The sequence below is a fragment of the Methylobacter sp. genome (genome assembly GCF_030680395.1).
Classification (GTDB): domain Bacteria; phylum Pseudomonadota; class Gammaproteobacteria; order Methylococcales; family Methylomonadaceae; genus Methylobacter_A.
Genome location: NZ_JAUXVR010000025.1, coordinates 1 through 57671, shown reverse-complemented (window position 1 = coordinate 57671; position 57671 = coordinate 1). Strand labels below are relative to the sequence as shown.

Annotated in this window: 54 protein-coding genes and 4 tRNA genes (1 of these 58 running past the window's edge); 16 read left to right on the top strand and 42 right to left on the bottom strand. The window is 47.0% G+C overall.

Annotated features, from left to right (window positions below; genetic code table 11):
- The 4 genes from Q8L79_RS09855 to Q8L79_RS09840 all read right to left on the bottom strand — a co-directional run.
- Positions 1 to 69, bottom strand: partial view of a hypothetical protein gene (locus Q8L79_RS09855; protein ID WP_305270527.1) — the start only. Its footprint begins 195 nt before the window's first position; 69 of the gene's 264 nt are visible here — the first part of the coding sequence; its start codon is at positions 67 to 69; its stop codon lies beyond the left edge, outside the window.
- A gap of 425 nt (positions 70 to 494) precedes the next feature.
- Positions 495 to 1343 (bottom strand): 16S rRNA (adenine(1518)-N(6)/adenine(1519)-N(6))-dimethyltransferase RsmA, encoded by an 849-nt coding sequence (rsmA, locus tag Q8L79_RS09850; protein ID WP_305270525.1) that lies wholly within the window; start codon positions 1341 to 1343, stop codon positions 495 to 497.
- Position 1344: 1 nt separating this feature from the next.
- On the bottom strand, positions 1345 to 2334 hold the full coding sequence (gene pdxA, locus Q8L79_RS09845) for a 4-hydroxythreonine-4-phosphate dehydrogenase PdxA (RefSeq protein WP_305270522.1): 990 nt from the start codon (positions 2332 to 2334) through the stop codon (positions 1345 to 1347).
- A gap of 415 nt (positions 2335 to 2749) precedes the next feature.
- Positions 2750 to 2826 (bottom strand) — tRNA-Asp (locus Q8L79_RS09840).
- Between the two features lie 239 nt (positions 2827 to 3065).
- Between Q8L79_RS09840 and Q8L79_RS09835 the strand changes: the two genes are divergently transcribed.
- Positions 3066 to 4994, top strand: a complete 1929-nt coding sequence (locus Q8L79_RS09835; RefSeq protein WP_305270519.1) for a diguanylate cyclase domain-containing protein — start codon at positions 3066 to 3068, stop codon at positions 4992 to 4994.
- A 272-nt stretch (positions 4995 to 5266) separates the two neighbouring features.
- On the opposite strand, the gene Q8L79_RS09830 is transcribed toward Q8L79_RS09835, so the two are convergent.
- From Q8L79_RS09830 to Q8L79_RS09810, 6 genes are all read right to left on the bottom strand, one after another.
- Positions 5267 to 6244, bottom strand: coding sequence for a GTP-binding protein (locus tag Q8L79_RS09830; protein ID WP_305270517.1), 978 nt, complete (start codon positions 6242 to 6244; stop codon positions 5267 to 5269).
- Between the two features lie 403 nt (positions 6245 to 6647).
- Entirely contained in the window at positions 6648 to 6839 is a 192-nt protein-coding gene (locus Q8L79_RS20130; protein ID WP_370869922.1) for a hypothetical protein, read from the bottom strand.
- Positions 6840 to 6949: 110 nt separating this feature from the next.
- Positions 6950 to 7072, bottom strand: a complete 123-nt coding sequence (locus tag Q8L79_RS20125) for a hypothetical protein (RefSeq protein WP_370869921.1) — start codon at positions 7070 to 7072, stop codon at positions 6950 to 6952.
- 236 nt (positions 7073 to 7308) lie between these two features.
- Positions 7309 to 8619 carry a 30S ribosomal protein S12 methylthiotransferase RimO gene (gene rimO / locus Q8L79_RS09820; protein WP_305270515.1) on the bottom strand — a complete coding sequence of 437 codons (1311 nt, stop codon included), beginning with the start codon at positions 8617 to 8619 and terminating at the stop codon, positions 7309 to 7311.
- Between the two features lie 184 nt (positions 8620 to 8803).
- Positions 8804 to 9652: a thermonuclease family protein gene (locus tag Q8L79_RS09815; RefSeq protein WP_305270513.1), complete on the bottom strand. Its 849-nt coding sequence runs from the start codon at positions 9650 to 9652 to the stop codon at positions 8804 to 8806.
- 278 nt (positions 9653 to 9930) lie between these two features.
- A complete protein-coding gene (locus Q8L79_RS09810) occupies positions 9931 to 10347 on the bottom strand; it encodes a cation:dicarboxylate symporter family transporter (RefSeq protein WP_305270511.1) in 417 nt (138 codons plus the stop codon).
- Positions 10348 to 10629: 282 nt separating this feature from the next.
- Here Q8L79_RS09810 and Q8L79_RS09805 point away from each other — a divergent pair, with 282 nt between their 5' ends.
- On the top strand, positions 10630 to 11565 hold the full coding sequence (locus tag Q8L79_RS09805; RefSeq protein WP_305270509.1) for a methyltransferase domain-containing protein: 936 nt from the start codon (positions 10630 to 10632) through the stop codon (positions 11563 to 11565).
- A 334-nt stretch (positions 11566 to 11899) separates the two neighbouring features.
- Here Q8L79_RS09805 and Q8L79_RS09800 read toward each other — a convergent pair.
- The 4 genes from Q8L79_RS09800 to fchA all read right to left on the bottom strand — a co-directional run bounded on the left by Q8L79_RS09800 (position 11900) and on the right by fchA (position 13035).
- Positions 11900 to 11975: transfer RNA gene (locus Q8L79_RS09800), tRNA-His, on the bottom strand.
- 23 nt (positions 11976 to 11998) lie between these two features.
- Positions 11999 to 12075, bottom strand: a tRNA-Arg gene (locus Q8L79_RS09795).
- A 5-nt stretch (positions 12076 to 12080) separates the two neighbouring features.
- Positions 12081 to 12157, bottom strand: a tRNA-Pro gene (locus Q8L79_RS09790).
- Positions 12158 to 12405: 248 nt separating this feature from the next.
- Positions 12406 to 13035: a methenyltetrahydrofolate cyclohydrolase gene (gene fchA, locus Q8L79_RS09785; protein ID WP_305270507.1), complete on the bottom strand. Its 630-nt coding sequence runs from the start codon at positions 13033 to 13035 to the stop codon at positions 12406 to 12408.
- Positions 13036 to 13987: 952 nt separating this feature from the next.
- Between fchA and Q8L79_RS09780 the strand changes: the two genes are divergently transcribed.
- Complete coding sequence (locus Q8L79_RS09780; RefSeq protein WP_305270505.1) at positions 13988 to 14752, top strand: flagellar brake protein; 765 nt, start codon at positions 13988 to 13990, stop codon at positions 14750 to 14752.
- A gap of 94 nt (positions 14753 to 14846) precedes the next feature.
- On the opposite strand, the gene waaA is transcribed toward Q8L79_RS09780, so the two are convergent.
- The 15 genes from waaA to Q8L79_RS09705 all read right to left on the bottom strand — a co-directional run bounded on the left by waaA (position 14847) and on the right by Q8L79_RS09705 (position 30130).
- The gene (waaA, locus tag Q8L79_RS09775; protein WP_305270504.1) at positions 14847 to 16106 is read right to left on the bottom strand and encodes a lipid IV(A) 3-deoxy-D-manno-octulosonic acid transferase; all 1260 of its coding nucleotides are present in this window, start codon (positions 16104 to 16106) and stop codon (positions 14847 to 14849) included.
- A gap of 78 nt (positions 16107 to 16184) precedes the next feature.
- A complete protein-coding gene (gene rplI / locus Q8L79_RS09770; protein ID WP_031437986.1) occupies positions 16185 to 16634 on the bottom strand; it encodes a 50S ribosomal protein L9 in 450 nt (149 codons plus the stop codon).
- 49 nt (positions 16635 to 16683) lie between these two features.
- Positions 16684 to 17532 carry a hypothetical protein gene (locus Q8L79_RS09765; protein ID WP_305270500.1) on the bottom strand — a complete coding sequence of 283 codons (849 nt, stop codon included), beginning with the start codon at positions 17530 to 17532 and terminating at the stop codon, positions 16684 to 16686.
- 58 nt (positions 17533 to 17590) lie between these two features.
- Complete coding sequence (gene rpsR, locus Q8L79_RS09760) at positions 17591 to 17818, bottom strand: 30S ribosomal protein S18 (protein WP_104424167.1); 228 nt, start codon at positions 17816 to 17818, stop codon at positions 17591 to 17593.
- Positions 17819 to 17850: 32 nt separating this feature from the next.
- Positions 17851 to 18309 carry a 30S ribosomal protein S6 gene (rpsF, locus tag Q8L79_RS09755; protein ID WP_305270491.1) on the bottom strand — a complete coding sequence of 153 codons (459 nt, stop codon included), beginning with the start codon at positions 18307 to 18309 and terminating at the stop codon, positions 17851 to 17853.
- A gap of 219 nt (positions 18310 to 18528) precedes the next feature.
- Complete coding sequence (locus tag Q8L79_RS09750; protein WP_305270490.1) at positions 18529 to 20031, bottom strand: flagellar hook-length control protein FliK; 1503 nt, start codon at positions 20029 to 20031, stop codon at positions 18529 to 18531.
- A 29-nt stretch (positions 20032 to 20060) separates the two neighbouring features.
- Positions 20061 to 20519: a flagellar export protein FliJ gene (fliJ, locus tag Q8L79_RS09745; protein WP_305270488.1), complete on the bottom strand. Its 459-nt coding sequence runs from the start codon at positions 20517 to 20519 to the stop codon at positions 20061 to 20063.
- Between the two features lie 35 nt (positions 20520 to 20554).
- The gene (gene fliI / locus Q8L79_RS09740) at positions 20555 to 21919 is read right to left on the bottom strand and encodes a flagellar protein export ATPase FliI (RefSeq protein WP_305270486.1); all 1365 of its coding nucleotides are present in this window, start codon (positions 21917 to 21919) and stop codon (positions 20555 to 20557) included.
- Positions 21916 to 22665 (bottom strand): flagellar assembly protein FliH, encoded by a 750-nt coding sequence (locus Q8L79_RS09735; protein WP_305270484.1) that lies wholly within the window; start codon positions 22663 to 22665, stop codon positions 21916 to 21918. Before Q8L79_RS09735 ends, fliI begins: the two co-directional genes overlap by 4 nt.
- Positions 22652 to 23659, bottom strand: coding sequence for a flagellar motor switch protein FliG (gene fliG / locus Q8L79_RS09730; protein ID WP_305270482.1), 1008 nt, complete (start codon positions 23657 to 23659; stop codon positions 22652 to 22654). The genes Q8L79_RS09735 and fliG overlap by 14 nt, the downstream gene beginning before the upstream one ends.
- On the bottom strand, positions 23652 to 25508 hold the full coding sequence (gene fliF / locus Q8L79_RS09725; protein ID WP_370869919.1) for a flagellar basal-body MS-ring/collar protein FliF: 1857 nt from the start codon (positions 25506 to 25508) through the stop codon (positions 23652 to 23654). The genes fliG and fliF overlap by 8 nt, the downstream gene beginning before the upstream one ends.
- 22 nt (positions 25509 to 25530) lie before the next feature.
- Positions 25531 to 25845, bottom strand: a complete 315-nt coding sequence (fliE, locus tag Q8L79_RS09720; protein WP_305270478.1) for a flagellar hook-basal body complex protein FliE — start codon at positions 25843 to 25845, stop codon at positions 25531 to 25533.
- A gap of 59 nt (positions 25846 to 25904) precedes the next feature.
- Entirely contained in the window at positions 25905 to 27311 is a 1407-nt protein-coding gene (locus tag Q8L79_RS09715; RefSeq protein ID WP_305270476.1) for a sigma-54 dependent transcriptional regulator, read from the bottom strand.
- Complete coding sequence (locus Q8L79_RS09710) at positions 27298 to 28551, bottom strand: PAS domain-containing sensor histidine kinase (protein ID WP_305270474.1); 1254 nt, start codon at positions 28549 to 28551, stop codon at positions 27298 to 27300. Before Q8L79_RS09710 ends, Q8L79_RS09715 begins: the two co-directional genes overlap by 14 nt.
- A 127-nt stretch (positions 28552 to 28678) precedes the next feature.
- The gene (locus Q8L79_RS09705; RefSeq protein WP_305270472.1) at positions 28679 to 30130 is read right to left on the bottom strand and encodes a sigma-54 dependent transcriptional regulator; all 1452 of its coding nucleotides are present in this window, start codon (positions 30128 to 30130) and stop codon (positions 28679 to 28681) included.
- A gap of 302 nt (positions 30131 to 30432) precedes the next feature.
- Between Q8L79_RS09705 and Q8L79_RS09700 the strand changes: the two genes are divergently transcribed.
- The 4 genes from Q8L79_RS09700 to Q8L79_RS09685 all read left to right on the top strand — a co-directional run bounded on the left by Q8L79_RS09700 (position 30433) and on the right by Q8L79_RS09685 (position 33550).
- The gene (locus tag Q8L79_RS09700; protein ID WP_305270471.1) at positions 30433 to 31683 is read left to right on the top strand and encodes an HlyC/CorC family transporter; all 1251 of its coding nucleotides are present in this window, start codon (positions 30433 to 30435) and stop codon (positions 31681 to 31683) included.
- 109 nt (positions 31684 to 31792) lie between these two features.
- Positions 31793 to 32425, top strand: a complete 633-nt coding sequence (locus Q8L79_RS09695; protein ID WP_305270469.1) for an FHA domain-containing protein — start codon at positions 31793 to 31795, stop codon at positions 32423 to 32425.
- A gap of 4 nt (positions 32426 to 32429) precedes the next feature.
- Positions 32430 to 32798, top strand: a complete 369-nt coding sequence (locus Q8L79_RS09690; protein ID WP_305270468.1) for a PilZ domain-containing protein — start codon at positions 32430 to 32432, stop codon at positions 32796 to 32798.
- A 599-nt stretch (positions 32799 to 33397) separates the two neighbouring features.
- On the top strand, positions 33398 to 33550 hold the full coding sequence (locus Q8L79_RS09685; protein ID WP_305270467.1) for a hypothetical protein: 153 nt from the start codon (positions 33398 to 33400) through the stop codon (positions 33548 to 33550).
- A 117-nt stretch (positions 33551 to 33667) separates the two neighbouring features.
- Here the strand turns inward: Q8L79_RS09685 and Q8L79_RS09680 are convergent, their stop codons facing one another.
- Positions 33668 to 34807, bottom strand: coding sequence for a methyltransferase (locus Q8L79_RS09680; protein WP_305270465.1), 1140 nt, complete (start codon positions 34805 to 34807; stop codon positions 33668 to 33670).
- A gap of 3 nt (positions 34808 to 34810) precedes the next feature.
- Positions 34811 to 35377 carry an elongation factor P-like protein YeiP gene (gene yeiP / locus Q8L79_RS09675; RefSeq protein WP_006892858.1) on the bottom strand — a complete coding sequence of 189 codons (567 nt, stop codon included), beginning with the start codon at positions 35375 to 35377 and terminating at the stop codon, positions 34811 to 34813.
- A 178-nt stretch (positions 35378 to 35555) separates the two neighbouring features.
- On the opposite strand from yeiP, the gene Q8L79_RS09670 reads away from it, so the two are divergent.
- The gene (locus Q8L79_RS09670) at positions 35556 to 36440 is read left to right on the top strand and encodes an NAD(P)-dependent oxidoreductase (protein ID WP_305270456.1); all 885 of its coding nucleotides are present in this window, start codon (positions 35556 to 35558) and stop codon (positions 36438 to 36440) included.
- On the top strand, positions 36433 to 37233 hold the full coding sequence (locus Q8L79_RS09665) for a hydroxypyruvate isomerase family protein (RefSeq protein ID WP_305270455.1): 801 nt from the start codon (positions 36433 to 36435) through the stop codon (positions 37231 to 37233). Before Q8L79_RS09670 ends, Q8L79_RS09665 begins: the two co-directional genes overlap by 8 nt.
- A 134-nt stretch (positions 37234 to 37367) precedes the next feature.
- On the opposite strand, the gene Q8L79_RS09660 is transcribed toward Q8L79_RS09665, so the two are convergent.
- From Q8L79_RS09660 to Q8L79_RS09625, 8 genes are all read right to left on the bottom strand, one after another.
- Entirely contained in the window at positions 37368 to 37613 is a 246-nt protein-coding gene (locus tag Q8L79_RS09660) for a YfhL family 4Fe-4S dicluster ferredoxin (RefSeq protein WP_305270453.1), read from the bottom strand.
- Positions 37614 to 37657: 44 nt separating this feature from the next.
- Positions 37658 to 37888: a 4Fe-4S binding protein gene (locus Q8L79_RS09655; protein WP_305270452.1), complete on the bottom strand. Its 231-nt coding sequence runs from the start codon at positions 37886 to 37888 to the stop codon at positions 37658 to 37660.
- 3 nt (positions 37889 to 37891) lie between these two features.
- Positions 37892 to 38377 (bottom strand): pantetheine-phosphate adenylyltransferase, encoded by a 486-nt coding sequence (gene coaD, locus Q8L79_RS09650; RefSeq protein ID WP_305270450.1) that lies wholly within the window; start codon positions 38375 to 38377, stop codon positions 37892 to 37894.
- Positions 38378 to 38505: 128 nt separating this feature from the next.
- Entirely contained in the window at positions 38506 to 39189 is a 684-nt protein-coding gene (rsmD, locus tag Q8L79_RS09645; protein ID WP_305270448.1) for a 16S rRNA (guanine(966)-N(2))-methyltransferase RsmD, read from the bottom strand.
- Entirely contained in the window at positions 39179 to 40504 is a 1326-nt protein-coding gene (locus Q8L79_RS09640; RefSeq protein WP_305270446.1) for a pitrilysin family protein, read from the bottom strand. The genes rsmD and Q8L79_RS09640 overlap by 11 nt, the downstream gene beginning before the upstream one ends.
- A complete protein-coding gene (locus Q8L79_RS09635; protein WP_305270444.1) occupies positions 40504 to 41868 on the bottom strand; it encodes a pitrilysin family protein in 1365 nt (454 codons plus the stop codon). Before Q8L79_RS09635 ends, Q8L79_RS09640 begins: the two co-directional genes overlap by 1 nt.
- 42 nt (positions 41869 to 41910) lie before the next feature.
- Positions 41911 to 42273 (bottom strand): hypothetical protein, encoded by a 363-nt coding sequence (locus Q8L79_RS09630; RefSeq protein WP_305270442.1) that lies wholly within the window; start codon positions 42271 to 42273, stop codon positions 41911 to 41913.
- Positions 42274 to 42275: 2 nt separating this feature from the next.
- Entirely contained in the window at positions 42276 to 42554 is a 279-nt protein-coding gene (locus tag Q8L79_RS09625; RefSeq protein WP_305270440.1) for a type II toxin-antitoxin system Phd/YefM family antitoxin, read from the bottom strand.
- Positions 42555 to 42726: 172 nt separating this feature from the next.
- Between Q8L79_RS09625 and acs the strand changes: the two genes are divergently transcribed.
- The 7 genes from acs to Q8L79_RS09590 all read left to right on the top strand — a co-directional run bounded on the left by acs (position 42727) and on the right by Q8L79_RS09590 (position 53875).
- The gene (gene acs / locus Q8L79_RS09620) at positions 42727 to 44667 is read left to right on the top strand and encodes an acetate--CoA ligase (RefSeq protein ID WP_305270438.1); all 1941 of its coding nucleotides are present in this window, start codon (positions 42727 to 42729) and stop codon (positions 44665 to 44667) included.
- A 135-nt stretch (positions 44668 to 44802) separates the two neighbouring features.
- Positions 44803 to 46557: an ABC transporter ATP-binding protein gene (locus Q8L79_RS09615; RefSeq protein ID WP_305270437.1), complete on the top strand. Its 1755-nt coding sequence runs from the start codon at positions 44803 to 44805 to the stop codon at positions 46555 to 46557.
- Positions 46558 to 46724: 167 nt separating this feature from the next.
- On the top strand, positions 46725 to 50006 hold the full coding sequence (locus Q8L79_RS09610; RefSeq protein ID WP_305270435.1) for an LAGLIDADG family homing endonuclease: 3282 nt from the start codon (positions 46725 to 46727) through the stop codon (positions 50004 to 50006).
- Positions 50007 to 50100: 94 nt separating this feature from the next.
- Positions 50101 to 51216 (top strand): fatty acid desaturase, encoded by a 1116-nt coding sequence (locus tag Q8L79_RS09605; RefSeq protein ID WP_305270433.1) that lies wholly within the window; start codon positions 50101 to 50103, stop codon positions 51214 to 51216.
- A gap of 113 nt (positions 51217 to 51329) precedes the next feature.
- Entirely contained in the window at positions 51330 to 52007 is a 678-nt protein-coding gene (locus Q8L79_RS09600; protein ID WP_305270431.1) for an NrdJb, read from the top strand.
- A gap of 22 nt (positions 52008 to 52029) precedes the next feature.
- On the top strand, positions 52030 to 52509 hold the full coding sequence (locus Q8L79_RS09595) for a hypothetical protein (protein ID WP_305270429.1): 480 nt from the start codon (positions 52030 to 52032) through the stop codon (positions 52507 to 52509).
- 832 nt (positions 52510 to 53341) lie between these two features.
- Positions 53342 to 53875 (top strand): SRPBCC family protein, encoded by a 534-nt coding sequence (locus tag Q8L79_RS09590; RefSeq protein ID WP_305270427.1) that lies wholly within the window; start codon positions 53342 to 53344, stop codon positions 53873 to 53875.
- Positions 53876 to 54329: 454 nt separating this feature from the next.
- Here the strand turns inward: Q8L79_RS09590 and Q8L79_RS09585 are convergent, their stop codons facing one another.
- Genes Q8L79_RS09585 through Q8L79_RS09575 form a run of 3 tightly spaced genes read right to left on the bottom strand, consistent with a single transcriptional unit; the run spans position 54330 to position 57184 of the window.
- Positions 54330 to 55889: a cytochrome B6 gene (locus Q8L79_RS09585; protein ID WP_305270425.1), complete on the bottom strand. Its 1560-nt coding sequence runs from the start codon at positions 55887 to 55889 to the stop codon at positions 54330 to 54332.
- Between the two features lie 19 nt (positions 55890 to 55908).
- Positions 55909 to 56325 carry a DUF2892 domain-containing protein gene (locus Q8L79_RS09580; protein WP_305270423.1) on the bottom strand — a complete coding sequence of 139 codons (417 nt, stop codon included), beginning with the start codon at positions 56323 to 56325 and terminating at the stop codon, positions 55909 to 55911.
- A gap of 49 nt (positions 56326 to 56374) precedes the next feature.
- Positions 56375 to 57184, bottom strand: coding sequence for an OBAP family protein (locus Q8L79_RS09575; RefSeq protein ID WP_305270421.1), 810 nt, complete (start codon positions 57182 to 57184; stop codon positions 56375 to 56377).
- Positions 57185 to 57671 lie beyond the last annotated feature (487 nt).

Below are 57671 nucleotides of genomic sequence, written 5' to 3'. Positions count from 1 at the left end.
ATTAGCCAGTACTTGACTGCTTGCAAAAACCAGCAGAGCGAAAGAAAGTGAGCTTATTATTTTTTTCATGACATATCCTTTAGTGTTTTTTATATTTATTTGCAAAGAATAATGGGGACGTAGAATTAATACCCAAGACAAGACGCCGTATCGGACTTCAATTCAATTATTACGAGGTGATTTTACTTTGGTATCCGCACCCGCAGCAGAAAGTACCTCGTTATTTAAATCGCTGCAATAATATTTGCCCAAGTGAATCCTCTTCGACAGAAAACTACCGATTGAATTTCAAGCTTTACAGTGATTGCCAATCTGGAGCTCGACGTTATACAAGCGCGCATGAGTTCGTCATACCTGCCGGGAAGCAAATATTCAGCGCCATAGTGGTAAGTTTAAATACGCCCAAGCACCTGGATTCGCTACGCCATAGACTTACATTGCGACTTGGGTCATGATCATCTGCGTTCCATTGTCCCAATCACAGGACAACTACACTATTCCTGCAACAGATTGCTTAACCGTGCAAACTCGGCCAGCGATATGCTTTCAGCCCTGAGCGTCGGATCAATGTTCAAGGCGACAATTTCTTCCTCGGTGATCAGTTTTTTCAGTGAATTACGCAACGTTTTGCGCCGCTGCGAAAATGCCTGAGTGACAACCCGATTAAGCTTGGTCATATCATTAACCGCAACGGGCGGCTGATGATGCGGCACCAGCCTGACGATAGCCGACATAACCTGGGGAGCAGGATCAAAGCTTTCCGGCGGCACGTCGAATAGCAACTCGGTTTCACAAAAATATTGCATCATGACGCTAAGCCTGCCGTATTTTTTGCTGCCCGGAACCGCGCAAATCCGGTCGACCACCTCCTTTTGCAGCATGAAATGCATGTCTTCAATGCAATAAGCATTATCCAACAGATGGAACATCAACGGCGTTGAAATGTTATAGGGAAGATTGCCGATGATGCGCAGTTTTTCATCGCTGGCTATCCCTGCCCGCGCCCCTTCTAGCGCTTCGCGTGCCAACCCGTTCCCGGCGGGTTGGTGATCCCCATCCACCAGCGACGAAAAATCAAACCTTAACGCATCGGCGCTGTGAATTTGCAGATTAGGATATTGCTTGAATTTTTCCCTGAGTAAAACTACCAGATCCCGGTCAAGTTCAACCACGTCCAGACGCACTTTTTCGTTTAACAAGGGCTCAGTCAATGCGCCCTGCCCCGGCCCGATCTCAACCCAGTGTTGACCGGGCTTGGCCTGAATACTGGAGATAATGTTGTAAATAATATTGTGGTCATGAAGAAAATTCTGACCGAAGCGTTTGCGCGGAGTATGTGCCATTTTATTGTGTAGCCATTGTTAATGCGGTTTGCAGTGCGAACTGTAGACTACCTAAATCGGCCTTGCCGCTACCGGCAAGATCCAAAGCCGTACCGTGGTCAACCGAAGTGCGAATAACCGGCAGCCCCAGCGTGATATTGACGGCCCTCCCAAAGCCCATATGCTTAAGCACCGGTAAGCCTTGGTCGTGATACATCGCCAATACCGCATCCGCAGTAACCAGGTATTTGTCGGTAAACAGCGTATCAGCCGCTAACGGCCCGTGCAGATTCAAGCCCTGCTTGCGAAAAGTATCGAGTACCGGCTCAATAATATCGATTTCTTCCCTGCCCAGATGGCCATTTTCTCCGGCATGAGGATTAAGCCCGCACACCAGTATTTTCGGATGAGCTATGCCAAAGCGCGAACGCAGCTCTTGATTCAGTATCCTGATCACCGTACGCAACCGGGTATGGGTAATGGCCTGACTGACTTCCGACAGCGGCAGATGCGTAGTCGCCAACGCCACCCGCAAGCCTGGCGTTGCCAGCATCATCACCGGGTATCCGCCGGTAATGCCTGCAATAAATTCGGTATGACCGCTAAAAGGCAAGCCTGCATCGTTGATAACGCCTTTATGGACAGGTCCGGTGACCATCGCATCAAAAACCGCGTCCATACAGCCTTTGGTCGCTTTAGTGATGGTTCTTAACACGTAGCGGCTATTGGCCGGATTCAATTGCCCGCACTGAACCGCTTCTGCCAGTTCCACCGGCAATACCGTCAAGCACCCGGCAGTGTGAGCGATAGCAGGCATAGCGCTGTCAAACTCTTTTATCTGGAGCGGTAGACCTAATTGCTTGGCCCGTTCTTCCAGTAATTGCGGACTGGCTATAGCGATGATTTCGCAGGGCAAATCCTGCTGGGCAAGCTGAAGGCACAGATCGGGACCTATGCCTGCGGGCTCTCCGGGTGTTAACGCAATACGTGGTACGGCTGGCCTGATGGTCATCTGGGAACTAACTGGGATAAAAAGAACTAATTTTACAGTATAATTACCGGCATTATTTTAAAAAATGCTGATGTAAAAGATAAGGGATATAGATAGACTGATCAAAGAAACCATCTATGAACCCAACCTGCCCTATAAACATCAAAGCCTATGCTATAAAAAATACGGACTTATCGGTTTGCAGAGAGCATCGACGCTTGGCTGACTTACAGGCATTGCAGCAAGCGCAGGCAAAAAAGTACTTAGGCGAAACCTAAACCCTGCCGGCTACGTAGATCAAAAATGAGAAAGAACCCAGCTTGGAAATAATGTAACCGCCACAAAGCAGCTCGGCAGTAAAGCTTTGATGGAAAAAGCTCAGCAGCATTTTTCGGTGGATTGTTTTATATCGGCAGTACAAGTCCTGCCGGAGAGATGGCGGAGCGGACGGGGCTCGAACCCGCGACCACCGGCGTGACAGGCCGGTATTCTAACCAACTGAACTACCGCTCCGCAGTTCGAGCCGCGTATTCTAAAGCATCACATCGCTCTGTCAAGAATAAAGACCCGATACACTGGCATTGCGACTTTCTTTTATGTCGGAACACAGGCAGAGTAAAAATAGACTACGCTTATATTAGCGGTGCATGTATAACAGAGCATTCAATGCGCATATTAAATCGAGACAAAAAACTATAAAAGGCGCGATTTCCATCTTATTTCCCATTTTGAAAACTAATCCAGCTCAAGCAATGCATTATTTAATTTCCTTGTTTTTTTTCATTTATTTAAATGTTGCTGCAGCAGATGGCTTTGGTGACATCGTTTCGACCGGAAACAAACCTGTTCCCGTAGTGCAACTGACATCTAAAGAACGAGCATGGTTAGAAAATCATAAGAAGATCCGAATTGCTTTTGACGATTCATTGCCACCTTATAGCTTCATCAATGATGCCGGGCAGCTTGAAGGTATTGCTATCGAAGTCATGAACACCCTGAGCAAACGGTTAGGCATTACATTTGAAACTTATCCCCATACCAGCTGGAACAAATTATATGAAGCGGCGGCTGCGCGTAAAGTTGATGTAGTCGCTACAATGGTCAATCGACCGGATCGCAGACAGTGGTTTATTTTCACACAACCCTATCTGATAAAGTCCTTGGTTATCATGACCAAAAGAGATAACACCACCATTAAAAATCAAACCGATCTTGCAGGAAAAAGGGTCACGATGGTTAAGGGTTACCAATTTGTTGATCGGGTCATTAAAGAATTGCCTTCAGTCACCCCCTATTTTGTGAATTCTATGCTGGACGGGCTAAAGACAGTTAGTACGGAAAAGGCCGAAGCAGCCATTACTTTTATGGCCACAGCCAGTTACCTGCAAACAAAATATCTTCTGACTGATCTAAAAATAGCAGCCTTCTATGATCTCAATAGCGCCAATAAGAGTATTAATGAAAGCATCGCTGTACGTAAGGACTGGCCGATTCTGGCAGATATTTTACAAAAAGCGCTGGTTACCATCAGTGAAGAAGAAATGCAGAATATCCACGCTAAATGGGTTCCCAGCATTAAACCTTCAATTGACTACGAACTAATTCAAAAAATTGTAGCTGTTTTTATAAGTGTATTGGTCTTGTTATTACTATGGATTGCCCGGGTTCGTAGACAAAACAAAAAAATCAAGCTGTCAAAAACCAAAGTCCAGACCACCAATAAAATCCTGCAAGGATTGAAAAGCGACCTTGAGCACCTAGTCTTAAAGCGCACCGCCGAGCTGAATTCCAGCGAACATAAATTCCGTAGTCTGGTTGAAAATCTGCGTAACGAATACTTTTTTTATCAGCGCGATTGCGAAGGTACGTTCACTTACATTAGCCCTTCAATAATCAACATACTTGGCTACACTGTGGATGAATTTATGACTCATTACCATGAGTATCTGACCGACAATCCGATAAACCTTAAAATTGATGAGTATAGTCAGAGCATACACAATTCGCCTTACCAATTAGAAATATACAATGCACAAAAAAATATCCATTGGCTTGAAGTGACAGACACCCCTGTTTATGATGAATATAACAAATATATAGGCGTTGATGGCATTGTGCATGACATCACCTTACGCAAACAGGCTGATGATCGCTTAATCTGGCTATCTTATTACGACGAGTTAACCGGTTTGGCTAATCGCAGGTTATTTGCCGATCAGCTTCAACAAGTCATTAGTATGGCGCATCGCACCAACGAGTCGGTTTCACTTTTTTACCTGGATCTGGACCGCTTCAAGTTTGTCAACGACACTATGGGGCATGCTGTTGGTGACGAGGTACTAAAAGAAACAGCCCTAAGAATTTCCTCCACTTTGCGCGATTCCGATATAGCCGCGCGCCTTGGCGGCGATGAATTTGCTATATTATTACCGGAAACCGATGCTAATGGAGCGTCGCCGGTTGCCGAAAAAATCCTGAAAAAATTACGGGAACCTTATATTTTTGATGAGCTGGAATTTACTCTGGGCGGCAGCATCGGCATTGCAGTTTACCCTCAAGATACCAGTAATAGCGAAGCCCTGGTTCATTTTGCCGATACGGCAATGTATCACGCAAAGCAGGGAAAGCTGGGGGTTTCCTTTTATTCCGAAAGCATGCAGCAAAAAAACACAATAGACTAATAAGCAGACAACGAGGTCAGATTTGTGATTGATCGGCTTCATGCCATCACAGCCAATAAATTAAGAGTCATTGGCGGATAATTTTAGACGGCAAACCTGGTCAGGCTCAATAACCCACGCCCTGCTTTTCATGTCGATGCTCACTTTGCCCGGTTATTGCCAAAATTTAATAACCATCCCGAACGCCTAACTCAGCACTGCGCGATTGTAACCGGTATAGCCTAATTTCATGCGCAATTTTCTGCCTGAGATCCAGAGGCTTCTACTAACGATTAACTACGTAATTGCATCATCATATCCTCCGCTAAGTCTTTTACTTCACCCCGGGTAATAATGACCAGTCGCCCAATGCCATCATCAGAACTCCTTACCGGCAGCCGCGTTGTAGGATAAAGCCTTCCGGCTGTCCCTTGCACCAGTAAGGGTTGGCTTTGCTCAGGCGTGTAAACCATACCTTTTAAACGGACCAGTTGTTTAGGATACCGAGCGAGCAGGTATTCCAAAGCTTTTTGTAGTCGCTCCCACGGCAACGACTGCTCAAGTTGCAAGGTGATACTACTAAAGCCGTGATCGGGTAAATCGGGCCGTTCAGTATCGCGCAGACGCCGGAGTTTCTGAGGATAATTGAGCAGCACATCGGGATCAAGCATACCTTGCACAGCGGTCAGCCGGGTTGCCGCGGGGGCCAATTGATCCAGCCGCGCACTAATGCGTTTAATTTGTTGAGTTGTTGCCAAATCGGTTTGCGTCATTACCACCGTGTCTGCCCAGGCACAAGCGGCTTGCGCTTCAGGAAAACAGTCAAAATGATCCTCATCCATAACGGCTGAAACGGTAGTAATAACACCTTGTAGGCTATAACGCTTGGCTATCCAACGCTCCCTTAACAAAATATCCAGCACCGGTTCAGGATTGGCAACGCCGCTGGTTTCAATGATCACCCGCTCGAACGATTTATCTCCAGACTCCCAAGCCATACGCAGATTTTTAAGTAACGGCGTTAACGACCCTATCACCTGACAACACAAGCAACCGCCAACCAAAGTTGATAATGGCACTTGATGCTCGCGTAGTAATTGTTGGTCGATCGGAGTGGTGCCGAATTCATTAATGATAACGGCAGATTTGGGCGCATGACTCAACAAACGATTCAATAACGTGGTTTTTCCGCTGCCCAAAAACCCGCTGATGATGAATACCGGTATGCGTTCAATGGCTTTGGCAGGTGGAGGCAAGTGGTAATGGTTCATTGTTTATTAAAGGGAGTGATTGTTGAATCGCCTGCAAGATAAGGCTGCCCGGCACTAATGAGAAGTTACGGTGTTATTTATCCCGGCTTAAGTTGAACATAACAGCTCCGTCCTATCCGGCTTCTGTACAATCAAAACAGACTCTGCCCCATCCAAAGCCAATTTGGACGCTTTTAATTCCGGCGTTCAAGCCGTTTAATAACTAACCCGAATACCTATTTCAGCACTGCGTCCCGGTTCCGGAGCAAAGTTACGCAAGTACGACGTGGAATTTTTGCGGTGGCATGCTTGATGCCGGTACTGATCACGACGATGTCCTCCAGTTTGTGGAATCATTTTCTGCCGCGCGGGCGTTAGTCCCTAATACACAACAAGCGTTCCTGCGTCCAAAAAAATAACAACATCAGTATTGCTCAGCCATCGTCACGGCGCATTTTGCGCAAACACCATGAATTTCGATGACTTTGCTATGCACGATAAAGTCGGCCTGCTTGATTTCCTGCGACAGCACCTGCATGACTTCCGGGGCTGATCGCTCTTCCACTTCCTGACAGTTATTGCAGATAAGCAGAGCAACTGCAGCCGACAAATGCATTAAGGCTTGCCACCCTGTGAATCAATCCCTGTTCGATTAAAAAATCCAATACGCGGTAGATAGTCGCGGGTTTTGCCGCATTTATCAACGGTTTGATCCTATCCAACAACTCAGGCTTTAACGGCTTTGTGGCTTTCCCAGATCAATTCCAGCACTTGTTGGCGTATCGGCGTCAATTGCACGCCGCGCACCACGCATAACTGTGAGGCCGTGTCTAAGGGCCCCGCTGACACATTTTTTATGATCGTGTTCCGAGGAATGGGAATGGTTATGGATTGTTTTGACAGGTGTGTTCATTGCAACAGAGAGAAATATGTTTGTGACAGTTTTCACCCCGAAGACACGAACGACTGCATGAATACAGGAACCGTTGCCGAGAGAACACAAAGGTTTAAGTTCTTATTCTTCGCGTCTTCATGGTAAATCTTATCTGCTACGGATAATTTATTGACAGAGGCCTAAAGCCCCTTTAAACCAACCGTCCCCACAAATCGTATTCATCCGCTTCTTCCAACTCAACATCGACAAAGTCGCCGACTTTGAGATGCGTTGCACCATCGATAAACACTTGCCCGTCGATTTCCGGCGCATCGGCTTTACTTCTTGCCACCGCGCCTTCTTCGACCACTTCATCGATCAATACCGTTTCGATTTTGCCTACCCGCTGCTGCAAACGCGCCGCGCTGATGTCAGCCTGATGCGCCATAAACCGTGCCAAACGCTCCTGTTTAACTTCTTCCGGTACCTGATCGGGCAAATCATTGGCGACCGCGCCTTTTACCGGCGAATAGGCAAAGCAGCCCACTCTATCCATTTGCGCTTCGCTCATAAAGTCCAGCAACTGTTCAAACTCCTGTTCGGTTTCGCCCGGAAAGCCGACGATAAATGTGCTGCGCAAGGTAATATCGGGACAGATTTCGCGCCATGCTTTAATGCGTTCCAGATTATTTTCACTAGCCGCAGGACGCTTCATCAGCTTAAGAATGCGACTGTTTGCATGTTGAAACGGGATATCCAGATAAGGCAGTATTTTGCCCTCGGCCATCAACGGAATCACTTCATCCACATGAGGATAAGGATAAACATAATGCATCCTGACCCAGATGCCCAGATCGCCCAGAGCCTCGGCCAAGTCATAAAAACGTGTTTTCACCGAACGGCCTTTCCAGTCCCGGCTTTGATACTTCAAATCCAGCCCGTAAGCGCTGGTGTCCTGCGAAACTACCAGCAATTCCTTTACCCCGGCGTTAGCCAGACGTTCGGCTTCCAGCATCACATCATCGACCGGCCTGCTGACCAGATCACCGCGCATGGAAGGGATAATGCAGAAGGTACAGCGATGGTTACAGCCTTCGGAAATTTTTAAATAGGCATAATGCCTGGGTGTCAGCTTGATGCCTTGCGGCGGCACCAGACTGATAAACGGATCATGCGGCGGCGGCAAATGCTCGTGCACAGCCGCCACAACTTCTTCCAGTGCATGTGCGCCGGTCACCTTCAAAACTTGCGGATGACGCTCCCTGATTTCGGCTTCCCTTGAACCCAAACAGCCGGTAACAATGACCTTACCGTTTTGAGCCAACGCTTCGCCGATGCTATCCAGCGATTCTTCCACCGCCGCATCAATAAAACCGCAGGTATTAACCACGACCAGGTCGGCGTCCTGATAAGTCGGCGAAATGGTATAACCCTCTGAACGAAGCTTGGTTAGAATTCTTTCGCTATCGACCAAGGCTTTGGGGCAACCCAAACTAATAAAACCAATTTGTGGGGCAGTCATTTAAATCTCAGATAATGTTAAAGCACGTTAGTTTATAGGACTGGCCGCTCAAATAAAAATTTAAAAGATAATCGCCACGAACGATTGCATGGACGCAGCAGGTAGAGCAATTCTGTAGTAATTGCCGAGACACGAAGAAATAAAACTTCGTGTGCTTCGTGGTGAATTAAATATTTCCGTATATCTACTGAGTAGTTAGGGCTTTTTCCTTAATTGCACTCGGATGACGGATTAACATCGACAAATGCCCCTTGTTTTTATTCAGCCAACCACGCACTTCGATAGTTTTGCCCAAATAATCATTAATATCGGGGAACAATCCCAGCCATTTGCTCTCGATACGCGCCTCAAATACAGCTCCTTTGGCTGCACTCAGGACAGGCGAAAACTCCAGGTAAACCGATTTGCGGGTTTTGCGAATATTAACCACCTTACCGACCAGACGCGTCCAGCCCTGATGCCCGTCTTCGGTAAGACTGCCGACCGGTATTGCGGCATATTCAGGCCGTCCCCAAATGCCGAGTTTGGCTTGTTCTGCCTGATCCTGAGCATTAACCAACTCATTAAGATAGTGCAGCTCAAGCGGATAGATACTAACTGCCGCCAAACCCGCTGTAACCAGCTGCCGGTTAACATGCTCTTTTTTTTCGGTGAACAAATGCGCCAATATTCTGCCGTATTTATCGGTTTTTTCCGCACCTACTTCCAAACGGACTTTAGTGTTTTTCAACTTGTCGATCAACCAGCGTTTGGCCTCGTTCCCTCCCGCATCGGCCTGTTTATCCCTGTGCTGAACCTCAGGAGTATTGATACCCAAAAGCCGGACCTTACGCCCATCCTCGAGTACCACGGTATCTCCATCGTAAACCGTCTTAATCCTGTAAAAATCATAGCCCGGTTTTATATCGACTATTTTCGCGTCAACAACCGATCGATCGGAAAAATGCTTACTGCCATTCGCATCCTGCCATTCATAGATTTCCGCGTTAACCCAGCCGGGCAAACATAATAATAAAACCAGTAAAACTCTCATGACTCCGTCCTTATATTTATACTTACGTACGCTCAAGCTCGTCATTGCAGATTCATACGCATCAATTTAAAACATATCACCACGAAGAATAGTAGGTAAAAGCTTCTCGTTCTTTACGGTGAATTAATCAATCGGCTAATATTTTATTGGATTCAACGCAACATTAAGCTTTTGCCTATCCAACTCATTTTTTCATTTGGCAGCAACCAGAGTGACGACACCGCTGCCTGTAAGATTGATCATGATACGCGGGAGATTCGATTCTGAGGACGAGGCATCTAACATGATAACAGTTCGTCTTTAATATAAACGAAGAACTTGATGATGCTGCTAGAGACGATATTGAACAAAAAATCGACAACGTTCTGCGTCTCCGTAGCGGAGGTATAAACGGCGAAACCTTTGGTATCGAGAGTGTTTGCATTGATATAGATGCCCGCCCCGGGCTGAATGACATGCACCATAACCAGTCCGGCGACCAGCGCTAGCGTGCTCACAACCTCAAAATAGAGTGGCGCTTTAATACCGACGCGACCTACCTTGCCCAACTTCTGCATACCGACAATATCGGTCACCACGGTGTAGAAGATGATCGGCGCAATAATTATTTTAATCAGCTTGATAAAACCATCCCCGAACGGCTTCATGGCGATACCGGTTTCAGGGTAGAAATGGCCGACCGAGCAAAATGCCACTAACGATGGCGACCAAGACTTGGAAGTGCAGATGTTGATAGCCTTTTTTAGTGATATAAACGGTTGGCACTGATAACCTTCTGTTTGATGAAGCAATGTATTTTATAAGAATTTAGTTTAAGCTTATGGTTAATATAATTTTTTGCAGCATCAAATCACCACATTTAAAATGGCGACAATCCAACTTTAAAAAGAACATACTGAATTATATTCTGTATTACATGTCCAAATGAAACCACACATGCATTCAAGTTATTTGATTTTTATTCCTAAAGGACAAGCGTGACTCAATTCGAAGACGGCTGCATAAACGCAGGAGCACAAACCGAAGAAGACTGTTATCTGGGCCAGTTCATCCCATTGCAATATCATCACCACATGCTGACCGATGAATACCGAATGGGCGCATTCAAAGCCGCCATAGACCAAGCCGTTTTTCCCGGTGCTAAAGCACTCGATTTAGGTGGAGGTACCGGTGTCTTGTCTTGGTTTGCAGCAGCCAATGCCAGCAAAGTATGGTGCGTGGAATTCAATCCAGACTTAGTGAAGGAAGCCCACCGTCTGCTGAAGCTTAACCAAGGCGGCGACAAAGTTGAGATTGTGCATGCCGATGCCTTCGAGTATTTGCCGCCGGAACCGGTGGACGTAGTCATTTGTGAAATGCTCCATCCCGCCATGTTATGCGAAAAACAAGTTAACGTTATCAAGAGCTTCAAAGATCGTTATTTACAACGTTTCGGTGGTTCTTTCCCCCGCTTTCTACCTGAGGCTGTTCTTATGGCCGTTCAGCCTTTACAGCAGAACTACCAGTTCATGGGATTTCATGCGCCCATAATACAATTCCAGCTGCCGGGGGGCATTCATACCAATACCATGGAACTTGCCCCTCCTCAGGTTTACAGCATCATCGACTTTGCACAAGCGGTGTCGGAGGAGTTCAGCTGGAAAAGTATCTTTACCTTGGAGCAAGCCGGTCAAGTGAACGCATTGCGCTTTATTACCAAAAATATTTTGTCCATTTCGAGGTCGGATACTTCGATTATCGAATGGCAAAATCATTACATGATCTTGCCGCTTGCCGAACCTATTGACGCGAGAGCAGGCGCTTTGCTGCATGTCAGCTTTAACTACCGTGCTGGAGGCTCACTCACTCACCTACAAAACTCTATCACCGCCACCTTGGTAGGACCTGATGAGGAGCTTTGCGAGCGTAAATAGAGGCGTGTAACAATGCGAAAGTATTTAATAAATTATCTGCTACAGATGTCACGATGGCAGGAGATTTCACCCAAGCAACAACTATTTCAGAAACCACTCTCAATTTTCAAAATTTCATTCAAAAACTTGAATTGTGATTAATACACGGAAAAGAGTTTTTGCTGTAAAAAGAAAATAACTAACAAATGAAACGCAGACTTGTAAGGGAAAATACTGCTCAGAAATCTATATGCTACTTTCTTGCGAAAACAGGCAAATTGATCATTAGTCAAAATTAATTAATTGGGAACTGGTTTTAAGAAAAGTTATAGCTTAAGGTAAGCTATAAATTTATTGGGGTGAACGACGGGGCTCGAACCCGCGACAACCGGAATCACAATCCGGGACTCTACCAACTGAGCTACGCTCACCATAATATGGGATGTTCTATGAATGGTGCGCTTGGCAGGACTCGAACCTGCGACCCCCGGCTTAGAAGGCCGGTGCTCTATCCGGTTGAGCTACAAGCGCTAAATTGGTCGGGGTAGAGAGATTCGAACTCCCGACATCCTGCTCCCAAAGCAGGCGCGCTACCAAACTGCGCTATACCCCGACAATCTCCTTTTTAATGGCTTGCTTGAACTTACCAACCACCCTTGAAGAGCTGTCTATGATAACGATGCTTCCCTGTATCGTCAATATTTTTTTTCGTTATCTATAATAATTTATCAAGATAATTATAATCGGCCCAATTTACATCTGCTTGTCACATTATTAATAATGCATTTTAAGAACCTCAAACTTAACCAACTTCGGCTTTTTATCAGCAAGATGATGAATAATCATAATATTCGTTAATGCTTACAACTTGGCTTTAACAATTTGATAAACTTCTTCTGCAGCGGCATCAGCACCATTCAAAATCGTTTCCAACTCCGCCAATTTCGCATCGGCAAAGACTCTGTCTTTAAGTCCGCCTGCATTTATGTAAACATTTAATGCTGCGCTTTTTAGTGCGCCGTAAGCTGCCATTACCGCTACGCCTGCATCACTGATCACTCCTATATTACCTTTTTCTGCGGCAATTTTGCTCAGCGTAATGGTTTCTGCACAAGCGTTTGCGCACTTCAAAGGAACTACCGTAGCTTCTTTTAATGCTGATTGAATTGCTTCACTACGTATGACCTTTTCGTCATCAGAATCTTTTGGTAATCCATACGTTGCCATTAAGCGATCAAAGACCTCAACATCGGATTTAATCATACCTGTTAGCGCTTCACGCAATGCCTCTGACTTTTCCAGCAATGACTGCATTTCAACTTCAACCTCAGCGTACTTGGGCTTACCTATGGTCAAATTACACACCATACTGATTAAAGCGGCGGCTTGCGCACCCATTACCGCAGCTGCGCTACCACCACCCGGAGTAGGTGCCTTGCTAGCCAATCCATCAATAAAGGCCTGAACTGATTTATCTTTTATTTCATTCATGATGTAACGTCTCTTTAAATGTAGTCAGCTATAGTAAAATTTATAAATATTAAGACTGGGGACTCTAAAATAGAAGCCTTGTCTGTGTACAACAAATGCCTAACATCGGAAATATTTACAGTATAAAGAAAGCATGCTTATCACAACAAAGAAAGTCATGACATTAACCGGCCACGTGAACATTGCCGCTACAATATTAATAGAACTCCATTTGAATCCGCGTCATTACGACAGATTAAATAATCGCAATAGCGTCAACCCGGCGATAGCTGGGAATACAGGAGCTCACAATACATGAGCCAACCGACGGGCGATGCTGGAAATATTTAATTCTGAGCGATAACGCACAGATAATTTTTACATGTTTGTTTATAATTGCAATTATTCAAAATGCGTTTTGGCGAAAAACCGCCAGACTCAAGATGATCAGCCCCCTCCTAGCGCTGTACCTACAAGCGGTTAATTCCTGATGCGCCGCTTAACTTATTACCTCCCTGCCATTCCAGCAAGGCATTGGGAGGTTTTTTTTGCCCTCTCTATACGACTATAGCGAGCAATGCCATCAAAGATGGATTCGAGCCGAATCAACTATAGCCGCCTATAACCACCACCCATATTCTGGTACAACAACGAGACATTTAAGTACAGCTTACTCAAAATCCCCGTTCCACCCAACTCCAATCATATTTGATACCAAGATAACCAGCGTATAAGCCGCACATTATTATCTGTCAAATCCCAACGTCCGCCACCTTGCCGCCTTTATCCATGCCCAGCACTCTCAATAGGCTATATATTGCCGCTCAAACTATAAAACTAGCCTTCCACAGCGCAGAGGCATGATTACAAGATCGATAAGCAACTGAAATAAATATTAAATATATTTATGGCTAAATTATTGCTTGGATAATTAAACCAATACACTTCATTAAATATATGACAGGGGAACACAATGCTGACATATCAAGCAAATCATGCCGATCCACATCACAAATGCACCACTGAACCCACAATTATAGACAACGCATATAACAACTACACCGTTGCCAATCAGGATGACATCAGAAAAAAACTAAACCACCTGCTCAGCAAAAATGCCCTACTGTCCATCAAAGTGCCTGGAAAGTTCGCAACAAGCACACTTTTAACGATGATTACTTGTATTGAAGGAGGTTATATTTTTCTGGGCGGATTTCAAAACGAACGATTTAATAAAGATTTGCTCATGCAAAGCACTGTGGTAGTTTCTGCCAATCTTGATGGTATAGCCGTTAGCTTTATATTAAGTGAATTTAATGGACATGATATCGATGCCACATTTAACCTGAAAGCACCGCTCCCCCAAAGCATAGAGTGGGTGCAACGAAGAGATGCTCGCCGAGTAAAAGTACCTATTAACATCCCCGTTAAAATGCAGTATAAAAATCAAGCGGAATGCTTTAACGTAACTGATATCAGCGTTACCGGCCTATCCTATATTAATCAATTTGAAAATCAGCAGCCTACCGTTATTGGAGGACTGCATACAGACTGCAACATCATCCTACCCGATAAAAGCATACTCCAAGCCTGCCTGGAAATAGTTAACAACAAAACCATGCCCCTTAAGCACACCAGACAAATAAGCCGTGTTGGCTGTGAAATAAAGAGGGCTTCATACCGCCTTGACACAGCATTACAACGCCTTATCAATCAAATCGACTTTCACTACCAATAAAGACTTATATTTTTTATGCGGCATCATACGACATGGATTGCACTATATAAGCGTTATGGAGCCACATAAATGAAAACAAGAGCCTGACCTAAAATCAAATATCCCGGCTAAGCACATCAAAAATCCTAGTAATCGCACCTTGGCTCTGCCGAACAAACGCTTTGCCTTTTTCAGCTAATGATTGCCTGTATGCGGAATCCGCATACAAGGCAATAACCGCATTCATTATCTCGCTTTCATCCTGGCATTGTATTGCCGCATTCTGCCGTAGTACTCCCACCGCTATTTCTTTAAAATTCGCCATATACGGACCAAACAAAACCGGAGTACCAACCGCAGCAGCCTCAAGAATATTATGCCCACCAACAGGTACCATACTGCCCCCGACAAACGCTACGTCGGAGGCCGCATAAAGCATCTTTAATTCCCCCATAGTATCGGCCAGATAAACATCAGTATGCTGATGACAAATTTCGCCGGATGTACGCATCACCACAACCAATTGATTCTGCTCGCATAGTTTTTTTACTTCGCCAAAACGCTCAGGATGTCTTGGCACAACCACCAGCAACAATTCAGGAATTTTCTGTTTTATTTTTTTATAAATATCAAGAAATATCACCTCTTCATCTTTGTGGGTACTGGCAATCAGCCAAACAAACCGGCCACCAAAAAAATCGGCTTTTAATTGCGCACCTTGCCCAATAATTTCACTTGAAACCTCAACATCAAACTTTATATTGCCTAGCGTTCTGACTGTTTCAGTTTTTGCACCAATAGCAGCAAACCGGTTGGCATCATCCTGCGTTTGCGCCGCAATCAACTTAACGCAAGCTAAAGCGGGGGAAACAAGAGCCGGGATTTTTTGATAACCACTTGCCGACTTTTCCGATAAGCGGGCATTGATAATGTACAAAGGAATTTTATTTTTACCGCAATGGGCAAAAAGATTAGGCCAAATCTCAGTTTCCATGATGACAGCTATTTCAGGCTTAAAACACCGCATAAACCGACTGACCGCACAGGGTATGTCATACGGCAAATAGACATGCTCCACACTTTCCTGCATTACCGCCTTAATCCGGGCAGATCCTGTGGGTGTTGTGGTCGTAACTAATAACGTTGCACCGGGATACTGCCGCTGCATTTTCTTGACTAGCGGAAATAAAGCTTCAACCTCTCCCACTGAAACCGCATGAAACCAAATAACATTCTGGGGAAATTTTTTACTATAGAAGGCGAATCGCTCGTTCCACCTGTATCGATATGCGGGCGCTTTGACGCTTCGCCAGATCAGGCGAACTAATATGAGAGGGATTAACAGATAAAAAAGGCAGGAGTAAAAAGCTCGCATAGTTAAAAAGCTAAGGTTGCAGGGAAGATTTTACTCGCCCCTTCAACCTTTTTACCTTTTTATCTTATACCTAAACTATTATGCTTCAGCGGCAATTTTAATAGGCATCTTTACAACGACATCGGTATGGCAATTAATGTCGATCTGATACTCGCCGATTTGACGAATAACACCTTGAGGCAAACGAATTTCATGTTTTTCAACTGAAACGCCTGCTTCGGTAATGGCGTCAGCGATATTTTGCGTACCTATTGAACCGAACAACTTGCCTTCATCACCAGCCTTGTGAGTAATAACGACTTGAAGCTTACTCAACGCATTGGCACGTGCTTGAGCTGCACTCAGCTTTTCAGCTGCCGCTTTCTCAAGCTCTGCGCGACGCGCTTCAAATTCAGCAATTTTAGTAGCTGTTGCAGCAACAGCCTTACCGTACGGAACAAGATAGTTTCTGCCATAACCTGACTTAATGACGACTTTATCGCCCAGGTTACCCAAGTTTGCTATCTTTTCAAGAAGAATAACTTCCATCTTTTATGACCTCATTTTTCGGATTTTATCCGGCTATTTTTTTACGCCATCAAGGCGTTTGTTGATTCGAAATTTTATTTCGTAAGTTCATCCATGCATCGCACAGCCCGACTATAGCAACCGGCAGCATGGCATGGGGTATCAAAAACATTGTCACATAAAACATCGGTACTATATAGCGGCCCATTTTCATCGCAGCAAACACAGCATGCAATACTGCCGTCCCAATAAATGTGTACAACACAAACAGCAAAATAGCGATATTCCACGAAACTTCAGAAATCACACCGGAACTTAATGATGCAATAACTACCACTAAAATACTGCCAATTGCCAACCTTGGGTGCGTATTCAATGACAAAAACTCTTGCCTAAATCCGCCAGGGTTATACAGTAAAGCCTGCCACCATCGCCCCAGAAACAGGCCAAACAGCAAGCCAAACACCGATGCAGCCGCCACTATTCCCGTCATGTAATGGGACAGCACATCTAACGTATGCTGGATATCTTCAACTGGAGCATTAGGGGGCACCATTTGTGAAAGCATACTCTTCCACATCTTTGCCAACTCGGTATTATAGAGATAAAAACCAACAACCCCCAAAACGCCAAGCAACACCGCAATTTCAACCGCCAGAGATAAATACCGCCCCTCTCTTAAGATAATTGAAATTAACCAGACAGGAACCCACAGCACCATCCCATAAAGCAACACAAACTGATAGTTGCCTACTAAGAAAAACCCCAGCACCGCTGCTACCGCAGTTGAACACCCCAAAACGACCAAACCCTCAATAGCACCCCGCCTTAACGTGACGAGAGCAACAGAGGCTGAACTTACTATACTCACTGGAGGCATGATCAGCGACACTATTGCAAGGGTAGCAGCCACTATCATGGCTTGCATCCTTCCCCGCATAATGTACTCAGCTAAAAAGCCCACTGATCGTCCCGTATTATTTGTGAGCGTCGCAAAAAGGCAACAACGCAATAAAACGAGCCCGTTTGATTGCGACACCTAGCTGCCTTTGATACTTGGCGCTTGTTCCTGTAATGCGACTGGGAACAATTTTACCTGTTTCAGTAATGTAATCGCTCAGCAAATCCAGATCTTTATAGTCGATCTCTGTTCCACCTTCTGCACTGAATCGGCAGAATTTTTTGCGTCTAATGTTACGTGCCATAATAATTCTCGTAAATCCAAGTGTTAAAAGTTTTATTCAGAAGTGATTGCGTCAGCATCAAAGTCTTCGTCGACATCGTCCAGATCAGCTTCGTCATCGGCACCTGCCGCAGCCACTGCTTCTCTGGCTGCTGCATCCTTAGCTCTTGACTCAGCAGCTTTATTTTCTTCAACTGTTGATGTGGCAATGATAGATGCTTCAGTAATAGCTGCTTTTTGCAACAAAGTCATGCTACGCAAAATGGCATCATTAAAACGAAAGCCACTTTCTAATTCTTCCAAGGTAGCCTGATCGCACTCAACATTCATCAGCACATAATGCGCTTTATGAATTTTATTAATTGGATAAGCCAGGTGTCTACGACCCCAGTCTTCCAAACGGTGAATTTTACCGGATGCGGTTTCGATAGTTGATTTATAACGCTCAATCATCGCCGGGACCTGAGAACTCTGGTCAGGATGGACTAAAAAGACAATTTCATAATGTCGCATGTTTTTTCCTTTCGGTTAAGCCTCCCACCTCTGTCTTAATGAAAGATGGTAAAGCAAGGAGGAGCGGACAGCTCCTAAGAACCGCGCATTATAGATGCTTTTTTAGCCATTGAAAAGTACGGAGTTCAGAAACAGCGCCATTACCAGCGTCAACCCCAAGAAAGCAGCTAATATCTCAGTACGATAAGTGCAATATTAAAGTGCGAACCGTTGATTAATCTACGCGTAAAGACTCAGCAAGCCCTTACTGACCACAGCTCGTCCGCTTGCGATTTCCTGCTCCACCTCATCCACTCCATCGGCAGCAACAACCGTCGCTACCTGCCTCCGACTATCAGCCGTTTGTGCAAAATTTTGCGATTGTGAACGCCCCTGATCTGATGCAGAACCTTGAAAAACATTCGCTTCGACCAGATTAAGTTGCTGGGCACTCATCATTTCTCGTAACTTGGGAATGGAAGCTTCTAGCGTTTCTCTTACAGCTGCATTTTGCGCTGTAAATACAACAGTTGCCTGATCATCAGAGACATCAACACGAACCGATATAGGACCAAGATGCGGTGGATTCAACCTGATTTCTGCTGAAGGCATTGCCCTGCTGTTCATCCATACAATCCGCTCTCCCAGGTCCTTACTCCATTCCGGATGCGATAGCGACTTGGTCATGGCGGGAACATCTGTTTTATTATCAATAACCCTATTAGACTGGGTTATATCCCCCCCAACCCGGGACAAAGTTTTTTCTCCCTCCAAGCTTAAGACCTGTTGATCAACCCGTCCGGTCTTTTCAGTTTGTCCTGAACTCTGAAAGTAGTTTAAATTAAAACCCTGTTTATCCTGAACCGGCTGACGGAAAGCCGTTTCACCTTGCATATCATCGAGACCCTTCGCCAGCTGATTCGGTTTAGCATCTCCAATTAATGGTTTTGTAAAAGCCAGCAACCCACTTTCTTTAGCGGCATCTGCAGACTTCAAATTACTGGTTGTTTTTGCTTGCTCAGCTGGCATCACCGAAGGCAGGACAATGGCCACCGCCAACAACTCTTCAGTTTCGTTATTATTTTCAACAACCGCTGTTTGAGCATCACCTTCAACCTGCTTCTTATCAGGTTTATCACTTCCCTGCTCCAAATCCATTTGAACCGGAGCATCCATCGCAAGATCTTTCAAACCTTGCTCAGATTCAGCGATCACATCTGTCGCACTTTGTTCGACCGGAACGTCCGTCCCAACTACATTTTTCATATTCTGCTCAGTCGGAGCAGCTGCTGCAACCACATTTGCCATGTTTTGCTCAGCCTGAGTACCCATTGCAATCACAGCCTTCACATTTTGCTCAACCACCGCAGCTTTTTCTTCAGGAGCAGTACCCATGGCAATATATTTTAATGTGTCAGTGACCGCAGCCAAAGCAGCCTCATGGTCAATATCGTCTTTTGCGTTGTATGTCGACGGCAAATCATTGCCTAATAAAGCGGCAAAATCTTGCGCATCAACGGTGGTTGCCGGCAAACCGACAACACTTTGAAACCCAGCAATATCCTGCGTCTGTAACGGCAACGAATCCCCAGCTTTTATATTGCTCAACAACTCAAGCTGCGCCACTAATGCACCCGAGAAGCCTTCGACAATAACACCACCATCAATCAAAGGCGGAGACATGCTTTCAACCATACTGCTGCTTGATGTCAAAGATGATAAATTTGCGCTTTCAATAATCATAATCAATTCCCCTGAGATTCAATTAATTATCAAGCATTTCCCATGCCACTTGAGTTATTTCGACCGATTCTGGATGCCCGCTCATCCTGCTCTTGCTGCTCTCGCTTAGCCTCTTGCTTCATCTCTATCACCAAAGCCGAATCGCAAACTTTCTGTAAGCTCTGGGTTTTATGATGCAGTTCTTCCCATATTTTTCTTTTGGCTATTACTTCAGCTTCAATTGATCTCAGCACTTGTTCCTGCCCAATTATTGCCTTATCGAGCTTATCAATAAACGACCTAAACTCCAGAAGCTGTGCAATATTGACGCCCCTACTACCCAACTGGTCAAATCTATCCTGATATTCCTTCCGATAGTTCCTTAATCCTTCAACTTGCACCTGCATGCCCTGGAGTTTTCTCTGAACTGCACCCAGCACTTCCAAAGCGCTCTTTTCCTGAGTCGCTTTAATTTCTACAATCGTTTTAATGCGTTGCGATTTTTTCACTTATGTCCTTTGGTTATCCCGAAGGGGTTTGGATATCAGCCGGTGGCTGCCCTGTTCATGCCCAGTAACATAGCCAGCTCTTGTAAACTCCGATTGATATCAACCGGCTCATCCATGTCCTGCTGCAAAAAATCTAAAATCGCCGGATTTTTTTCAATGGCCTTGTCGATTCTAGGATTCGACCCTGGTTGATAAGCACCGACACTGATTAAATCTCGGTTTTGTTGATAAAGTGAATATAAGCGCCTTAATTCCCGCGCCATTTGCAGATGTCCGGCATCAATAATGTCCGGCATAACCCGACTGATTGACGCCTCTATATCGATGGCCGGAAAATGTCCTGATTCAGCCAAGCTCCTGGATAATATGACGTGCCCATCCAGTACCCCTCGTGCCGCATCGGCAATAGGATCATTAGTATCATCGCCCTCAGCCAGAACAGTATAGAATGCAGTTATAGATCCCCCGCCGTGATCGGCATTACCGGCGCGCTCCACCAAATGCGGCAATTTGGCAAAGACCGAAGGCGGATACCCCTTGGTGGCAGGCGGTTCGTCGATGGCTAAGGCAATTTCACGATGCGCCTGTGCAAATCGCGTTAATGAGTCCATCAACAACAAAACATCAAGCCCCTGATCACGAAAATACTCGGCAATACTGGTTGACAATAACGCCGCGTGAACACGCATCAAAGGAGGGCAATCTGCAGGCGAAACAACCACCACCGCTCTTTTAAGCCCCTCTTCGCCTAAGGTCTTCAGTACGAACTCGTTAACTTCTCGCCCCCGTTCGCCAATCAGGCCGACAACAACAATATCCGCCTTGGTAAATTTGGTCATCATGCCCAATAGCACACTCTTGCCAACACCGGTGCCCGCAAACAAACCCATACGTTGTCCGCGTCCCACGCTGAGTATCGAATTTATAGCCCTAACACCAACATCAAGCGGCTCACGTATGGGCCGTCTCGACAGTGGATTGATCGGCACGCCGTTGAGCGAAATCAGCGCATCCGTTTTAAGCGGACCTTTGTCATCAATCGCATTGCCGGCACCATCCAGCACGCGCCCCAAAAGACCAAAACCCACTCTAGCCAAGCTATTTTTGCCCATGGGAATAACTCGGCAATCCGGCTCAAGCCCATGAACTTCGGCAGTCGGCATCAAAAAAATTCGCGCATCGGAAAAACCCACAACTTCCGCTTCAATCATTCTGCCGCCTTTAGTCTCAATTCGACAGCGCGAACCAATAGCCGCTCGACAGCCCACCGCTTCGAGCGTCAAACCCACCATACGGGAAAGCTTGCCTTCGACAACAAGCTCAGGTACTTCTGCCAATCTTTCAGAATAAGGCTTTAATTTAGCCAACCAAATTTGTGACCGATCCGCCTCCGGAATCACGAACCTTTATCCTCGGCAACGACTCCCTGGGTTGCGCTACCTCCTGCATTCTTGCAATCGTTCTCCCGCTCGCCACCCAGTATGGTTGCTATAACAGCAGCCAATCGATGCTCTACAGTCGCGTCAACATGAGAAATTTCGGTGTCAACTTCGCAACCGCCACGAGTAATTAACGGATCCTCAACTATACCCCAGCTTGGCGACATTTCATCCAGCGCCAATGTAGAACGCACCAACTCGGCATCTTCAGGATGCAATTTCAAACTAATCTTTTGTGACGCCAGCGGCAAAACATTAATTGTTTCCCGAACAACGGCAACGATTTGTCCTGGATCCAACTTGATTTCCCGACGTATCATTTGCGTCGCAATACCTATAGCCAGCTTAACCAGCTCTTTTTCCACTTCTTCATCAAGGCGCTTAAACGGCTCACTTAAAGACTCCAAAAGACCGACCAGCGTTGCCGCCTGGCTTTGCAGCAAATGTAAATTATCTTCGTAGCCTTTTTTTGAACCCTCATCAAAACCTTGCTGAAAACCATGCATTTTACCTTGCGCAAATGCTTCGTCATACGCCTGCTTTTGCATGGCTTCAATTTCATCAACCGTTAAAATCGGTGTCGGCTCATCCTCAAGCTCCACTGTCTCCGACTCCCTGACATCCTCCCCGGAAACATCCGGCATACTCCATAACCTTAACGATTCCAACTCGGCTGCTGTGAATCTGGGCGTTTTAGATGAGTTCATCACCACCTACACCCATTTGTATCTCGCCTGCATCGGCCAGTTTTTTAGCAATGGCCAATATATCTTTCTGCGCCAATTCCACTTCGCTTAACTTGGCGGGCGGTGAAGCTTCCAAGTCATCACGCAGCATTTCTGCCGCCCGTTTGGACATATTACTGAATATTTTTTCCTTAAGCTCACTACCCACACCCCGTAAAGCCAGCAACAGCTGTCCGGTTGAAACTTCGCGCAACAATGTCTGCATACCTCTTTCATCAATAGAGGTAAGATCTTCAAAGGTGAACATTTTCTCCTGAATTTCCTGGGCCAATTCAGACCTGTGTTCGGCAATTCCCGACATTACTAAATCTGCGGCTCCGCCATCCAGGAAATTTAAAATATTTGCCACCGCATCGACACCGCCGATATTCGTCGACTTAACATTATCAGAGCCGGTTAGTTGTTTTTCCATGATTTGATCCAACTCACGCAGGGCCGATGGCTGTATGCCTTTCATCGTTGCAATTCTCATCATCAAATCGGAGCGCATACTTTCGGGCAGAAACATCATCACATCGGCCGCCTGCTCACTTTCCATCAACGACATAATCGTCGCGACAATCTGAGGATGCTCCAACCGAATCATGTCTGCAATCGACCGGGTATCCATCCATTTCAGCTGCTCGATACCTTTAGTATTACCGCCCTGCAAAATTCGATCAAGGATACTGTTCGCTTTATCTGCGCCCAAAGCGCTGATCAACACAGTACGAATATACTCATCGGTATCCATCCCCAAGGCAGTCTGCCTCTTTACCGAGACGATAAACTCCTCAACCACCTCATCCATCATCTCGATGGAAATTTCCCCCACGCTTGCCATGGTGATGCCTAAAATCTGCACTTCCCTGGGAGACATATGCTTTAGAACGAGCGCCGCCCTATCCATTCCCAGCGCCAGCAACAATACCGCGGCACGATCAACTTGGGTTAACTGTTTTTCCGCCTTAGCCATCTTTTTTAATCCACGATTTAATAACCTGCGCGACTACTTTCGAATCGTCATCGACCAATCTCTTCACATATTCCAAGCGATGTTCATAACTCTGGGGCACATCCAGAAGCAGCAAATCCTGCATTTCCATTTCATTGGGCATTGTAAAGCTTACGTTTTTTTGACCGGCCGGTACAGCGACAGGTGCGCCTTGCTCATTAAAGCGAACGGATCCCCCTATTGCAGCTGCCTTTTCTTGTGCCTCAGCCAAAGCCACCGCTTTTTTCTCTTCCATGTCCCGACCGACAAGACTGCGCATGGTAGGTCGCAATACCCCAAAAAGCAGAAATAATACGGCCAACACGGCGGCAACCTGTTTCATAAGATCAAGAAACCAACCTTGCTCCCAAACGGGTATTGCCGGCAATGCCTCAATAAGTTCATCTATTTTGAAAGTCACATTCGTGACTGTAACCTGATCACCCCGACTACTGTCAAAGCCTACCGCCTGCTTAACCAGATCACTAAAACGGTGAATATCTTCCTGAGAATAAGGCTGAGCTTTAACCGCGCCATCGCCTTGAGCAACATGTCGATCGTCAACGACTACGGCCACTGATAATCTGCGCAATGCCCCTGTAGCCAACCGGGTATGGGTAATAGTTTTATCCAGTTCGTAATTCCTGGTTGCATTTTTTGCAACCGACCCGGGCGTGGCAGTCGAACTTGCCGCCGGGGCAGGCACAGCCGGCACATTTGCGTTTGCACCGGCAGCAGCTGGCGCTGCGGGAGCGGGTGCTGACGGATCCGGAGCCGTACCCGCAGGAGTCGGTTGATTTGATAACGCGCCAGGCACACCCTGAGTAGCGGACAACGTACTTTGCTCTTCCGATGTTTGTTCGCTTCTTAAAGCCGGCAAATCAGGATTAAACATTTCCTGAGTTCGGTCAGTCTCGGTAAAATCCACATCCGCTGAAATTTGCACGCGCATCCCGTCGCTTCCCACCAATGGCGACAAAATATTTTCAATTCGCCCCATCAAATGCTCTTCAATATTTTTCTTGTATTCAAATTGCCTGGAGGTCAAATTACCTGCTGCTGATGAGTCATTGCTATTTAACAACTGACCTTTTTGATCGACGACGGTTACTTGCTCAGCCTCCAGTTGAGGCACACTGGAAGCCACTAAATGAATAATTGACTCAACCTGGCCTTTATCGAGCGATCTGCCTTGGTATAAATTGACTATGACGGAAGCACTGGGTTTCTTACGCTCCCGCACAAACACCGACTGAGCAGGGATGGCTAACAATACCCTGGCCGTCTTTACATTCTGGATGGACATAATAGTTCGAGCAATCTCGCCTTCCAAGGCTCTCTGGAAGCGTACCGTTTCGACACTTTTGCTGGCACCGAAGCCCTGATCTTTATCCAGCAACTCATATCCCAGACTATTGCTTTTGGGCAACCCCTGAGCTGCCAATTTGAGCTTTACTGCACTCACCTGATCCATAGGCACCATAATAGCTCCGGAACCGGTTTCGACTTTATACTTAATGTTCTCTTTATTAAGAATTTCAAGAATTTCAGAGACGTCGCTTTCACCGATTTCGGAATACAAGCGCCCGTAAGAGGGCTCCTGAGACCATAGAACAATAGCAACGCCAATAGCGACACTCAAAGCCAGACCCAGCATCAACCCGATCTGACGCGCTATGGTCAGTCCGGCCAAGCCTTTAATAGCGGGATGCGCATCAACGTTGGCCGCAAAAATATGGGACGCTTCACCATCAAGATGACCCTTATTTTTTGCCATCGGATCATGCTGGCGATTTGCTTCAATTAGACTATTACCGCTCTGTTCGCTCATCTTTTAATTACAGTTTGCCGGACTACATTGGCATATTCATGACATCTTGATAGGCTTCAACTAATTTATTTCTGACCTGTAGCATTGCCTGAAATGAAACACTAGCTTTTTGCGAAGCCACCATAACCTCAGCGAGACTTACATTAGTATCGCCTGTCTCAAAAGCCTCCGTCATTTTTCCGGCAGTTTGCTGGGTGTCATTAACAGCGCCTATGGTTTGCTTTAGCATTGCCGCAAAATCAGCGCCACCACCTGCCTCTTGCACTTTACCGCCGCCGGCTTCAAGTGACATTGCCCGCATCTGAGCCAAAACTTGATTTACATTCATCTCACTCATGGGGTTTTCCTCTTACATTCTTAATAATATAGAGTTTAGAGCATTTTTAATGCCACATGTTAGCATGAAATAATAACACCCGAATCTTTCATCCTTGCCATTTTATATCGGAGTGTTCTGGGACTAATGCCCAACTTTTCAGCGGTTATTTTGCGGCTGCCGTTTTCCATCTGTAAGGTCTGTAAAATAATGCTCTCTTCGGCAGAGCGAACCCCTTCGCCCAACCCGCCAATATCCGATTTTTCGTTTTTAATATCAATCGGATACGTATCGTACATCCGCTCTGCGGCCGTAACAGAAGAACTCCTGTTAATCACGTCCATCATCGATCCCGTATCCTCAAACACCAAATCATCAGCCGTAATTGTATCGCCAGTCCGCAAAATAAGCGCTCGCTGCACCACATTATCCAGCTCCCTGACATTACCAGGCCAACTGTAAGCCGACATTTTTTCAGCGGCCTCATGATCAAATTCAGGCAATTTTTTGCCTTCCAGTCTATGGCGCTGCATCAATTCCTGTGCCAGCGGCAAAATATCGCCCGGTCTATTGCGTAACGGGGGAATATTAATAGGAAACACATTGAGACGATAATATAAATCTTCACGAAACCGCCCTTGCTCCATCTGTTCTTTTAACTTCTGATTGGTCGCCGCCAAAATTCTGACATTCAGCTTGATTTTTTTATGACTACCCAAGCGCTCGACTTCCTTTTCTTGCAGTACTCGCAATAATTTCGCCTGCAAACCTAAATCCATTTCGGCTATTTCGTCCAGCAACAACGTACCGCCCTGCGCTTGTTCGAATTTTCCGGGCATGGCCTGAACCGCCCCGGTGTAAGCGCCTTTCTCATACCCGAACAACATCGCTTCCAACATATTTTCAGGAATTGCCGCACAATTTACCGCGATAAATGGTCCTTGATGGTACGTTGAATTCTGATGAATATAGCGGGCAATAACCTCTTTACCGGTTCCGCTTTCACCCTGTAACAACACGGTAACATCGGTTTTGGCGACTTTGGCGGTCAAAACGTAGAGTTTTTTCATGCTTTCGTCTGCCACAACCCGCTCATTATCCGCAGTATTGGCCGCCGTCGGATTGGCTACCACATAATCAGCCACCTTATTTACCAGAGCCTGCGCATCAAATGGCTTGATCAGATAATCGGAAGCACCTGCCTGCATGGCCTCCACTGCCTTGGGAATGGTTCCGAAAGCCGTCATCAGCAGTACCGGCGTTTCCGAATATTTATGCTGCATATTTTTCAACAATTGAAAACCGTCCATAACCGGCATCTGCACATCGCTAACGACCAGCTTAAACCGACCAAGCTCCAGCTTGATTAATGCCTCAGTACCGTTACGAGCCGAAACCACACGATAACCACCTATCTCCAGCGTGTCACAAAGCGCTTCGCATAATGACAGGTCATCCTCAACAACCAACACATCATACTGTTTCATATCTCATCTCCATTTGATGGTGATTTTTGCCGGAAAAACCGCCCGGCAACAAATTATATGACTGGCTTATACAAGGAAGGACTAACGTAAAAACAGTGCCTTGCCCCAGATCCGACTCAACAGATACATGGCCGCCATGCGCTTTCACTACGCTGTCAACGACAGCCAGGCCCAAGCCGGTACCGTGGATCTTGGTGGTGAAAAACGGCTCAAAAACCCGCTGCCCAAGCTCTTTGGCAATGCCCGGACCATCATCCTTAATAACAATCCGCAGCTTATAGTCGTCAAGCTGAACTACTGAAATTTGTATGCACCCAGCCTGACCTACCGCATCAACCGCATTATTTAATAAATTAAGCAGCGCACCGCGCAAGGCATTTTCATTACCCAGCATTGCATCATTTTGCACGTCATTGATAATCTGCAAATCAATCCTGCCGTTACCGGTATATTCTTTAACTGTTTCCCTGAGGTGATTTAATAATTCGGCCAATGAAAAAGTCTCCATCGCCAAGCGTCCGTCTTTGGCAAAAATCAACATGTCGTTAACCTGTCGTTCCAAATATTGCAGACGTTCAAGAATTTTTTGTGAAAACCGCTGCCGCTTTTCATCATCCAGCGCCGGGTTGCTCATTTGCGACGCATAAAGTATTGCCGTCGCCAGCGGCGTTCTGACCTGATGCGCCATACTCGCGACCATTTCTCCCATTGCCGACAACTGCTTCTGCTGATTCAGCATATCTTGCAGGTTTCGCATTTCACTGACATCCGATAACAGAATAATTTGCCCGGTACCCGTGGAATCGCTGCAGGCAACATCTCTACTGACGGTCATATTCACCCGCTTACCATTACTCAATTGACGCTCATGAGGGTTGCCAAAAACGGGAATCAGGCTGCGGGCGACAACGTCAAACCAGTCCAGACCAATCAGCGGTTCGCCTAAAAAATCTGTCGCTACCGCATTGCAATCCACAACTTTCCCATCCACATCCAGCACAATGACCCCGGCAGGAAGCGCCGCCAGTATTTTTTCCAGGCGACTGGCAAGCCTTTCTTTTTCCTCAAGGGTTTTAAGTCGCTCACTATGGGCAAAGGCAAGCTCACCGTGCAGTTTGGCAACCTGCTCTTCCAATCCTTGATATGAAACAGATAAATTCTGGGATAGCTCGTTAAAAATGCGGAATGCATCGGTGAGCTGTTCGGTTTTCTGCTTTTTTTGAGTTTTATGGGTATTCATGTCTGATCGCTCTGGTTTGCTGCAACTTAAACTTACTTTAATAAAAGCAAGCAAAAATCAGACCAAAAATTAATCAGCGTACTTTCAATGCCTTACGGATAAATGACAAAAAAATGACGTTTTATCTTTAACGCTGCAAATCATATTTCCGTAATTTTTCAACCAATGTTGTGCGGCGCATATTCAAGCGTTTAGCGGCATGAGCCACCACTCCGCTGCATTCATTTAACGCCTGACGTATTAAATCGACCTCTAAAACATTCAAATATTCTTTCAAATCGATGCCCTGCTCCGGCAATTGCGCTAAAGAATGCAACGCTCCCTCAAAAGCACCGATGACTTCAATTTGCCCGGACTGATCATCCTCTTCCAGATCAACGGCTTCGATATCATCAATAATTTCTTCAGAAACTTTGTAGTGCTGAAATTTTTCCGGCAAATCAGCCGCATCCACAAGTCCTTTGGGATTAATAATAGCCAACCTTTCAATTAAATTTGCCAATTCCCTGACGTTCCCCGGCCATTCATGTTGCATCAGCACGGCCAATGCCGCATTAGTCAGTCGTACTGAGCCGCGATTGGAGGCCTCCATGCGGGCGATAAGATCATTCACTAACAGAGGGAGATCTTCAGCCCTGTCCTTTAAAGCCGGTATTTCAATAGGGAAAACATTCAAGCGATAAAACAGATCCTCCCGAAACCGGTTTTCTTTAATCTCGTGTTCAAGATACCTGTGCGTTGCAGCAATAACCCGCACATCGCAATGTATGGTTTTGTTACTGCCTACGCGTTCAAAGGTACGCTCCTGCAATACACGCAATAACTTGACCTGCATGGCGAGAGGCATATCGCCGATTTCGTCCAGAAAAAGAGTTCCGCCTTCCGCCATTTCAAAACGGCCTTGCCTGGCGCTTAAAGCGCCGGTAAACGCTCCTTTTTCGTGGCCAAACAGCTCGCTTTCCAGTAATTCACCTGGTATCGCGCCGCAATTTATCGGCACAAACGGCTTGTCTTTTCGGAATGAGGCGTCATGCAAAGCGCGAGCAACCACTTCTTTTCCTGTTCCCGACTCGCCCAGAATTAAAACCGTCGCATCCGATTCTGCAACCTGATCAATCAACTTACGGATACCGACAATAGCCTGACTCTTGCCTTTTAGCCGGTCAACTGAAGATGAGCGACGGTCCGACGCGTCTCGCACCGTAAATGTGGTTTGCGTACCGGATACAGAGAGCTTGTCGAGTATCGGTTTCAAGACCGGATGCGTAGTGGGCCATTCCAGCACATGAAACACACTATTAGTAATTGCGGTCGAAACCTGGAGTGCCGTTCCCTTGTTGATTAATAAAATGACAGGGATTTTATTTGCCCGTTCCACAATATTACTGACCACAGTTGCCTGCTTATCAATACCATCACCGACAAAAATCCCACATAACTGATCAGTTTCGTTAAAACAAGATGCATAATCCGCTGAACCGGCAATTTCTATTTTGTACCCCATAAACTGAAAAACCGTCTCCAGTTGCTGGACTCTTATTCTATTGTCGTCAATTAACAAAATACGCGGTAACGCCATATTTTTACACTCATCAATCACATTGAGGCCATTCAGGTTTAGCCATACACTTTCCGCAACAATAACTGCGGCTCATCACTCGGAACGACCTTAAAAATAATTCTTTTTAATTATTTAGCTATTTGGCAAAGTTAAGCATCGAATCATCATCATGTCAAAATTCTTTTTTATTTCATACTGTTCTAAGAGCTTTTTAATGTGATTTACATAAATAAAACAACCCGCAACCCGTATCCAGGCTTGACAAAAATTTCTCATCATAGACACTAGAGTTGTTTTCACAACCCAAGAGTACACTTTCTTTGAACGATATACCCCTTAGTATGCTGTTTGGCATACTTGCCGCCATGCTTATTCTTTCCGCTTTTTTCTCCGGCTCGGAAACGGCCTTGATGACATTAAACCGTTATCGTTTAAAACATCTGGTTAAACTAAATCATTCCGGTGCCATCAAAGCACATCAATTACTGCAAAGACCGGAGCGCTTGCTCGGCTTAATTTTACTGTGTAATAACTTTGTCAATAATTTCGCTTCATCGATAGCGACTGTCATCGCCATTAAACTCTACGCAGATGAAGAATCCAGTGTCGCTATCGCTGCCGGAATTTTGACTATCGTAATGCTTATTTGCTCGGAAGTAACACCCAAGACACTGGCCGCAATTAAACCCGAGCCGCTTGCCTTCCCGGCCGCCTGGATTTACACCCTCTTACTAAAAATCCTGTATCCCGTAGTTTGGTTCGTCAATTTATTTGTTAATCTGTTACTCCGCATAATCGGTGTCGATGTCAAAAAAAACCGCCATGACGCACTCAATAAAGACGAATTAAAAAGTATTATTAGCGATGCAGAAAGCTTAATGCCTATACGCTACCAAAAAATGCTGATGGGCATACTCGAACTCGAGTCGGCAACTGTTGAAGACATCATGACGCCTCGCAATGAAATTATCGGCATAGACCTTGAATTGCCGATTGAAGGCATCATTGCTCAAATAAAGACCAGTCCGCATACCCGATTACCGGTCTACAAAACCAGCATTGACAGAATTATTGGTTTTATCCATTTAAGAAAAATACTGGTATTGCTTAATCAGCAAGATTTTGACAAACAGACCATCATAAACGCCCTGGATAAACCCTCGTTTATCCCTGAGAGCACCCCGGTACATAACCAAATGCAGCGTTTTAAACATGAAAAAATCCGCATAGGCCTGGTGGTTGATGAATATGGCGACGTGCAAGGACTGGTTACATTGGACGATTTACTACAAGAAATTGTAGGGGAATTGATCACCGATGACGTCGCCGTAAGAGCGCAAAGTGACGGTAGCTATCTGGTTGATGCCAATATTACCATCAGGGAATTAAACCGCGTCACACAATGGGCGCTTCCTACGGAAGGACCAAAGACACTCAACGGGCTTATCATTGAGTTTATGGAAACCATACCCGAAACAGGAACCAGCATCAGATTGCATGACTACTTGCTGGAAATCATAAAACGTGATGAAAACAGCGTTAAACTGGTTAGATTTCTGCCTAAGAAATAAGCCTTATCACCATACCGAATGAGTTATAGGCAAAAAAGGGTAATTTCTTGAACAACTAAAATAATACCGTCTATAATCAGGGTTCGTTTAAAGATGCGCTACCAATTCAATGGCAAAACTCACTGTTTTTTTTAAAGATAAAGCTATCCATTCAGGCCTGTTTGAACACGGTATTGTGCATATCGGACGCGATGAAACCAATGATTTAACCATTGACAGTCTGGCAGTCGCTCCGGCTCACGCCGTCATTATTATTCGTGACGATGACTGCACTATCAAACAGCTCAATGATGAATTCCCGCTAATCATCAACGGTAAAAAAATCAAAGTTTGCAATCTCAATGACAACGATATGATATCAATGGGAAAGCATGACATCATTTTCAATACTGCAGAATTTGTAGAATCCCCCGCATTCAATAGTCTCATCGACGAAGACGTAAAATCGCTTAATCAGGAAATTGACAGTGAATTACATATTCCTGCCGCTAATTTACAAGTTATGACCGGCAGTAATATTGGTAAGATTCTGCAATTAAAAAAATCCATGACGCGACTGGGCCATAACGGCAACGGCGTTATTGCAATATCAAAGAGAAAAGAAGGTTATTTCGTTTCCGTATTGGAAAATAGCGGCACGATAACTGTAAACAATGAGCCCTTAAACGATAAATCATTAAAATTAAACACGAATGATGTGCTGGTTATTGACAACACATCCCTGCAATTCTTTTTGAATTAAATCCATGCATCCAATAGAAAACAACGATAACCGGCATTTTCATCGCATTCTCTACGCGGCCGAAGCTATTTTAAACTGCGAAGAAAAAACGTGGCACTGCGAAATCATCGACCTGTCCTTAAAAGGCTGTTTATTACGTTTTGAGCTTCCCTGGAAAGAAGATCCGGAGAAACTCTACACCCTCATCTTACGATTGTCCGAACAGGTGCAAATAAAAATGGAACTAACTGCAACGCATGTTGTAGGCAATAAAGTGGGCTTTAAATGTGAGCATATCGATATAGACAGTATTTCCGAACTACGTCGATTGGTTGAACTCAACCTTGGCAGCAGTGTTTTACTGGAAAGGGATTTGCTGGCGTTAATCGAATAACATAAATTAGCTGCTTGGCGCTTTACTGATTCAATCAAAGCGCTACCGATATTAAAATAAGGCTTTCTTCCAGATTCTTGCGTCAGCGGGAAACCTTATATCTTCATTAAAACCCTGTATACCATTCCCAATCTTTCTTCCGCACAGCTCGATGCGCTGGATGGCCTCACCGACTTTAGCGGCGCGTCTATATCGATTGCGAGCTCAGACAAACATCATGGTTTTCTGCGCTTATCAAACGGTTTAGCACCCCGGTTTTACCGCCTGAGACCTGAATTGAGGTACAGATTCACCGTATAGTTCCGTTCAGTTATATCCTCATTTATAGCGGCCCGTTTATTTCGACTAAAAGCGGTACTTGCAAGTATCACAAAATATTCACCCTGAAATCCGCTTCAAGCCTTGTAATCCTTTAGCTACAAAATTTTAGCTGATTTTTCCGCATTTAAATATGAACCAAGCAAATTCTAAAAATCAATTGTTTCTATAAAAGAAACTATTAATTAATACTTACTGATATTGTCAACCAATATGTACGTATGTATAGTGTATCCAACGTTGATTACTTCTTACCCACAAAATAACAAAGGAGCTTTAAAATGACTGATTTTCAAAGAGATATTTTAATAGGACTGATGTTTATCGTTGGTATTTTAGGCTTTCTTTCCGGTGAATTCATTGTTTCAACAATCACGTTTGCAACGGCCGCTATATTCAGCAACATAGTTTTGAGTCGCAGATTGCTCGACTAAAGTTTTACCCCTCTTGGTATCCTACCTCAAACAGTATCTCTCCTGTTTGACTTCTCACTCCCGACGCTCACGCATCGGGAGTTTTTTTTGCCTGATTTTTTGCGCTTGCTCTACAAATTAGTCCGCCAAACTCGACTTCACGATAACAAATTTCGAGTTGGATGCGACGACCGAATGCGCCCCAAAAAGACGATCAAGATAGCTACGATAATCCAGATGCCGATTGCCGATCACCCACAACTCGCCGCCTTTGCGCAATACTCTGCGCGACTGTTTGAATAAATTGACTGCAATCTGATCGCCTACCGTATTTTGCTGGTGAAACGGCGGATTGCAAAGAATCAGATCGACTGATGCAGACTCAACCTCCATCAATCCGTCGCCAACACGAAAAGTCGACTCACGCTGCCCTCCAAAAGCACGCTGAAAATTATCCCTGGCCGATGCCACCGCCATAAATGACTCATCGACAAAATGCACGGTCGCCGCAGGACTACGTTCGGCGGCCATTAAACCGACCAGACCGTTGCCGCATCCCAAGTCAATAATGTCGCAGGCATCCTGCCGGGATGGGAGATGCTGGAGAAAAAAGCGCGTACCTATATCAAGACTGTCGCGCGAAAATACATTAGCGTGGTTGCTAATCAGGTACTCGGTATTTTCAAGCCGGTAACAAACCGGGTAAGGACTGGGCGGCACAGCCAGTGCGGCATCAGGCGATGCAAAAATCAGCCGCGCCTTTTTTCTTGCCAGCGAGGTCGTCGTCGGCCCGACCAACCGTTCCAGCAACTTCCAAACCGAGGACGGCAGGGTTTTGATCATACCCGCTACGATAACCCGGGTTGAAGCAGTTAAATGCGGGCGCAAGCGTATCAACTCGTCTTCCAGTAAAGCCAGAGTCTTCGGTACCTTGATCAGCACCCAATCAAATACACCCTCCGGCATTTCAAGACTGTTCAGCAAACTGACGCTGTATTCAGGCAAGCCGTTTGCGGCAAGATTGAGTCGCGTGGCCTGCTGCGACAGATAGGAATCCGATATGGCATAAGGCCGGAAAGCACTCAGTGCTACGGCCAAAGCACCGAAACTGTCATTCACTATCAAAACCCGCGCAGCATCCGGTAGCTTTGGCTGTTCTGCAAGCGTGTCGAGCAGATATTCATCCGCCGCGTCCCAGGCGCGCAGCAACTCTCTCGGTCGTTTTGGCAACCGGTCTAATTCAAATTCACCTTGGGCAACGCTTAAACGAACAGGCATGACTCAAGCGCGAGACATGAATTTTTTTGTTTCGGTATTGATCTTAATCAACTCATCAGTCTCCAGATATTCGGGCACCTGAACCTCCAGCCCGGTGGTCAATCTGGCCGTTTTGGTGCGTCCTGACGCCGTCGCTCCTTTAATAGCCGGAGCCGTCTCCACTATCGCCATCACCACCGAACTCGGCAGTTCAATACCCAGTACAGCATCATCCACCAACAAGGCGACTATGCCTTCAAGCCCTTCAGTCAAATAGTCGATTTGGTCTTCCAAATCATCACTACTCAAAGTGTATTGGGTGTAATCTTCCATATTCATGAAGATATAACTATCTCCATCTACATAAGAAAACTGCACTTTGGCGCGCACCAAATCGGCATCCTTAAAAAAGTCATCCCCCTTTAAAGACTCATCCAGTTTTTGGCCGGTTTTAAGATTGGTAAAACGGATTTTATACAAGGTTGACGCGCCACGGGACGACGGACTTTTAGCGTCGACCTGCTTAACCGCATGCGGTATGCCGTTTATCTCAACCACCATGCCTCTTTTTAAATCACTAGCCTTTGCCACGCCAACTTCCTCTCGATTAAACTTGCCGACGAAACGCAGCAAGGGTTTATATTTAAGTGAGCTAAGCCACCATCAAGCGCCATTATATCGTAAAATCTGCACTTAAAGCCGCCCGCTACGGGAATTTGGCTAGCCGAACGCCGTATGGCATTTATTAACCCGTGATCAATTAAAAACAATGTCAGATAAAAAACCCACCCTCGGCTTTATCGGTATCGGCCTGATGGGCAAGCCGATGACCTTGCGTTTGCTGAATGCAGGCTTTAGCGTCAATGTCTGGAACCGCAGCCCTGAAAAGCTTCAGCCGGTCACTGATTCAGGCGCCAAAGCCTGCTCATCCATTGCCGAATTAGTCCGAGCCTCCGGGGTGATTATCCTGTGTCTGGCCGATACGGCGGCCGTAGACACGATTGTTCGCAATGAGGTTGCGACAAACGGCACTGAAGGCAAGTTGCTGATTGACTTATCCAGCATCCATCCGGAAAACACCCGGCAATTGGCAGTGCTGCTGCATGAAAAATGCGCCATGGGCTGGGTCGATGCGCCGGTTTCCGGCGGCGTTGCCGGTGCAGAACAAGGCAATCTAGCGATTATGGCGGGCGGCAGCGCGAAAAATATCGAGATCGCCCGGCTCGTCCTGGCCCCGCTGTACAAGCAATTAACCCACATGGGCGAAGTGGGCTGCGGCCAGATCACCAAGATCTGCAACCAGATGATTGTCAGCTGCAACGTGCTGGTGATCGCCGAAATGATGGCGCTGGCCAAACAGGCCGGTGTTGATGCAAAGCAAATACCCGCCGCGCTGGCAGGCGGTTTTGCAGATTCCAAGCCCTTGCAAATCTCCGGCGCTGAAATGGCAACCGAAACCTTTGAGCCGGTTAAGTGGCGGGTTAAAACCCTGCTGAAGGATTTGAACATGGCGGTCGATTTGTCCGTTAAACAAGGCAACGCCGTCCCCATGTCCGCCCTGGCCGCGCAGCTGATGCAACTGCACGGCAGCCACGGTTACCTGGAACAAGACCCCGCCACTTTAATCAAACTCTACACAAAAACCGATGCTTAACTTTACCGCCAATCTGAGCCTGCTGTTTACCGAAGTAGCGCTTATCGATCGATTCAAGGCCGCCAAGCAAGCCGGATTTAACGCCGTTGAAATTCAGTTTCCTTATGAGTTAAGTGCAGCCGCCATAAAAGGCAAGCTGGACGAATACGACTTAAATCTGGTTTTGTTTAATGTAGACGCCGCCGATTTGTTGCAAGGCGGCGAAGGGCTTGCCTGCGTACATGAAAAATGCAATCAGTTCAGGCTGGCCGTCGCTCAAACCGTCGAATATGCCGAGCTGTTAAAGCCGCAAGTAATCAATGTCTTGCCGGGGCGCTGCCTGGACAAAAGCCGACTGGAGCACTATCTGGAAACCTTTAAGGAAAACCTGTATTTCGCCGTCGAGGCCTTTTCGCCTTTAGGCATCAAAACAGTGTTTGAAGCGGTCAATACTCACGATATGCCCGGATTTATCGTCCATAGCGGAGCGCAAATGCTCAGCGTGTTAGCCCAGCTTAACCACCCTGAACTGTTTATGCAGTACGATATTTATCATATGCAAATGATGGGCGAAAAGTCTGAGGAATTTATTGCCGAACATGCCGATAAAATCGGCCATATCCAGTTTGCCGATTGTCCCGGCCGGGGACAACCCGGTACCGGGCGAATTGATTTTGACCGCATGTTTTCAGCCATTGAAAAATCGGGCTATTCGGGATGGGTCGGAGCGGAATATAAACCGGTTGGCGCTACGACTGAAAGTCTGGATTGGTTAAGCAAAATCCCCCTGCATCCGTATCAATTTAAAACATAGCAGCACGAAGTCCACGAAGAAAAGCCAAGTTAAACCTTCGTGTCTTCGTGGTTAATTAATCAATCTGGGCTTTACCTTTATTCATTGAATATGCAGTATGACGGTGCGCACACACCCTACACATAACAAAAAAACTAACCTATCAATTTCAAATACTTCTGATACAAACTTTCCTTGTCCTCAACATGCTTGGCATCTTTGTCTATGCAATCAACCGGACAAACTTCCATGCATTGCGGCAGGTCATGATGACCTACGCACTCGGTACATAAGTCAGGATTAATGATATAAATATCCTCGCCTTGAGAAATCGCGCCATTCGGGCACTCCGGCTCGCAGACATCACAATTGATGCATTCATCATTAATAATAAGGGCCATACATACTCCTACACATTACAACACTGATGAGCAATAAATCTTGCTCATCCAAATAAACTCAAACACTTCTTATACAAGCTGCCTTTGACTTTCTGAATACCATCGTTAGGGCAAACCGCTTCACATAAAGGTTCGCCATAACGTTCCTCGCATTCGGTACACAATGCGGGATTTATGACATAAGCATCCTCAGTCTGAGAAATAGCCTCATTCGGACACTCAGGCTCACAGACGCCGCAACGGGCACATTTATCTTCATTAATAACCAGAGCCATACTTTACTCGGATCTGAATTTATTGATTAAACATTGGTGAACAAGATCAGGAACAAAACAGGACACGTCGCCGTTCAGCTGTGCAATTTCACGGATCATGCTCGAAGAAATAAATTCATATTGTTCGGCCGGGGTTAGAAACACAGTCTCCAGTTCCGGCGCCAGACGCCGGTTCATTCCGGCCAACTGAAACTCGTATTCAAAATCGGATACCGCACGCAACCCCCGTAAAATCACATTGGCTCCCTGCTGTTTAGCGCATTCAACCAGCAAATTACCAAAACCGATCACCTCCACATTGGGAAATTCCGAAGTGACCGCCTTAACCAAATCCACTCGTTCTTCCAGTGAAAACAACGGGGTTTTACCCCTGTTAACCGCCACAGCGACAACCACTTTGTGATAAAGCCTGGACGCTCTGGCAATCAGATCCAAATGCCCATTGGTAATAGGATCAAAGGTTCCCGGATAAATTGCAGTGGTTTGCATAGTGTGTGATTTTCAAAAAAAGCGGCAATTCTATACCAAGAGACTGGTTTAAAATACTCATTTAAATAATATAGGGCCGAACTGACAAACTTAAAGAAGAAATAACTACGTGTAATCATAACCTGACATTATTCAATACGCTCGAATAAATGATAGCCGACTTCGCCCGCGCTTTTACTTTTCAGCTGCCGCCAGTTTTCGGGCATTCCGGAAAAATCAAAATGCCGTTCCGTTTCAACATAAATCTTGGCATGTTTAGCCAGCCAGCCGTAAGCTTCCAGCTGCCTACAGGTTTGAATCACCAGAGTCACACAGGGCTGTCCTGCCCTGCGCCTTTCAGGTAAATGCAAATCCGCTCCCGGCGGATTGGTCACACAGGGCTGTCCTGCCCTGCGCCCTTCAGGTAAATGCAAATCCGCTCCCGGCGGATTGGTCCGGCCGAATGGCGGGTCGAGAAACACCACGTCAAAAGCTTGCGCATCCCCGGCCAGATAGCGTAATACATCACTTTGCACCACTTTTATCCGGTCGGTGGCAGACAGCGCAAGCGCATTGTCTTTTAAACAATGGCAGGCCTGGACATTATTTTCTACTTGAATCACTGACTTGGCGCCTCTGGAAGCGGCTTCAAAACCCAAAGCCCCGCTACCCGCATACAAATCCAGACACTGTTTGCCAAAAATTTCATACTGCAACCAGTTGAATAAGGTTTCCCTGACTCTTGCGGGCGTAGGCCTTAAGCCCGGCGCATCGACAAAACTTAACTGCCGACTGCGCCAGTCACCGCCGATAATCCTGAGCTTATTTTTCACTCTTCTTAGCGCTCCCGCCTACGGTGATCGTTTGCATTAACTGCGGATCGACGCGGCGTTTAAAAGCATCTTTTATCGATGCTGCCGTTACCTTCTCAACGTTTTGTTGGAAAGTATCCAGATAATCCAGCGGCATTTCATAAAAACCGATCATGGACACATAACTGGCCAGTTCTTTATTGGTATCAAAACGCATCGCAAAACCGCCGGTAATATTTTTCTTGGCGGCAATCAGCTCAGTCTCCGTTGGCCCTTGCGCAATAAAATCAGCCACCGTTTTATTGAGAACCTCCAGCGCTTGCCCGGTTTGATCATTGCGGGTTTGCAGACTGATCGCAAACGGTCCTTTCCTGAACAAGGGCCCAAAAGAGCTGCTCGCACTATACGCCAGTCCGCGCTTTTCCCTGACTTCATCAAAAAGTTTGGACACCAATGCGCCACCGCCCAGAATATGATTGCCGACGTACAGCATAAAATAATCAGGATCTTTACGGTATGTGCCGGGCATCCCGACCAGAACATGAGTTTGCGAGGAAGGAAATTCAATATGCTGCTTGCCCGCTTTCACCGGCATGACCACTTCCGGCAAAAGCTCCGGCTTTTGACCTGCCGGCAAGCCTGAGACCAACTTCTCGGCGGTTTGTTCCGCCTGCTGCCTGGACAAGTCGCCCACAATCACCACCATCGCATTGGCGGCCACATAATATTTTTGATAAAAACTGCGTAGATCCGCGGCCTCCAAGCCGGATACCGTGGGGATAGAACCGGGAGTCGGATGTCCGTAAGGATGATCGCCGTATAAAGCCTTATAGAAAGCAATGCTGGCTAACTCGGCGGGCGATTCTTCCTGCTGCTTTAAACCGGCCAAAGTCCGGTTTTTTTCCCGTTGAAAATCGGCTTCATTAAAACCCGGACTCGTCAAAATGACTTGCATAGTCTCCAGCGCTTTATCGAATAACGGTTTATCCGTTAAGGTGCGTAGCGAAACGGAAGCCATATCATTGGAAACGCTGGCGCCGAATTGCGCGCCGACACTTTCAAAACGTTGGGCAATCTCATCGGCGTTCCACTTCCCTGCCCCGGTATCGAGCAGCGCAGACGTCAACGCAGACAGGCCGAACCGGCTCCCGTCACGCGCACTGCCTGCGTCGAAAGCAACTTGTATATCCGCCATCGGCAGACCTTCGGTATGCACATAATAAACCCGGCTACCCTGCGGTGTTTGCCAGTGTTCGATTTTTGCAGCGGCCTGCGTTGGATTGCAAAAAGCCGCAAGCCCAGCTATCAACATAAAACTTAACAGATGAATACGCATTATCTAACTCCTTTTTCGGTCTTGGTCTCGGTAATGTGTCCAGTGATAGGCAACGGTTCCAAATAAGCGACATTCAATTTATCTTCAATTAAATATTTACGCGCCACATCACGCACCTGTTCTGCAGTAACCTGATTGACCTTATCGACATATTCATCGACTTTTTTCCAGCCCAGGCCGACTGTTTCCAGCATGCCTAACTGCATGGCCTGATAAAAATTGGAATCGCGTTCATAGACGGCCTTAGCTAAAACCTGAGCCTTAATCCGTTGCAATTCATCATTATCGATCAGCTTGATTTGCAATTTGGCAATCTCTTCCTTTAATGCACTTTCCAAATCCCAAACGCTTTTCCCTTCGGCGGGCGTAGCTTCCAGCGTAAACAATTCCGACAATCTTGAGTGCAAGCCGTAACTTGCCCCGACAGAAACGGCTATTTGCTTACCGCGCACCAATCCCGACTCCAACCTGGCGCTGCTGCCGCCGTCCAGCACACCGGCCAAGACTTCCAGCGCATAGGCTTCCCACTCATTTTGCGCGACTTTTAATGACGGCACTTTATAGCCCATGACCAGATAGGGTAGTTTTGCCGGTAATTTAACCGTCATCTTCCGAACACCCAACTGTTCGACTTCGGTTTGCGGCTTTAGCGCTTTCAGTTCGCTGGGCTTAAGCGGGGCAAAATATTTTTCCGCCAGCGCGAAAACCGCTTTGGGCTGCACATCGCCCACGACCACCAGCGTCGCGTTGTTGGGAGCATACCAACGTTGATACCAAGCCTGAAGATCTTCAACATTATAATTTTCAATATCGGAAGGCCAGCCGATCACAGGATTTCTATACGGACTGTTGGTATGAGCCATCGCCGAAAAATGTTCCTGCATTTTTGCCTGCGGATTATCATCGGTGCGCATCCTTCGCTCTTCGGTCACCACCTGCAGCTCCTTTTTCAACTCATCGGACAGCAGATGCAGATTGCGCATTCTATCGGCTTCCAGTTCAAAACTGACCGCCAGCCTGGACGCTTCCATGGTTTGAAAATAGGCCGTGTAATCCGTGCCGGTAAAAGCGTTCTCCTCGCCGCCGTTTTCGGCGACAATACGGGAAAACTCGCCGGGGGCATGCTTGTCAGTACCTTTAAACATCATGTGCTCAAGCATATGAGAAATGCCGGTCATACCGCCCGACTCATAACTTGAACCCACCTTGTACCAGACTTGGGACACTGCGACCGGAGAGCGGTGATCTTCCTTAACCAGCACCTTTAAACCATTCTCCAGCACATGCTCCGACACTTTAGTCTCGGCGCTGCTTGCAAAAACCGGTAGCCACAATAATGCGGCGCATAGTAATCGATTGTTCATAAACTCCCTCTTAGGTCAATGTTAAGGTATGGATGTAAGTTGTTACTGACTATTAAAACTAAGCTGCCTGTGATGTTTTATACTAAGCAACATTATTTCCTGGCTATCCAGCCAGTACAGCACAAGGTAGTCTTTGCTCAGGTACTGCCGGATACTGGCATCTTCCGGAATTCTGGATTTAATTTTCTGTAACAGCATAGTGCTTTCGACAGAGCCCTGTGGTTCTGCAAGAAAATCTTTGCCTAGCAAAGGAAAGTGTTGCAGATTAGGAATAATGGTATCAAAAAGCTGATCCAGCAACACTTCGAATTGCCGTGGTTGCTCGATTTTTTTAAAAAAGCATTCGATTTCATCAAGGTTACGTTCAAAATTCGCAGTTACCCTTGTCTTGAGCAGTGCCGCCATCGTCACCGGCCATATTTTTCTTGGAGAGCCGATACATCAAGCAATCGATTTGCATCACGATCATTTAGACCTTGCTCTACTTCCTGCATCAGCAACAAATGAATATGTTCCCGTTCAAGCCTATGATAATAATCCAGTTTTTTTGCTGCAACCAGAGCAACGTAGCTTTCGCCATTACGGGTGATAATTTTTTCCGCACCGGCACAAACATTTTCAGCGAGTTCGGTAAACCGTGCTCTGACTTGACCGAAAGGGATAATATCTTCACTGGAGATTGCCATAATAACCGCCTTTAACTAATTTTTTAATGGTTTCATTAATGTATAGCCATGTAAATCGCTTGTCAACGTTTAGAAAAATGGTTTTTGTGTATACTGCATCAACTTTAAAATTTGCGATAATTTCCATTCCACGCAAGATAATAAACTTTCAACCGAACCCAAGGACTACACCATGTCAGACATCAAAACTTATGACATAAAGCCGGAAATAGCAGCTAAAGCGCACATTACCGCTGAGTCATATAAAGCCCTGTATCAGCGTTCCATCGCCGAACCGGAAGCTTTCTGGGCTGAACAGGCGGAACTGTTTCTGGACTGGAGCAAGCCTTGGGATAAAGTCACCGACTGCGATTTCAAGACCGGCCGTATCCGCTGGTTTGAGGGCGGCAAACTCAACGTCAGCGTCAATTGCGTGGATCGTCATCTTGCAACGCGCGGCGATCAAGTCGCCATTATCTGGGAAGGCGACAATCCGGCGCAGGACAAAAAAATCACTTACCGGCAATTGCACGAGCAAATCTGCAAGTTTGCCAATGTCTTAAAAACACATGGCGTCAAAAAAGGCGATCGCGTTTGCATCTACCTGCCGATGATCAGCGAAGCGGCAGCAGTGATGCTGGCCTGTACGCGCATCGGCGCGGTGCATTCGATTGTGTTTGGCGGTTTTTCCGCCGAAGCGTTAAAAGACCGGATTCAGGATGCCGATTGCCGGTTTCTGGTCTGCGCCGATGAAGGTCATCGCGGCGGAAAAACCGTACCTATTAAAGTCAACGCCGATGAAGCCGCTGCGGCCTGTCCCGGCCTTGAAAAAGTCATCGTCATAAAAAACACCGGCAATCCTGTCGACTGGCACGAACAGCGCGATGTCTGGTATCACGAAGCGATGGCTGCCGCTTCCTCCGATTGTCCCGCCGAAGACATGGATGCCGAAGACCCGTTGTTTATCCTGTACACCTCAGGGTCCACCGGCAAACCTAAAGGAGTCTTGCACACGACCGGCGGTTATTTGCTGTACACGGCCATGACCCACAAATATGTGTTCGACTACCACGACGGCGACATTTACTGGTGTACCGCCGATATAGGCTGGGTAACCGGCCATTCCTACATGATCTACGGCCCGTTATGCAACGGCGCGACCACTTTGATATTTGAAGGCGTGCCGACTTATCCCGATGCCGGCCGTTTTTGGCAGGTCATCGACAAACATCAGGTTAATATCTTCTACACCGCGCCGACCGCGATCCGCGCGCTGATGGCGCAAGGCGATGAATTTGTCACCCGCAGCAGCTCGCGCCGCAGTTTAAGAATTCTCGGCAGTGTCGGCGAACCGATTAACCCGGAAGCCTGGGAATGGTACTACCATGTGGTCGGCGACAGCCGCTGCCCGGTCATGGATACCTGGTGGCAAACCGAAACCGGCGGCATCCTGATCACGCCGCTGCCCGGTGCAATAGCTTTAAAACCGGGTTCCGCCACCCTGCCCTTCTTCGGCATTAAACCGGAAATCATGGACAACTCAGGACAAATCAGAGAAGGCGCAGCCGAGGGCATTTTGGTCATCGGCCGGTCCTGGCCGGGACAAGCGCGCACCGTTTATGGCGATCATCAACGTTTTATCGACACCTATTTTAAAAACTACCCCGGCTATTATTTTACCGGCGACGGCGCGCGCCGCGATCTGGACGGCTATTTCTGGATTACCGGACGGGTTGACGATGTGATCAATGTCTCCGGCCATCGCATGGGCACCGCGGAAATCGAAAGCGCCCTGGTGCTGCACGAACATGTCGCCGAAGCGGCGGTGGTCGGCTATCCTCATGACATCAAGGGACAAGGCATCTACGCTTATGTGACCTTGAATGTCGGCATTGAACCTTCCGAACAACTGCGGCAAGAACTGATCGAACTGGTCAGGAAAGAAATCGGCCCCATTGCCCACCCGGATATTATTCAATGGGCGCCGGGCTTGCCCAAAACCCGTTCCGGTAAAATCATGCGCCGTATTTTGCGTAAAGTGGCCTCCAACGAAATCAGCAGCCTGGGCGACACCTCCACTTTGGCCGATCCTGCCGTAGTTGACGATATTATTGCGCATCGGGCTAATAAATAACGGCTGCTACTCAAACCACATAAAAACACCACGAAGACACGAAGAAAACAAACTTCGTGTTTTCGTGGTGTCCCTTAATCATTACATAACACCAGCTAATCAATAATCGGGTATTCCGCTTACAAAAAACGACTAATGGATATTATCTTTAAAGAATACAGCCGAGTAATTTGGCAGAAAAAATGGTTTTTCCTATTGGCTTTATTCGCTGTGGCCTCTGCCGTAACCTTGGATTTATTAGCCCCGGTTTACTATAAAAACATTGCCAACGGATTGGCCGCACCCTATTCGGACGCCACACTGGCATTGTTGCTGGACAATCTGAAACAGGTCGGAATTATCTATGCGGGCATCTGGCTGTCATGGCGGTTGCTTGAAATCGCTATTGTTCCGCTCGATGGCGGCGGCGTTAATCTGCTGGAAAAGCGCTGTTTCGAGGTACTTAAAAAACAAAAATACGTTTTTTTCGAAAACAGTTTTTCCGGCAGCTTAATCAAGCAAGCCAACCGCTTCTCGCGTTCTTTTGAAATTATTATGGACTGGTTTCTGTTCCAGTTTTTTATGAACATTGTAGCGATAGGCATTGCATTTGCCATCTTCTACCGGCAGCAGCCCGAATTCGCCGGTTATTTTCTAATATGGGTCATGCTCTTCGTCACCTGGAATATTGCCTACTCGATATGGAAACTGCGTTTTGATAAAGCCGTAGCCCAGGCTGACTCAACAGTCGGCGGCGTTTATTCGGATGCGGTCAGCAATATCTTTATCGTCAAAAGCTTTGCCATGGAAGCCGTCGAACAGGCGCGCATCAATCAGGCATCGGATTTTGTGTACCGGAAGAAAAAAATCGCCTGGATATTAATGTTTTTTTCCTTTGCCGTGCAAGGCTTGATGACCTTCGGCATTGAATTGCTGTTGGTTTATTTGATGATCCAAAAGTGGAAAACCGGCAATTTTCAGGTCGGCGAGTTTGTTTTGTTTCAGTCGATCATGATCATGCTGATCCAGCGCTTATGGGAATTTGGACGCAATTTCAGGAACTTTTTCTCTGCCCTTGCCGATGCCTCCGAAATGGCCGACGTGTTCAGGCAGGATGATATTGAGGTCGATGCCGCCAATGCCCGACCGCTGACCATTACTCGCGGCGCCATCGACTTTAACAACCTCTGCTTTACCTATAATGAAGAAAACTCAGGTCAAACCCAACTGTTTGAGCACTTCTCCCTGCACATCAAAGCCGGTGAAAAAGTCGCGCTGGTCGGTCAATCCGGCTCCGGAAAATCGTCGTTAACCAAATTGTTATTCCGCTTTCTCGACCCGCAAACAGGCAGCATCAGCTTTGACGGCTTGGACTCAAAAGCCTTTACCTTGAACTCATTGCGGCAACAAATATCCATGGTGCCGCAACAGCCGGATCTGTTTCATCGCTCGATAAGGGACAATATCACGCTGGGCGAAGATATTTCAGAAGCGCGGCTTGTTGATGTCGCCGAAAAATCCCACTGCCTTGAATTTATCAAGGAGTTACCCGACCAATTCGACACCCTGGTCGGCGAGCGCGGCGTCAAGCTTTCCGGCGGCGAAAGACAACGCATCGCCATTGCCCGCGCCTTTCTGGAAGATGCGCCGATTGTGGTGCTGGATGAAGCCACCAGCGCGCTGGATTCACTGACCGAAAAACAGATCCAAACCGCTATTTTCGAGTTGATTAAACATAAAACGACGCTGGTTATTGCCCATCGCCTTTCTACCATTTTAACGATGGATCGCATTATCGTGCTGGAAAAAGGCAAAATCATAGAACAAGGCACTCATCAGCAATTGCTTGCTAAACAAGGCAAATATTACGCCATGTGGCAGCATCAAAGCGGTGATTTTCTGGTTGAGTAGGTAACTGTTTTATACGCGGGCAATTTATTCTGGTTTTATTTTATTTTCCTGTCAAACTACTATATATTGTCCCTTTCTAGCCAAACAAACACTACATATCGATCACCAGCCGATTAAGACTGGTCTTTAACTTTACCTATCCACACACAACCAGGAGAGATCTCTTAATGTCGGCAAAGCTACATATCATCCCAAACACCGTGACCGAAATACCTTTTCAAGAAGCGTCAATGGATATCTGGGACACGAAGTATCGTCTAAAAACCAAAGATGGCGAAGCTATTGACGGTTCCATTGACGAGACCTACCAACGGGTTGCCAAAGCGATTTCCGGAGTGGAAAAAGGCAAAACCAAACAGGAGCAATGCTACAAAGATTTTCTGTGGGCGTTGCGTCAGGGTGCTATTCCAGCCGGACGCATTACATCCAATGCCGGTGCGCTGGAACACAAACCTGCCACGTCGACGATTAACTGCACCGTATCCGGCACCATCGCCGACTCCATGGACGATATTCTGGGCAAGGTGCATGAAGCCGGATTGACCCTAAAAGCCGGGTGCGGTATCGGTTACGAATTCTCGACCTTGCGCCCTAAAAACGCTTATGTCTCCGGCGCAGGCGCTTATACCTCCGGTCCGCTGTCGTTCATGGACATCTATGACAAAATGTGTTTTACGGTATCGTCCGCAGGCGGCAGACGCGGCGCGCAAATGGCGACTTTCGATATCGGCCATCCCGATGTCGTCGAATTTATCCGCGCCAAACGCGAAGACGGACGACTGCGTCAATTTAATCTGTCGCTGCTGATTACGACCGAGTTCGTTGAAGCGGTAAAAAACGACCAGTCCTGGTCGCTGTCATTTCCGGTCACCGAAAAAGAAGTCAAACTCGATAACCTGGACTTGACCGACGACAAACTCATCATCTGGCGCGACCTGCCTTATATAGACGGTTATATCCTTAACGAAGACGGCATGGTCGCCTGCAAAGTAAGCAAAACCATGCCCGCGCGCCGTTTGTGGGACATCATCATGAGTTCGACTTACGACTATGCCGAACCCGGATTCATCCTGATCGACAAGGTTAACGAGATGAACAACAACTGGTTTTGCGAGAAGATTCGTGCGACCAATCCATGTGTAACAGGCGACACCTGGGTTCAAACAGAACAAGGACCAAGACAGGTTAGCGCCATTCTGGGCCAACAAATAAACGTATTGGTTGATGGTCAATTGCACCGATCCGGCGCTGACGGCTTCTTCAAAACCGCAACCAAAGAAGTCGTTAGATTAAGAACCAAAGAAGGTTTTAGCCTGCGTCTGACAGACGATCACCGGGTGCGCAAAATAACCCGTCTGAATCGTTTTAATGTTGAAACTGAATGGTGTGCGGCCGGTCAGCTTCATGCCGGTGACCAGGTGTTACTGAATAACCATCGTAAACATAATCACTGGCAGGGAAAATACAGCGAGAACCAAGGCTATCTAATCGGCTTATTAGTCGGGGACGGCACCCTAAAAAAAGATAAAGCTGTGTTGTCCGTATGGAAAACTGCGCAAGTCATCAACAGCGACATCAATAACTTGAACGCAGGTATTGATGCGATTATGAATAAAGTCATGATCGCCGCAGCAGAATTTAATACCCGTAGTGACTTTAAAGGCTGGTCTGAAATAGCCGGAAGAAACGAATACAGGCTCAGTTTTGCCGAGCTGAAAACGTTGGCTGAAGAACTTGGCATGGCTCCCGGAAATAAATGTATCAGCGCACAAATCGAAACCGCATCCAGCGATTTTTACAAGGGATTTTTACAGGGATTTTTTGACGCAGACGGCTCCGTCCAAGGCAGCCAAAGCAAAGGCGTCAGCGTTCGTCTGGCTCAATCGGATCTTCCCCGCCTGGAAGCCGTACAGCGCATGTTACTTCGCTTGGGTATCAGCTCTACCCTCTACCGCAACCGTCGTCAGGCAGGCATAACCAAATTGCCTGACGGTAAAGGCGGTGTCGCCGATTATCAAATATCTCCCCAGCATGAACTTGTTATCAGCGGCGATAATCTTGCCGTTTATCAAGAATTAATAAACTTTACCGATAGCAGCAAAGCAGCCCAACTTGAAGCCGCGTTAAAAAATTATCGTCGCTCATTAAATCGGGAACGCTTTGTCGCTACAATTGAATCGATCACGCCTGACGGCTGCGAAGATGTATTCGATATACAGGTTCCCGGCATCAACACCTTCGATGCGAATGGCTTGCATGCGCACAATTGCGGCGAACAACCGCTGCCGCCTTATGGCAGCTGCCTGTTAGGCTCAATCAACCTGACCCGCTTCGTTAAAAAACCGTTCACCAGCGACGCGCATTTCGATTGGGACAATTACCGCAAAACCATCAAGATTTTCACCCGCATGCTCGACAACGTCGTTGAAATCAACGGCCTGCCGCTGGCGCAGCAACGCGAAGAAATTCTGACCAAGCGTCGCCACGGCATGGGTTATCTGGGGCTGGGTTCAACCGTCACCATGATGGGCATGAGATACGGCGACGCGCAATCGCTGCAATTTACCGAAGAAGTGACCAAGGTACTGGCCGTGGAAGGCTGGAAAGCCGGACTTGCGCTCGCCAAAGAAAAAGGCTCGGCTCCTATTATGGAGCAGATGTTTACCGTCACCGGCGAGATGCTGCATAAACGCCCGGAAATGATTGCCGATGATTATAAAGTCGGCGACCGTGTGCCCGGAAAGCTGTTGCATACCAAATACAGCCGCTATATGCAGCAACTGGCCCAGGAAGAACCCGAACTGGTCGCCGAGCTGATTGAAACCGGCGCCCGCTTTACCCACCACAGCTCTATCGCACCGACCGGCACTATTTCGCTGTCACTGGCCAACAACGCCAGCAACGGCATAGAACCGAGCTTTGCGCATCATTACTCGCGTAACGTGATTCGCGCCGGTAAAAAATCCAAAGAAAAAATAGACGTGTTTTCTTTTGAACTGCTGGCCTACCGCGAAATGATCAATGCCGATGCCTTGCCTTACAGCGATGATCCTGAACGGAAATTGCCGGATTATTTCATAGCGGCGGATGACGTGACCCCTAAACAGCATGTCGATATTCAGGCGGCCGCGCAAAAGTGGATCGATTCGTCGATCTCGAAAACCGCCAACGTGCCGACCGATTATCCTTATGAAGACTTCAAGTCTATTTACGAGTACGCCTACGACAAAGGCCTGAAAGGCTGCACCACGTTCCGTTTTAATCCCGAAGTGTTTCAGGGCGTATTGGTTAAGGAATCCGACCTGGAAAACACCACCTACCAATTCACACTCGAAGACGGCCACGTCGTGGAATTTAAAGGCAACGAAGACGTGGAGTACGACGGCGAAATCCACAGCGCAGCTAACCTGTTCGATGCCTTGAAAGAAGGCTATTACGGAAAGTTTTAACACCCCCGGGTTGGGGTGACGACAGGAACCCCAACCTACCCACTCGGACAATTAATCTACTCCGTCCTCAATCACCTACCACCAACCGAACAAGATGGACACAATTACACAAAGCAACAACACAACCATACCGGACAAACACTATCTAAGCAGTATATCCGCGTTAAAAAAAGAAATAAAAGCACGCGGACTTTATAAAAAAGATACAAAAATTGTTCTGTCACACCTGTGTTTGCATTTAATTTGCACCGCCGCCGGGATAGTTTTATTTATATTATCCACCCATTTTTTGCTGACTATTTTAGCCACCGTTTTATTGCTGGTCGGTTTGTTAGGCATCGGTACGCACACACATAACTCAGCACACTATGCAAGCACCAACAGCAAGCGACTGGATGATTTTTTAGCTTATTTGGGCAATGTCGTCATATTGGGTTTTTCACTTAATTATTGGCAATATAAACATAATATTGTTCATCATAAAAATCCTAACATCGTTGGCATGGATAATGACTTTGATTTTGCACCCATATTTTCGGTAATCAAAGGCGAAAAAGAAACTACGCCGGGATTGCACGGATTTTATTACCGCTACCTTCAAGGCATTATTTTCCCCATCGCGATTGGCTTTCTTGCGTTCGACATACAGCGCCAGGGATTCGCCTACCTGCTGGGCAAGATGAAAAACGATAAAACCAATATACGATATGGTCTTGATTTGGGCTGCCACTTTATCCATCTTTTTCTATGGATAGGTTTACCCGGTCTCTGGTTTGAAATTTCCGATGTGCTGCTGTTTTACCTATTGAGAAACATGCTTTTATCCTATGCATTGTTCTTTACTCTCGGAGCCTCGCATTTGGTTCCTGAAGCCGTGTTTGCCGCCAACCATCAGAGTTCAGCCGATTTCTTTTTAAAACAAACAGCCACCACTATCAATATCCGCACGAACTGGTACGGCAAATTCCTTATGTCGGGATTGGACTATCAAATCGATCATCATCTGTTCGTCGGGGTGTGTTACACGAAACTACCGGAGTTAAGCAAACTGGTTAAAGAGTATTGCGACTTCAACGGCTATTCCCATAATACGCTCGGCATGTTGTCTGCCTGGCTAAAAGTGATCAGTGTTTTTTACAACCCCAAGCCTGTTATCAATGATCTGGAATTATCAAGGCCGCCCTCAAAAAGCGGGCTTAGCATAGGTTGATGCACAAACCTCAACCTAAGAAAGTTGAATACGATGGCGAGTTCACAGCGCCGCAAACTTGTTTAACGCCTTGAAAGAAGGCCACTATTACAGCAATGATCGAGACTACAGACATGACACATAGAATCACAAAAAAAATCATCAGCTACAAAGTCCTGACCAAAGACGACATCGAACCGGTCAAGCAGGAAGAACAGCCAACGCTGGAAAGCATGAACGAAAACCTCACGCGCCCGGAAGTGCTGCTCGGCTCCACCTACAAAATCAAAACCCCGCAGTCGGAGCATGCGCTGTACATCACCATCAACGACATGATCCTGAACCCCGGAACCCCCCATGAAGAGCGCAGGCCTTACGAAATCTTCATCAATTCCAAAAATATGGAGCATTTCCAGTGGGTATTGGCGCTGACCCGGCTAATCTCGGCGGTGTTCCGCAAAGGCGGCGACGCCTGCTTTTTAGTCGAAGAGATGAAAGCGGTATTCGACCCGCACGGCGGCTACTTCAAAAAAGGCGGCGTATTCATGCCGTCGCTGGTCGCCGAAATCGGCTACGCGATCGAATCGCATTTGAAACACATCGGCATGATCAAGCCTGAAAAAATGACCGATCACCAAAAGAATTTTCTTGATGAAAAGCGTAAGGAGTTTGAGGCGCAGCATGGCGAGTCCGAGGAGGGACAGGCGTTTCCCGAAAAAGCCGTGCTCTGCAACAAATGCAGCACCAAGGCGATGGTGTTGATGGATGGGTGCATGACTTGTTTGAATTGTGGGGAGAGTAAGTGTGGGTAGTTTTCTAACTGCGGTGCCATTTATGGCTCTTGCGATTTCATTAGCGTCGCTTTATTTTTCTAGACGTTCATGGCTGCAATCTAACAGACCTATTGTGACGGCATTTGTTAGTGACCATGGTTCTGGAAACATTTCAACAACATTAAACTTAGTGGTTTCTAACACAGGTAATCGACCAGCCACTAACGTGCGCCTTATCGCAGCAGAAAACGATATTTCAAGATTAATAAAACCAACTGCACAACCAATACGGCAGAAAATGATTCATGATTGCTTTCAAGAAGCCGCAATAATTCCAATTTTACGTAATGGAGAAGAACTTTCGACATGCTTCGGAGCAATAACTACCAGAGATAATAATGAGAGTTGGATGGAGCATGGAGCTCAAATAGAAATTAGAGTTGAATATGGTGATTTAGATGGTCGTTGCTATAAGTCAGAAATGCCTTTGAAAATTTATGCAAGAGAAGGATTTGCTGGTAGTGTTTGGGAAGCCCGCTAGCCCCGTAGGCCGGAATAAGCCGGTTCGAGCGGCAGCGAGAATTGGTGTTTCCGGCAAACACCCCCCAAATTCGCCGGAAACGCCACCTCGCGCTACGCGCTTGGATGGCCTTATTCCGGCCTACGCCTATTCCCGCCGAAAGCTCCGGTACTCGGCGCGGCATACGGGATTAAACTCGTACCACCGGCAAATTTTCTTCGCTCCCTCGCGACGATTCTCTCGTTCCCACGCGCTGCGTGGGAATCCGGTGCTGGACGCGCTGCGTCCTGTATACGCAAGACGCTGGTCGTGACTCGCGGCGCAGCGCGCCGATACTGCATTCCCACGCAGCGCGTGGGAACGAGGTAAACTTAAGGGCAGTCGCGCTACGTGGGAACGAGACAACAAAAAGGGCCGTGCTCTTTTATTTTTGACTTTGACTGCTCGATCCAGGAGCAAAGGTGATACCGGTAGATGGTGATAATTCAACCTCGAACCCAAAAGAAAAAAGAATTTAAAGCTTTTGATATGCCAAAAGTAAAACGATTTAAAGCGTTAAATAGCCCGGAAGCATGGCTCGCGTTACTTAAATTGTCTACGGCCGCTCGACATCCAACTGAAACCGATGCCCTGTAAGCAAGAAACGGATCTATCGGCACTGCCGGGAAGGGGACGCTCAACCGAGGCTATGTCCTTCGAAAGACTCAGGGCGAACGGAACAAGTCTGCTTGGCAATAGAACCGGACTTGGCTGGCTCATGCCATTCGATATGACACGCCTCAAAATGATTGATTTACAATCCTTGGTTAATCTATAGTTTTGTTTTTTATACCTAATTGCAGGAGATCATTCCATGCTCAATACAATCCTCATCTTAGTCGCAATCGCCGTCACCCTCTTTTTTATCGTTGCAGCGATACAGCCATCTGATTTCCGCGTTACCCGAACGGGCACAATATCAGCGCCTGCGTCAGCCGTTTTTGCCCAAGTGAACGATTTGCAGAAATGGGAGGCATGGTCGCCGTGGGCAAAACTCGATCCCGAAGCCAAAAACTCTTTCGAGGGGCCGACATCGGGAACCGGCGCTATGATGAGATGGGTCGGCAACAACAAGGTAGGCCAAGGAAGCATGACAATCATCGAGAGCCGGACGGACGATTTTATTCGCTTCAAACTTGAATTCCTGAAGCCTTTCGCGGCCACTAATACTGCGGAGTTCACCTTCAATTCCGAAGACGATCAGACCACCGTGACATGGACTATGTACGGAAAAAATAACTTCATGGCTAAAGCCATAGGGTTAATCATGAATTGCGAAAAGATGGTCGGCGGCCAGTTCGAAGAGGGTTTGGCGTCATTGAAATCTGTGGTGGAAGAAAATATGTAAGACTTGTTTGAATTGTGGGGAAAGTAAGTGTGGGTGAGTTTGGGTTTGTGCTTCGTAGGATTCGCGTAGCAATTTACCACAGTCACACAACGCAGATAGACAGTCCCGTAGACCGGAATAAGCCGGTTCGAGCGGCAGCGAAAACCGGCGTTTCCGGCAAACACCACCCAAATTCGCCGGAAACGCCACCTCGCGCTACGCGCTTGGATGGTCTTATTCCGGCCTACGCCTACTCCCGCCGAAAGCTCCGGTACTCGGCGCGGCATACGGGATTAAACTCGTACCACCGGCAAATTTTCTTCGCTCCCACGCGACGATTCTCTCGTTCCCACGTAGCGCGTGGGAACGAGGTATTAATGTCGCGGGCGCGGCCCGCTCCTACAATGTCATTGTTAAGCGGTGATATCGAAGCGTAGAAACGAAACAATCCATCTCACAGATTCCAGCTCTTCAATTACAACTGGCGCATAAACGCCACGAGGTCTTGTTTCTCCTGAGGATTCAGCTTGAGTTGCAGAACGATATTGAAGAACTCGACTGTATCCTCCAGCGTCAGCGCACGGCCGTCATGTAAATAAGGCGGCGAATCCTTGATTCCCCGCAAAGTGAAGGTCTTGATCGGCCCATCGCCCGGCTCGTCTTTCAGGAAGCGCTCAAGATGGAGATCATGCATTTGATGATCAAGATAAGTCGGCGGAACGTGACAGTTCGAGCATTGCCCTTTACCGAAGAAGACTTTTTCGCCGCGTGCCTCACTTTCGGTCGCTTTGGCGGGATCGAGCCTGCCGGTGGACGGATCGAGCTTGGGCGCCGGAGGAAAGTCGAGCATATTCTGCAATTGCGCCATGTGACTGACCGGGATGCGGTCCAGGATGTTCATGCCTTTCTTCATCGCATGAATCGGATCGCCGTTAAAATAGGCGGTGCGTTGCTCAAACTCGGTGAAGTCTTCAACGGAGCGAAGACTGCGCTTGGAACCGTGAATCTGCTGGTTGAACATGCCTCTAAGACTGGTGGTATCGAGCCGGAAGCGTCGTTCCTGAGGCCGAATGTCGGGGCTCAAGTGGAACTGTCCGGTGGTATGGCCGTTAACATGGCAATCAAGACAAGTGACCCCGAGGCTCGGTTCGCGGGTCTTGCGGTCATCGGTCGGATTGAACTCCTCTTGCGGGAACGGTGTTACAAGCATCCTGAGGCCGTCGAGTTGCACGGGCGTCAGGATGTCCTTGAACAACCGGTAGTAGTTGTTTATGGAGACAACCTCGCCGCGCGACACGTCGCCCAGCTCGGGCCGGTTGTTCAGGAATATCGCCGGTGGGAACTCCGGCAGGAAGGCTTCGGGTAGGTCAAAATCCACGTCAAAACGTTCGAGCCGCGGGAACATGTCGATCTGCATTTTGGGGAAGACTTGCCCGCCGTTCGCATGCAACGGGTGAGGCAGCGAAGGATAAGGGAATATTCCCTGATTCTTTATTTGTTCCGGGCCGGTCTCGGCAAGTTTCTCCCAGGTCATTCCGGAGGCCAATCGGGCCGTGGGACCTACTGCCAGTGGCTTGCCTCGGGACATTTTGGACTCCGGGTCGGTCTTGACCGTCAGGTTATAGCGCTGCTCCAACAATTTTTTTTGCGCATCCATGGCCTGAGCTTTACCGGCAATCTCTTTTTTCATGCTGTCTTCGGGTTTTTGATAAGGCTGATCCGCGCCCAAGGGGTCTCGAAAGAAATCGAAGCCCGATACCTTGCCCTCCTTCGGCTGGTCCTTCAAAACCGGCGATGAGGACAAGGCTTTGGGCGCAGTGAAGAGGTCTGAACGATCATGGTCGGTCTTCTTTTGCTCGGGCCTGTCGCTACGAACCGTTTTCGGCGTTTGCGCATCGGCGACGGCATCGCTAGCGCGTTTAGAACTGTCGGCCGGTGTCTGGGCAAACGCGACTGTGCAACTGCCTAGAAGCATTCCGGACACGACTATCCGCTTAAAATAAGCGGATAGCTTAGTCAATCGGTTACCGGTCATGGTCATCTCCTTAATATGGTTAAGCTAACTTTTCGAAATCGCCGCGCAGAACCTTTAGGCTATATTTTTCGCGGTCAATTTCGCCCTGTGTCCGTATCCCGAGCCTGCGGAATACCGAGATTGGCGGGCACCAGCCCTGCAAAGCATGCTGCAACAAGAAGGCCGCGACGCCGGTGGATAACCACATCCACTTGCGGCTGTGCAGTCTCGACAACACAAGGCTCAGTAAAGCCACGGTTGACGCATTAGTTTCCAACGCCCGCTCGATATCCCATTCCCTGTCCAGCTCATCAATACGTTGCGTTATCTCTTCCGGGCTTGCACCGGTATAGTGCTGTATTGTCCAATCGATATCAGCATCAATGCGCTTGTTAATTTCGGGAGAGGTATGTAGCCGGACCCGGTCCGTTTCATGAGATAGTGGCGGTAGTGGCATAATTGTTCTCCTCTTCTATTAGCTATGGCACTAGATAGTTGCGATATAGCTATTTCAAACGCTCAGCATTTTTATCCGCAACTCCGGGAAGCGATGTGGTAGGCCTTGGGAATTTCCCTTTCAATGCATCGACGCCCATCTGGGGCTTGGCCAAAGAATTTAATTCAGTACGCTTATGGCGCAGCTCGCTGGTCCTAATATTCAGCCGCTGATCTCGTTGCTCGACCAAACCGGGCAAGGCCTCGCCGTCGTGGTTAAATGACCATTCCAGACTGGGTTCGCCCAAGGGTATTTTGTCGCCGGTTTTTCCAAACGGCTCTGAACTCCAGACATGCCAAGTTTTACCGTAGCTGTTCATTTTGCCCTTCATTAGTTCCTTTTCCGCCATTCCCGGTATGCCCGGCGCAATAAGAAGGCCGGACAGAATCTCGTAATTATGCGGATGCCAGTATTTTTTCTCTTGCTCGGGCAAAGGCTCGAATAATGCTTCCGAGATAATGTATTCAATACCGATCAGGTTTGCCTGCCGGGTATTGCCGTCGAACAGCGCACATTGAGCAAAGTCTTCGTTCACTTGATGACAAAAATGATGTGCCTCCATTTGATGGTTCGGGTCTTCTTTACTGGCATGAAAACCATCCAGGTAAATATCCAGGGATTTCAGCGGAGAGTTACCTTGTAACATGGCTGCTCCGACCTCAAGCATCTGGGTTTTGGCGGTTTTTTCCTGGCCTTGCGGCTGAAGCGAAGATTCGACACTTGAATCGCAGGATGTCAACATGCCTAAAAATATCAGGCTAAGGCTAAAGCATGAAACAAGATTCAGGAGGTATTCAATGGGATCAGGTTGATGATTCATCACATTCTCCTAAAGACAGGATGACCAAAAATCAAGCTTGGGATGAACTGTTAAATTTTGAAATGACTTTAGACGGATAACCAGCCAAAGTATGTACGTTAGAGCACACAGAAAGTTAAATTTTTCGTTAAAATCAACAAGTAGGATGTAGAAGATGAACATGCCGGAAAACACGGGCGGCGTTCTGAAAGATGTGTTGACTTACAATGCGGACAAATTTTTAGGAATTTTTCTTTGCTCCTGCCTCGTTCCCACGCAGCGCGCGGGAACGAGGCAATTGCCGGGTAGCCGATGTAATGAAAATAACTGAAGAGAAACCAACAAGTTTCCTGATTAGCAAGATGCTTCAGCTAGCGCCAAAAAGCTCGTCATTCTGGCAGGGATGCCGGAATCCAGTCACATGGATGTGAGACTATGGCTTGGCATCAAGCCTAAATCAGGCCACAGCGGTATCGGAAAGTTACCATCCCTGGCTCTGGATACTGGC

Excerpts from the sequence above, each read along its gene's own strand:
- Q8L79_RS09605 (WP_305270433.1), top strand. The coding sequence starts at position 50,101 with ATGGACACAATTACACAAAGCAACAACACAACCATACCGGACAAACAC.
- Q8L79_RS09710 (WP_305270474.1), bottom strand. The coding sequence starts at position 28,551 with ATGAATACCCATAAAACTCAAAAAAAGCAGAAAACCGAACAGCTCACC.
- rpsR (WP_104424167.1), bottom strand. The coding sequence starts at position 17,818 with ATGGCACGTAACATTAGACGCAAAAAATTCTGCCGATTCAGTGCAGAA.
- Q8L79_RS09610 (WP_305270435.1), top strand. The coding sequence starts at position 46,725 with ATGTCGGCAAAGCTACATATCATCCCAAACACCGTGACCGAAATACCT.
- Q8L79_RS09590 (WP_305270427.1), top strand. The coding sequence starts at position 53,342 with ATGCTCAATACAATCCTCATCTTAGTCGCAATCGCCGTCACCCTCTTT.
- Q8L79_RS09575 (WP_305270421.1), bottom strand. The coding sequence starts at position 57,184 with ATGAATCATCAACCTGATCCCATTGAATACCTCCTGAATCTTGTTTCA.
- Q8L79_RS09580 (WP_305270423.1), bottom strand. The coding sequence starts at position 56,325 with ATGCCACTACCGCCACTATCTCATGAAACGGACCGGGTCCGGCTACAT.
- Q8L79_RS09830 (WP_305270517.1), bottom strand. The coding sequence starts at position 6,244 with ATGAACCATTACCACTTGCCTCCACCTGCCAAAGCCATTGAACGCATA.
- Q8L79_RS09625 (WP_305270440.1), bottom strand. The coding sequence starts at position 42,554 with ATGGCAATCTCCAGTGAAGATATTATCCCTTTCGGTCAAGTCAGAGCA.
- rimO (WP_305270515.1), bottom strand. The coding sequence starts at position 8,619 with ATGACTGCCCCACAAATTGGTTTTATTAGTTTGGGTTGCCCCAAAGCC.
- Q8L79_RS09695 (WP_305270469.1), top strand. The coding sequence starts at position 31,793 with ATGGCAAAACTCACTGTTTTTTTTAAAGATAAAGCTATCCATTCAGGC.
- fliE (WP_305270478.1), bottom strand. The coding sequence starts at position 25,845 with ATGAGTGAGATGAATGTAAATCAAGTTTTGGCTCAGATGCGGGCAATG.
- waaA (WP_305270504.1), bottom strand. The coding sequence starts at position 16,106 with ATGCGAGCTTTTTACTCCTGCCTTTTTTATCTGTTAATCCCTCTCATA.
- Q8L79_RS09690 (WP_305270468.1), top strand. The coding sequence starts at position 32,430 with ATGCATCCAATAGAAAACAACGATAACCGGCATTTTCATCGCATTCTC.
- Q8L79_RS09600 (WP_305270431.1), top strand. The coding sequence starts at position 51,330 with ATGACACATAGAATCACAAAAAAAATCATCAGCTACAAAGTCCTGACC.
- Q8L79_RS09735 (WP_305270484.1), bottom strand. The coding sequence starts at position 22,665 with ATGAACTCATCTAAAACGCCCAGATTCACAGCAGCCGAGTTGGAATCG.
- Q8L79_RS09685 (WP_305270467.1), top strand. The coding sequence starts at position 33,398 with ATGACTGATTTTCAAAGAGATATTTTAATAGGACTGATGTTTATCGTT.
- Q8L79_RS09585 (WP_305270425.1), bottom strand. The coding sequence starts at position 55,889 with ATGACCGGTAACCGATTGACTAAGCTATCCGCTTATTTTAAGCGGATA.
- Q8L79_RS09635 (WP_305270444.1), bottom strand. The coding sequence starts at position 41,868 with ATGAACAATCGATTACTATGCGCCGCATTATTGTGGCTACCGGTTTTT.
- fliG (WP_305270482.1), bottom strand. The coding sequence starts at position 23,659 with ATGGCTAAGGCGGAAAAACAGTTAACCCAAGTTGATCGTGCCGCGGTA.
- Q8L79_RS09630 (WP_305270442.1), bottom strand. The coding sequence starts at position 42,273 with ATGGCGGCACTGCTCAAGACAAGGGTAACTGCGAATTTTGAACGTAAC.
- Q8L79_RS09705 (WP_305270472.1), bottom strand. The coding sequence starts at position 30,130 with ATGGCGTTACCGCGTATTTTGTTAATTGACGACAATAGAATAAGAGTC.
- Q8L79_RS09835 (WP_305270519.1), top strand. The coding sequence starts at position 3,066 with ATGCATTATTTAATTTCCTTGTTTTTTTTCATTTATTTAAATGTTGCT.
- Q8L79_RS09715 (WP_305270476.1), bottom strand. The coding sequence starts at position 27,311 with ATGAAACAGTATGATGTGTTGGTTGTTGAGGATGACCTGTCATTATGC.
- fliF (WP_370869919.1), bottom strand. The coding sequence starts at position 25,508 with ATGAGCGAACAGAGCGGTAATAGTCTAATTGAAGCAAATCGCCAGCAT.
- Q8L79_RS09640 (WP_305270446.1), bottom strand. The coding sequence starts at position 40,504 with ATGCGTATTCATCTGTTAAGTTTTATGTTGATAGCTGGGCTTGCGGCT.
- fchA (WP_305270507.1), bottom strand. The coding sequence starts at position 13,035 with ATGAATGAAATAAAAGATAAATCAGTTCAGGCCTTTATTGATGGATTG.
- Q8L79_RS09655 (WP_305270452.1), bottom strand. The coding sequence starts at position 37,888 with ATGGCTCTGGTTATTAATGAAGATAAATGTGCCCGTTGCGGCGTCTGT.
- Q8L79_RS09750 (WP_305270490.1), bottom strand. The coding sequence starts at position 20,031 with ATGATTATTGAAAGCGCAAATTTATCATCTTTGACATCAAGCAGCAGT.
- rpsF (WP_305270491.1), bottom strand. The coding sequence starts at position 18,309 with ATGCGACATTATGAAATTGTCTTTTTAGTCCATCCTGACCAGAGTTCT.
- Q8L79_RS09765 (WP_305270500.1), bottom strand. The coding sequence starts at position 17,532 with ATGATAGTGGCTGCTACCCTTGCAATAGTGTCGCTGATCATGCCTCCA.
- Q8L79_RS09660 (WP_305270453.1), bottom strand. The coding sequence starts at position 37,613 with ATGGCCCTTATTATTAATGATGAATGCATCAATTGTGATGTCTGCGAG.
- rsmA (WP_305270525.1), bottom strand. The coding sequence starts at position 1,343 with ATGGCACATACTCCGCGCAAACGCTTCGGTCAGAATTTTCTTCATGAC.
- Q8L79_RS09815 (WP_305270513.1), bottom strand. The coding sequence starts at position 9,652 with ATGAGAGTTTTACTGGTTTTATTATTATGTTTGCCCGGCTGGGTTAAC.
- Q8L79_RS09615 (WP_305270437.1), top strand. The coding sequence starts at position 44,803 with ATGGATATTATCTTTAAAGAATACAGCCGAGTAATTTGGCAGAAAAAA.
- acs (WP_305270438.1), top strand. The coding sequence starts at position 42,727 with ATGTCAGACATCAAAACTTATGACATAAAGCCGGAAATAGCAGCTAAA.
- Q8L79_RS09665 (WP_305270455.1), top strand. The coding sequence starts at position 36,433 with ATGCTTAACTTTACCGCCAATCTGAGCCTGCTGTTTACCGAAGTAGCG.
- Q8L79_RS20130 (WP_370869922.1), bottom strand. The coding sequence starts at position 6,839 with ATGCATTTGTCGGCTGCAGTTGCTCTGCTTATCTGCAATAACTGTCAG.
- Q8L79_RS09780 (WP_305270505.1), top strand. The coding sequence starts at position 13,988 with ATGCTGACATATCAAGCAAATCATGCCGATCCACATCACAAATGCACC.
- coaD (WP_305270450.1), bottom strand. The coding sequence starts at position 38,377 with ATGCAAACCACTGCAATTTATCCGGGAACCTTTGATCCTATTACCAAT.
- pdxA (WP_305270522.1), bottom strand. The coding sequence starts at position 2,334 with ATGACCATCAGGCCAGCCGTACCACGTATTGCGTTAACACCCGGAGAG.
- Q8L79_RS09680 (WP_305270465.1), bottom strand. The coding sequence starts at position 34,807 with ATGCCTGTTCGTTTAAGCGTTGCCCAAGGTGAATTTGAATTAGACCGG.
- Q8L79_RS09595 (WP_305270429.1), top strand. The coding sequence starts at position 52,030 with ATGGCTCTTGCGATTTCATTAGCGTCGCTTTATTTTTCTAGACGTTCA.
- rplI (WP_031437986.1), bottom strand. The coding sequence starts at position 16,634 with ATGGAAGTTATTCTTCTTGAAAAGATAGCAAACTTGGGTAACCTGGGC.
- Q8L79_RS09670 (WP_305270456.1), top strand. The coding sequence starts at position 35,556 with ATGTCAGATAAAAAACCCACCCTCGGCTTTATCGGTATCGGCCTGATG.